Source organism: Brevundimonas sp. SL130, assembly GCF_026625805.1.
Taxonomy (GTDB): Bacteria; Pseudomonadota; Alphaproteobacteria; order Caulobacterales; family Caulobacteraceae; genus Brevundimonas.
On record NZ_CP113064.1, the window covers coordinates 2,524,681 to 2,581,292 of the forward strand.

The window sequence follows — 56,612 nt, forward strand, 5'->3', positions numbered from 1 at the left end:
TAGAGCGACCGGGGCACGATCTCCAGATTGCGCTCGACCGCCACCTTGCGGGGGTCCAGCGCCAGTTCCTGGACCAGCTCCGTCACGGTCGTCGCATAGACCTCGCGTGGATCGCCGTTGACTTGAATATGCAAACCGTCTGCCTCGATGTTCTCTGCGGCGTGTCATAGCGCGTTTCGGCGCGGAGGGCATGGGGCGCCGTCGTCCTCAGCGCCTCATGATCTCACCCCTTTTCCCCGCCTTCTCGCCCCCTGCGACGGGAAAGCCGTTGACGCCCGCGCGGATGACGTTAGGTCAAGCCGTTTCGACGCTGCGCTTTGACCCGCGCCGCGCCTAAGCTACAAGGCCGGCCCTGAACCGTCAGAGGTCGCCCGATTCCGGAGCCTCGATTCGAGAACCGATGTCCGACACGTCCGTCATCTATGTGCTGAACGGCCCCAACCTGAACCTGCTCGGGGTGCGGGAGCCGGAGACCTATGGCCGCGACACTCTGGCGGACATCGAGCAGCGCTGCGTGACGGCGGCGGGCGAGGCGCAGATCGTGTTCCGCCAGACCAACCATGAAGGCGTGCTGGTCGACTGGATCCAGGAGGCGCGTGAAAAGGCGCAGGCCCTGATCATCAATCCGGCGGCCTATGGCCACACCTCGGTCGCCCTGCACGACGCCTTGAAGACCCTGACAATACCGGTGATCGAGCTTCATCTGTCCAATCCGGCGGCGCGCGAGGCGTTTCGCCACCACTCCTATGTGTCGTCCGCGGCGACCGGCGTCATCGCCGGCTTCGGCGCGGCCGGCTATGAACTGGCCGTCCAGGCGGCCCTCACCAAGGTTCGGGAACGCGCCTGAGGGCCGACCCGTTCGCATTCCAAGACGAAAGACAAAGGCGCACCCCAATGGCCGATGACAAGAAACACGCCGAGATCGACGCCGCCCTGGTTCGCCAGCTGGCCGAGATCCTGAACGAAACCGACCTGACCGAGGTCGAGGTCGAGCGCGGCGAGCTGCGCATCCGCGTGGCCCGCGAAATCACCATGCACGCCGCCCCGGTCCAGTACGCCGCCGCCCCGGCGCCGGCCGCTGCGCCCGTCGCCGCCGCCGCTCCGGTCTCCATGCCGTCGGACCCGGCCACCATCGTCGCCCGCGCCGGCGAAGAGGTGAAGTCGCCGATGGTCGGCACCGCCTATCTGCAGGCCTCGCCCGAGGCCGCGCCCTTCATCCAGGCCGGCGACAAGGTCAAGAAGGGCCAGACCCTGCTGATCGTCGAGGCCATGAAGACCATGAACCCGATCCAGGCCCCGCGCGACGGCGTCGTGGTCGAGATCCTGGTCGGCGACGCCCAGCCGGTCGAATACGGCGAGCCCCTCGTCCTGCTCGAGGGCTAAGCCATGTTCACGAAAGTCCTGATCGCCAACCGCGGCGAGATCGCGCTGCGCATCCACCGCGCGTGCAAGGAGATGGGCATCTCCACCGTCGCCGTGCACTCGGAAGCCGACCGCGGCGCCATGTGGGTGCGGCTGGCGGACGAGAGCGTCTGCATCGGCCCCGCCTCGGCGGCCAAGTCGTATCTGAACATCCCCTCGATCATCGCGGCGGCCGAGATCACCGGCGCCCAGGCGATCCACCCCGGCTATGGCTTCCTGTCCGAGAACGCCCGCTTCGCCGAGATCGTCGAAGCCCATGGCATGACCTTCATCGGTCCCAAGCCCGAACATATCCGGGTCATGGGCGACAAGATCAGCGCCAAACAGACCGTCATGGACGCCGGCATCCCGGTGGTCCCCGGCTCCAAGGGCGAGGTCGAGACCGTCGAGGCGGCGATCGAGGCCTCCAAGACCATCGGCTTCCCCCTGATCGTCAAGGCGGCGGCGGGCGGCGGCGGACGCGGCATGAAGGTGGCCCTGACGGCTGATGATCTGGTCGAGGCGGTGCAGACCGCCCAGTCCGAGGCCAAGGCCGCCTTCGGCAACGGCGCCGTCTATATGGAGCGCTATCTCCAGAAGCCGCGCCACATCGAGATCCAGGTCATCGCCGACAGCCATGGCAATGTCGTGCACCTGGGCGAACGCGACTGCTCGCTGCAACGCCGTCACCAGAAGGTGCTGGAAGAGGCCCCCTCGCCCGCCCTGTCGGCCGAGGGTCGCAAGAAGATCGGCGAGACGGTCAACAAGGCCATCGCCGCCATCGGCTATCTGGGCGTCGGCACCATCGAGTTCCTGTGGGAGGACGGCGAGTTCTTCTTCATCGAGATGAACACCCGTCTGCAAGTCGAGCATCCGGTTACGGAAATGATCACCGGCGTCGACCTGGTCCGCGAACAGGTCCGCATCGCCGCCGGCCTGCCCCTGTCCTTCACCCAGGAGGACATCAGCTTCGAAGGCCACGCCATCGAGGTGCGGATCAACGCCGAGAACCCCGAGACCTTCACCCCCTCGCCGGGCAAGATCACCGACTTCCACGCCCCCGGCGGCCTGGGCGTGCGTCTGGATAGCGCCATCTACGCTGGCTATTCGATCCCGCCCTATTATGACAGCCTGATCGGCAAGCTGATCGTGCACGGCCGCGACCGCGAAGAGGCCATTGCGCGCCTGAAGCGCTCGCTGAACGAGATCGTCATCGGCGGCGTCGACACCACCATCCCCCTGTTCCAGAAACTGTTGCAGGAGCCCGACATCCTGTCCGGCGACTATGACATCCACTGGCTGGAGAAGTGGGCCGCCCGTCAGAAGGGCGACGCCTGAACCTAGCGTGATCAGAGGAACCGGCCCATGCGTATCGCGGTGTTTGCGACCAAGGCCTATGACCGCCGGTTCCTCGACCTGGCCAACGCCGAGTTCGGCCACGACCTGAGCTGGTTCGAGGCGCGGCTTGACGAGACCACCGCGCCGCTGGCCGACGGTTTCGACGCCGTCTGCGTCTTCGTCAACGACCGGCTGGACGCCCCCGCCCTGACCCGACTGGCGCAAGGCGGGGTGCGCGCCGTGGCCCTGCGCTGCGCCGGCTACAACAATGTCGATCTGCGCACCGCCGAAAGCCTGGGCCTGACCGTCATCCGCGTGCCCGCCTATTCGCCCGAAGCGGTCGCCGAGTTCACCCTGGGCCTGCTGCTGGCGATGAACCGCAACATCCCCCGCGCCTCGGCCCGGGTGCGCGAGAACAACTTCGCCCTGGACGGCCTGATCGGCCGCAACCTGTCGGGGCGGACCGCCGGCATCGTCGGCACGGGCCGCATCGGCGCCCTGGTCGCGCGGGCGCTGAAACTGGGTTTCGGCTGCGAGGTTCTGGCCCATGATGTGGTCGAGGACGCCGCCCTGACCCAGATCGGCGTCCGCTACGTGGATCGCGAGACCCTGCTGCGCCAGTCCGACATCATCAGCCTGCACTGTCCGCTGACGCCCGATACGCGCCACCTGATCGACGGCCCGACCCTGGCGGCGGCGCGGCCGCGGGTGATGATCGTCAACACCAGCCGGGGCGCCCTGATCGACACCCAGGCCCTGATCGACGCGTTGAAGAGCCATCGTGTGGGCGGCGTCGCCCTGGACGTCTACGAACAAGAAGGCGACCTGTTCTTCGAGGACCTGTCGAACGAGATCATTCAGGACGACGTGTTCCAGCGCCTGCTGACCTTCCCGAACGTCCTGGTCACCGGCCACCAGGCCTTTCTGACCGAAGAGGCGCTGACGGCCATCGCCGTGACGACCCTGTCGGGCCTGGCTGAGATCGAGGCTGGGCGCCTCCCCGCCAATCGCGTGACCGCCGACCAGATCCGCCCCGTTCCATGAACGACCCCGACTTCAGCGCCGGCGGCCCGTTCGGCGGGTTCGGTCCGGAGGATCTGCTGGGGTGCTACGCCAGGGGCGTGTTCCCGATGGCCGAGTCGCGCGACGATCCGCGCGTCTTCATCATCGAGCCCGAGCAGAGGGGCGTCATCCCCTTGGACGCCTTCCACATCCCCACCCGTCTGCGCCGCACCGTGCGCGGCGAACCGTTCGAGGTGCGGGTCGACACCGCCTTCGAGGCCGTGCTGGACGGCTGCGCGGCGGCGCAAGGGCCCGAGCGCGAGGACACCTGGATCAACGCCCCGATCCGCCGCCTGTACGCCGCCCTTTTCGCCCAGGGCTACGTCCATTCGGTTGAGTGCTGGAAGGACGAACGGCTAATCGGCGGCCTGTACGGCGTATCCCTGGGCGGGGCCTTCTTCGGCGAGAGCATGTTCAGCCGCGAACGCGACGCCTCCAAGGTGGCGCTAGTCCATCTGGTCGCGCGGTTGCTCAAGGGCGGCTGGACCCTGCTGGACGCCCAGTTCCTGACCGAACATCTCAGCCAGTTCGGCGCGGTGGAGACGCCCCAGGCGGCCTATCTGAGGCGGCTGAAGCCCGCGTTGAAGCAGGCGGTGGACGAGACGGCTCTGACGGCGCCGATGACCGGGGCCGAAGCCGTGGACTGGGCGCTTCAATCGGCCCCGGTCAGCCCCCTCTAGTCTAGCGCATTGCGGCCTGACGCCAGCAGCGCTGGTCCGAGCGGCCTACCCTCCGACGCTTGCGTGCTGGCGCCGGGGCGGCTTCGACGGCCGCGAGCACCTGATATCTCGGCGTGCAGGGCAAGTTACGGCAGACGCCCGTAACCTGACAGCCCAAACAATCAATCCCCTCACGTCAATTGACGTCAAAACTCACGATGCACTAATCATTTTTGATTCTTACTGGACATTGAAGAGAAATAAACAACATTCCCCCCAACAAGAAAAACGGCAACTACAAATAACCACCACTTTATTGCCCACCAAAGCAATATCCAAAATCCTGGATACGGCGACTCCGCCCAACCCATTTTATATGAACATAGCGATATTGCAGAAACTATGAGACTCAATCCAAGTAAAGGCAATGTAAATCTTATAGTTCTAGCTATGAAAATTAGATAACCCTTCATAGCTAACAGCATCGCTTGACCTGACGTCCCATACAAGGTTCAAATTCCGCTACGCCCCTTTAAGAAGGCGCTGTCCGTCATTGGCTTTGTAGTTGCAGGAGTGGCCGCTGCACTCCCTCTACAGCCCACTTCCACGGAGCTAGTCGCGCCCGGATTATTAGTTATCGCGGCACCTACCAATGCCCCCGGAAATCTCATTAACTGCGCCCCAGCTCCGGCAGCGCCGGCTACAAAAGCCGCCACAGCGCCAGACCTACGTGCAGCATCAGTCTCACAGCCTAAGATCGCCGCAAAAATAAGCGCTCCGGTGGGATCCGTCGCATCAAGCGGTTCATTCCGGCCTCCTCGCGCTCAGTTCTTACAGCCCACCACCCAGGCGTCGTAGTTGGGGCTTTGCAGGCCACTGACGGCCGGGGACGAGGCGAACATCCAGCCCCGGAACAGCTGCCGCGGATCCGCCGGCTGGTTCACGCCGCGCGACTGGAGCGAGACGTCGACATAGGCGATGGCGTCCTCGGTCAGTTCGTCCGGCGTGCTGACCTCGCAGGCGCGGACGCTGAAGATCAGGTTGCGGTTGAAACGCACAGGACGGCCGCCGACCTCGACCTCGAACTTCATGGTCTCGGCGGTGGTCTTGTCGATGGCCTGGATGACCGCGAATTTGCGCCGTTGGCGGCGGGCGGGGGTGGCCGGCTGTTCGATGGCCTTTTCGACCACAGGCGTCTCGGCTTCAGCCTCTTCCTCGGCCTTTTCGGCGACGGCGGCGTCCTCGGCGATCACGATGGACGGCGGCGGGGTCACGACCACCGGCGATCCAGGCGCCGGAGCGCCGGCGGGCGGCGCCTCAGCGGGAACGGCGGGCGCAGACGTCTCCTGCACCGGGCGGGCGTCACGCGGCGAATCCTGAAGGACGCTGGCGGTCACGGCTCCGGCGCTCAGCACCGCAGCGACCGCCGCTCCGCCCAGCAGGAGCCGATTCGGTCTCACTCGGGCGTCCAGGCCTGATAGTCGCCGGTCGCGGCGGGACGCTTGGCCTCGGCGGCCAGCGAACCCTGCGGGCGCCACGCCATGGGCGTGCCGGTGAAATTGGGCAGGTGGTCCTTTTCCCAGGCGCGACGCGGCAGCGGCTCCTCGGTCGGCGGCAGGTCGAAGGTGTAGCGCAGCCAGCCGTGCCAATCGGCCGAGACCTTAGAGGCTTCGGCATAGCCTTCGTACACGACCCAGCGGCGCTTGCGGCCGTCGTAGCTCGAGTTGTCCTTGGCCTCGTAATATTTGTTGCCGACCTCGTCGGTCCCGACGTAGCGGCCACGCTTGGCGATCGTGAAGAGGGTGCCGATCGTGGCCCCGTTCCACCAGGCGAAAATCTTGTTCAGCACGTCGTCAAACCCACGCGAAAATCACCGCAGAAAAGACCCGACGGCTGGCCCCGATCATAGAAACACTCGCCCGCTTCGTCCAGCGCGCATCAGCGCCAACCGCCGCCTATGGCCTGGACCAGGGCGACGGCCGTCGTCTGACGGTCTACGGCGCCTTGCAACAGGGCGCGGCGGGCGCTGAGCGCCGACGCCTGGGCCGTAACCACGTCGGTATAGGCGACCGTGCCGGCGCGGTACTGGTTCAGGATCATGGCCTCCGTCTGGTCGGCGGCGCGCGAGGCTGTCTCCAGCTCGGCATACTGGCGGCGCAGCACGTCGGTGGCGGTCAGCTGGTCCTCGACATCCTGGAAGGCTTCCAGCACCGCCAGGCGGTAGGCGGCGACCGAGGAATCATAAGACGCCCTCACCTGCTCCACCGCCGCTCCGCGCGCACCCGCGTCAAACAGGGTTTCAGCCAGGCCGAGACCCAGCGACCAGACATTGGCGGAACTCGCGAACAGATCGCCCAGGCTGGAGGCGTTCTGGGTGGAGGAGCCGGTCAGGGACAGGGTCGGGAAGAAGGCCGCCTGCTGCACCCCGATCTGGGCGTTGGCGGCGGCGACGGCGCGCTCGGCCGAGGCGATGTCGGGCCGGCGCTCCAACAGGGTCGAGGGCAGGCCGACCGGCACGTCCGGCACGGTCGGGCTCCAGTCGGCGGCGGCCAGGGTGAAGGTGCTGGCCGGCTCGCCCACCAGGACGGCGATGGCGTTCTCGTAGGTGGTGCGGGTGCGCTCCAGCCCGATCCGCTCTGAACGGGCGTTGGCCAGGGTGGTCTCGGCCTGAAGCACGTCGGTGCGCGGGGCGATGCCGGCTTCGTAGCGGTTGCGGGTAATCTCAAGCGCGCGTTGGTAACCGGTCAGGGTCTGGTCCAGCAGGGCGACCTCGGCGTCGGCTTCGCGCAGGTTCAGATAGTTGACCGCCAACTCCCCCTGGATCGACAGATGGGCGCTGGCCAGATCGGCCGCGCTGGCCTGGGCCGAGGCGTCGTTCGCCTCGACCGATCGGCGGATACGTCCCCAGAAGTCCGGCTCCCACGTCGCGCCTATGCCGACCTTATAAGCGTCGCTTTCGGCCGTCGATCCCCCGCCCGAGGTCGTGCCCGATCCGTCCAGATCGACGGTGGGGAACAGGCCGGCGCGTGTTTCGCGCGTGGCGGCCCGGGCCTGGCGATAGGCGGCTTCAGCGGCGGCGATCGTCTGGTTCGCCGTCTCGGCGCGCGCGGCCAGGGCGTTCAGGGTCTCGTCGCCGAACAGGGTCCACCAGTCGCCCCGGTCCAGAGCATCCGACGGCTGGGCCGTCCGCCAGCCCTCAGGAGCCTTGAAGGCGGTGACGACGGGGGTGGTGGGAACACCATAGTCAGGACCGACGGCGCAGGCCGAGGCCATCAGGGCGGCCGTCAACAGAAGGGGGGCGTAGGCTCTCATGCGGGGGAGGACTCCGTTTCGATGCCGCGGGCCAGGGCGCGCTCGTCGCCCGTCTTCTTGCGCAGCTTGTCGAGGTAGACATAGACCACCGGGGTGGTGATCAGGGTCATGATCTGGCTGGCGATCAGCCCGCCGATGATGGTGATGCCCAGCGGTTGGCGCAGTTCGGCGCCCTGGCCGAATCCGATGGCCAGGGGCAGGACGCCAAGTCCGGCGGCCAGGGTCGTCATCAAGATCGGCCGGAAACGCAGCAGCGACGCCTCGCGTACGGCTTCGACCGCCGTCAGCCCGCGCGACCGTTGGGCGTCCAGGGCGAAGTCGATGATCAGAATGGCGTTCTTCTTGACGATGCCCAGCAGCAGGAAGACCCCGATCAGGGCGATGATGGTGAACTCCATGCCGAACAGCATCAGAGCGAGCACCGCCCCGACCCCCGCCGCCGGCAGGGTGGACAGGACGGTGATCGGGTGGATGGTGCTCTCGTACAGGATGCCCAGCACCAGATAGATGGCCACCAGGGCCGCCAGGATCAGCAGGGGCTGCTGCTGGTTCTGCGCCTGGGCCTGGGCCGCCTGTCCGGCGAAGGCGCCGCGCACGCTGATCGGCATGCCGATACGCTCGGCCGCCTCGGTCACGGCGGCCTGGGCCTGCGACAGAGGAACGCCGTCCGCCAGGTTGAAGGAGACCGTCGTCGCCAGCTCGCCGTTCTGGTGGTTGACCGAGGTCGCCGTGGGCGCCTGGCTGACGGCAGCGAGCACCGACAGGGGCGTCATGGGCGTGACCGTCGTCGCCAGTGCGGACCCGGTCGAGGGATCGTTCAGCGCCGGATTGGTGACGCTGGTCTCGGTCGTGTCGGTCGAAGAGGACGTCGGCGTCTGAACGTCCGTCAGCGCCTCTGGCCCCTGCGCAAACTTGGGCGACCACTCCAGAATGACCGAATACTGGTTGATGTCCTCATAGATGGTCGCCACCTGCCGCTGACCGAAGGCGTTGTAGAGGCTGTTGTCGATGGCGGTCGGCGTCACGCCCAGGCGGGCGGCGACATCGCGGTCGATCGTCAGATAGGTCTCGACCCCGTTCTGGGCCAGGTCGCTGTCGACGTCGATCAGCTCGGGCAGGGTCTTCATCTCGGTTTCCAGCTTCTGGGCCCATTCACGCAGATCGGCGCTGGAATCGCTGATCAGGGTGTACTGGTAGGTCGAGTTCGACGACCGCCCCCCCATGCGCAGATCCTGGACCGGATTCAGGAAGATGCTGATCCCCTCCACCGCCTCCAGCTTGGGACGCAGGCGGGCGATCACGGCGGCGCTCTTCTCCCCGTCCCGCTCGGCCAACGGCTTCAGATTGACGAACATGAAAGCGCCGCCCGCACGGGCGCCGCCGGTGAAGCCGACGACCGTATCGACCGAAGGGTCCGCGTCGATGATGGCGATCACCCGCTTCAGCTTGGCCGACATGGACTGGAAGGAGACGCTCTCGTCCGCCCGCACGCCCGCCGCCAGCTGGCCGTTGTCCTGCTGTGGAAAATAGCCCTTGGGCACCACGACATAGAGATAGGCCGTCAGGCCGATCACCGCCGCCAGCGACAGCATGACGATGGGCTTGGACTGCAACGCCCAGTCCAGGCACCAGGAATAACCGTTTTGAATCTTGGTGAAGCCGGCCTCCAGCCAACGGCCGATCGGTCCCTCGCGACGGCCTTCCTCGCGCGGCTTCAGCAGATAGGCGCACATCATCGGCGTCAGGGTCAGGGAGATGACCAGCGAGATCAGCACCGCCGCCGACAGGGTGACGGCGAACTCGCGGAACAGCCGCCCGGTCTGACCGCCCATGAACAACAGGGGAATGAAGACCGCGACCAGGGAGACGCTGATCGACAGGACCGTGAACCCGACCTCGCGCGCACCCAGCAAGGCGGCCTTGAACCGCTCCATTCCGGCCTCGATATGGCGCTGGGTGTTCTCAAGCACCACGATGGCGTCATCGACGACGAAGCCGGTCGCCACGGTGATGGCCATCAGGCTGAGGTTGTTCAGCGAAAAGCCCATCAGATACATGACGCCGAACGTCCCCAGCAGGGACACCACCGTCGCCACGGTCGGGATGAAGGTGGCCCGCGCGCTGCGCAGGAAGACAGAGACCACCAGCACCACCAGGATCAGCGACACCACCAGGGTCAACTCGATCTCGTGCAAGGAGGCGCGGATGGAGTTGGTGCGGTCCGACGCGACCTGGATCTTGATGTCGCCCGGCAGCTGGGCCTGAAGTTCGGGCACGACGGCGCGGACGGCGTCGACCGTATTGATGATGTTGGCCCCCGGCTCGGCCGTGATCAGGATGACGATGGCCGGCTTGCCGTTGAACAGGCCCAGGGTGCGGGTGTCGGATACGCTGTCAGTCACCTCTGCGACGTCGGACAGGCGGATGCCGGCATTGTCGCGCCAGGCCACGATCAGGCTGGCGTAGTCCGCAGCCGTCTTGCCGGCGGCGTCCGTATAGATCTGGAACCGCTTCCCCTCGCCCTCGACCGTCCCCTTGGGCCGGTCGGCGTTGGCGGCTTCGATCGCGGCGCGCACGTCCTCCAGGCTGACGCCATAGTGGTTCAGCTGGAACGGATTGACCTGCACCCGCACAGCCGGCAGGGAGCCGCCGCCGATCTCGACCTCGCCCACCCCGTTCACCTGGGCCACACGCTGGGTGACGACATTGGACACGGCGTCATAGATCTCGCCCGGCGTCTTGGTGTCGGACGTCAGGGCCATGATGATGACCGGGGCGCTGGACGGATTGACCTTGGAATAGGTCGGGTTGCTGCGCAGGGTCGCGGGCAGGTCGGCGCGCGCGGCGTTGATGGCGGCCTGGACCTCGCGCGCGGCGCCGTCGATATCGCGGTTCAGATTGAACTGGAGATTGATCCGGGTCGAGCCGGTCGAACTCTGCGACGTCATCTCGTTGACGTCCGAGATCACGCCTAGCCGACGCTCCAGCGGCGTGGCGACGCTGGAGGCCATGGTGCTGGGACTGGCGCCCGACAGGCTGGCCTGGACCGAGATGGTCGGAAAATCCACCTGTGGCAGGGGGGCGATGGGCAGGACGAAGAAGGCGGCGACCCCGGCCAGGGCGACGCCCAGGCTGAGCAGCACCGTCGCGATCGGCCGCCGGATGAAGGGTTCGGACAGGTTCACCGGATCGGCTCCGGCTCGATGGCCGTCGCCGGATCGTCGGTCTGCGCGTCCGCAACCGCCGTCCTGCGCTTGGCCGGGGCCAGCTTGTCGAAAGCCAGATAGATGACCGGCGTCGTGAAGACCGTCAGCAACTGGCTGACCAGCAGACCGCCGAAGATGGCGATGCCCAGGGGCCGGCGCAGCTCGGCGCCCTCGCCCATCCCCAGCATCAGGGGCACGGCCGACAGCAGGGCCGCCATGGTCGTCATCAGGATGGGTCGGAACCGCAGGATGGCGGCCTGGAAGATGGCCTCCCGCGCCGACTTGCCCTCGGTCCGTTCCGCGTCGATGGCGAAGTCGATCATCATGATCGCATTCTTCTTCACGATCCCGATCAGCAGGATCAGACCGATGATGCCTATGACGCCCAGATCGTTGCCGGTGATCCAAAGGGCGAACAGGGCCCCCACGCCCGCCGAAGGCAGGGTGGACAGGATGGTCAGCGGGTGGACGTAGCTTTCGTACAGCACCCCCAGCACGATGTAGACGCACACCACCGCCGCCACGATCAGCCACATCTGGTTGGACAGCGAGCCTTCAAAGGATCCGGCCGCGCCCTGGAAGCTGGTGGTCACGCTGGCCGGAACATCGGCGGCCTTGATGGCGGCGCGAACCTGGCTGACGGCGGCGCCCAGCGACACGCCCGGCGCGGCGTCAAAACCGATGGTGGCCGCAGGGAACTGGGCCACGCGGGTCACCTGGGTCGGCGCATCCTTCTCGGCGATCGAGGCGAAGGCGCCCAGCGGGGTCGCGCCCCCGGACGCCTGAAGGTTCAGCTGCGCCAGGGATTGCGGCGTGGTCAGGATGCCGGGGTCGGCCTCCAGGATCACCCGGTACTGGCTGGTCTCGGTGAAGATGGTCGAGACGATCCGCTGACCGAAGGCGCTGTAGAGCGCCTCATCGACCTGCGAGGCGGTGATCGACAGGCGGGCGGCGGTGTCGCGGTCGATCGAGATCTGCGCCGCCGGCGTCGTCGCCTCGGCGGCGTTGTAGATGTTGCGCAGCTTGGGCTGTTCGGCCATGGCCGCAGCGATCTTGCCGGCCCAGGCGTTGACCGTCGGCGTATCCGCCCCTTCGACCGACAGCCGGTACTGGGTCGCCCCCGTCTCGGTGTCGATGGTCAGATCCTGGGTCGGCTGAACGAACAGACGCAGTCCGGCGATTTCGGCGACCCCAGTTTTCAGCCGCTCCATCACCTTCTGCTGTGAGCCATGATCGGACTTCAGGTTGATGGTCATCTGGCCGACGTTCAGCGCCGATGTGCTCGACCCGTCGACGCCGACCGTAGAACTGAGCGAGTCCACCGCCGGGTCGGCCAGGATGACCGCCGCCGCCTGCTGCTGGAGGTCAGACATGCGGGCGAACGAGACCGAGCTGGTGGCCTCGACACGGGCCAGCAACTGGCCGGTGTCCTGGGTGGGGAACAGACCCTTGGGGATGACCAGGACCAGCAGGCCGGTCAAAATCATAGTGCCCAGGGCGACCATCAGAGTGGCCTTCTGACGATCCAGCACCCAAACCAGGGCCTGCTCGTACCAGGCCTCGACCTTTTCAAAGGTCCGCTGGGCGTATTTGCCGATCCCCTTCACCTCGGCCTCAGGGTGGCTCTTCAGCCAGCGCGCCGAAAGCATCGGGGTCAGAGTCAGGGACACCACTGCGGAAATCAGGATGGTGATGGCCAGGGTGACGGCGAACTCGCGGAACAGCCGCCCGACCACGTCGCCCATGAACAGCAGCGGGATCAGCACCGCCACCAGCGACACCGTCAGCGAAATGATGGTGAAGCCGATCTCCTTGGCGCCCTTCAGCGCCGCCTGCATCGGCTTTTCGCCCTTCTCCAGATGGCGCGAGATGTTCTCGATCATGACGATGGCGTCGTCGACGACGAAGCCGGTCGCGATGGTCAGGGCCATCAGGCTGAGATTATTCAGGCTGTAGCCCAGCAGATACATGGCCCCGCACGCGCCGATCAGCGAGATCGGCACCGCCAAGCTGGCGATCAGGGTGGCGCGCAGGCTGTGCACGAACAGGAAGATCACCAAGACCACGCCGACGATGGCCAGCAGCAGCTCGATCTCGACGTGATGGACCGACGACCGGATGCCGGTGGTGCGGTCGGTCAGCACCGTCATCTCCAGCGAGGCCGGCAGTTGGGCCTGGAGTTCCGGCAGACGCGCCTTGATGGCGTCAACGGTTGATATGACATTGGCGCCGGGCTGGCGCTGGACGCTGAGCAGGATGGCCGGCTTTTCATTGGCCCAGGCGGCGAGGCGCGAGTTCTCCGCCCCGTTCACGACCTTGGCGACCGCCTTGAGCCGCACCGGCGCGCCGTCGACATAGTCGATGATCAGGTTTTCATAGTCGGCGACCGTCAGCAGTTGGTCGTTGGCGTTGATCGTGTAGGACCGGGTGGGTCCATCAAAACTGCCCTTGGCGCCGTTGGCGTTGGAGTTCTCGATCGCCGTGCGCATCTCCTCCAGGGTGATGCCGTAGGACGCCAGACGCTGAACATCGACCTGGATGCGGATGGCCGGCTTCTGCCCGCCGCTGAGCGACACCAGGCCCACGCCCGAGGTTTGGCTGATCTTCTGCGCCAGCCGCGTATTGACCAGGTCCTGCACCTCGGTCAGCGGCAGGGTGTCGGACGTGACGGCGATGGTCAGAACCGGTGCGTCGGCCGGATTGATCTTGGCGTAAACGGGCGGCGCCGGAAGGTCGGCGGGCAGCAGGGCGTCGGCCGCATTGATGGCCGCCTGAACCTCCTGCTCGGCCACATCCAGCGTCTCGGACAGGCCGAACTGCAGGGTGATGACCGAGGCGCCGGCCGAGCTGATCGAGCTCATACGTTCCAGCCCGGCCATTTCGCCCAGCTGCTGTTCCAGCGGGGCGGTGACGGTTTGGCTCATCACTTCCGGGCTGGCGCCGGGGTACAGAGTCTGGACCTGAATCGTGGGGTAGTCGACCTCGGGCAGGGCCGAGAGCGGCAACAGACGGAAGCCGACCAGGCCCGCCAGCACGATGGCCAGCATGAACAGCGAGGTCGCGACCGGCCGCTGGATGAACGGACGGGAGGGGTTCATCCGATCAGCGTCCCTGGCTCGGACGTTGGCCAGCGCCCTGGCGCTGGGGACGGGCCTGACCGGCGACGGCGACCTTGCCGCCTTCCGTCAGACGATCGCCGCCTTCGGTAATGACCTTTTCACCGACCTTCAGCCCGGATGTGATGACGACGGTGGTGGTGGTCGACACCCCGGTCACGACCGGGCGTTGCGACACCGTGCTGTCGGCGCCGACCACCCAGACGAAGGAGGTCTTTTCGTTCTGGCGTACGGCGGTCGAGGGCACGACGACGGCGTCGCGCAGCGTGTCCAACGTCATGCGGACGTTCACGAACTGGCTGGGGAACAGGGAGCCGGCGCTGTTGGGGAAACGCGCCTTGCCGCGCACGGTCCCCGTCGTCGTGCTGATCTGGTTGTCCAGGGTGGAGAAGACACCGGCGTCCAGCGTCTTTTCACGGGTCGTATCCAGCGCGAGCACAGGCAGACGAGCCCCGGAATAGGCGCGCTGCTGGATGGCGCCGATCTGGGACTGGGGCACGGTGAATTCGACGTCGATCGGGCTCAGGGTCGTAATGACCGCCAGACCGGAATCATCGCCGGCGGCGATATAGTTTCCGGCGTCGATGACACGCAGACCGATACGGCCGCTGGCCGGGGCGACAATGCGGGCGAAGCCGAGGTTCAACTGCGCCGTCTGCACTGCCCCCCGATAGGCGGTGACGGCGCCTTCCAACTGCTGGACCAGGGCGCGCTGGGTGTCGACCTCCTGTGTCGCGATGGAGTCCTGCTGCAAAAGGGTTTCATAGCGGGCCAGGGTGACGCGCGCGGCCGTCAGTTGGGCCTGGTTCTGCTGAAGCTGGCCCTGGGCCTGCGTCAGGGCCGCCTGGAAGGGGCGCGGATCGATCTGGGCCAGGACCTGCCCCTTACGCACCAGCTGCCCCTCGGTGAAATAGACCTCGGCTATGACGCCCGAGACCTGAGGGCGTAGGGTGACCGTCGCCGCCGGGACGACCGTGCCGATGGCGTCCAGTATCACCGGCACGTCGGCTGTCGACGCCGTCGCCACGCCGACCGTACTGGCGGCGGAACGAGGCCCGCCGCCCGGCCCGCCAGGTCCACCGCCTGGACCACCCGGCCCCGGCGCCGTCTCCGTGCCGAGCGAACGCGCCACAACCAGCGCCAGCGCCGCCACGATCAGGATCACGACGATCCCGCCGACAAGTTTCTGACGGCGAGTCAATCGGCGCATCCGCGTATGGGTCGGGCGGGGCTCTAGGCTCATGGTCATCGGGCTCTGCGTCTGTTTCTTTGCGTCGATAGCATCTCTGCTAGCGGCCATTTCAGGTTTCGCCTTGTCTCAGTATGTCGAGGGGCCGCAAAGATGTGTCGCAACGTGTCAGACTGCGATTTGAGAACAACGGACATCGAATGAGGCGAGCCCCGCCAAGTCTGGCCGCGCATAGTGCGCCGATGGAGACTCCATCCCGCATCCTGCTGGTCGACGACGACCGCGACATCCGAACCCTGCTGGGCGAACAGCTGGCGATGTCGGGGTTCGAGGTCGAAACCGCCGGAGACGGCGCGCGTATGCGGGAGGTCATGGCCGCCTGGACGCCGGATCTTGTGCTGCTGGACCTGAACCTGCCGCGCGAGGACGGGCTGAAACTGTGCCGGGACATCCGTGCGGCCTCGACGACCCCGATCATCATGCTGACAGCGCGCGGCGAAGCCGTGGATCGTATTCTGGGCCTGGAAATGGGCGCCGACGACTATCTGACCAAGCCGTTCGAGCCGCGCGAACTGATCGCCCGCATCCGTAACGTCTTGCGACGCACCCAGGCCCTGCCCGCCAATCTGGCGCCGCTGGAAGCCCGACGCGCCATGATCAACGACTGGATCCTGGATATGGAGCAACGCCTGCTGAATGACCCGGCCGGTCGGGTCGTGATGCTGTCGGGCGCCGAGTTCCGCCTGCTTCGGGTTCTGGTCGATTACGCCAATCGCGTGCTCAGCCGCGAACAGCTGATCAACCTCGGCGCTGTCCGCCAGGAAGATGTCCTGGATCGCGCCGTCGACATTCAGATCAGTCGCCTACGTCAAAAGTTCGGAGACGAGGGCGCCGTCCTGATCCGGACGATCCGGAACGAGGGCTATGTGCTGGCCGCGACGGTGGCCTTGTCGTGACCCGGCTCCAGTCCTTTTTCGGCTCTCTGACAGGCCGCATCTTCTTCCTGTTGCTGGTGGGCACCGGCGCCGCGGCGGTTCTGTCGCTCAGCATCGCCGATCTGCGCCAACGCGCGGACATCGCCGCCTTCCAGAACGAACGCACCGCCGATCGCGTTCAGGCCTATGTCAATCTGCGTCAGAGAATCGGAGCCTCGGAGGCCCGCGCCCTGGCCGCCCGCGGCGCGACCAGCGTTCGCGTCCCTCCCCCCGAAGCAATCGCCCTGACCCCGGATCAGGCGCTGAATCGGCTCTTGGCGGATGGCCGGCTCGGCGCCGTCGAGGCCAGGGCGTCTCGCGTCTCGCCCGAGGCTTGCCAAAGGCCAGAGCCCGGCTGGCCCGACCGAGACAGCCGAGCCAAGGCCGCCGTCGTCAGCCGGGCGGCCTCGCTGGGATTGGGCCCTCCGTCCTGCTGGCTCGTCGACCTGGGCTCAGCGCAGGGTCGCGAGCGTATCGCCGTCTGGGCCCCGCCGCAGGCGGTAAGGCCGAGACTGCTGGACCCCGGCTTCGTCCTGGCCCTGGCCCTGGCCGCCGCCCTGCTGTCCCTGGTCGTCGCCCGGACAGCCACCCGCCCGGTCCGCCATATGGCGGCCGGGGCCCTGGCCCTCGGTGAATCTCTGGACGCTCCGCCGATGCCGGAGACGGGGCCCGTCGAAGTGCGACGTGCGGCCCACGCTATGAACAGTCTTCAAAGCCGGCTGAAAGCCTCGATCGCCGCCAAGAGCCAGATTCTCGCCGCCGTCACCCACGACATCCAGACCCCAATGACTCGCATGCGCCTGAGGTTGGAGAAGGTCGAGGATACAGAACTGCGGCAAAGACTGCTGGACGACCTGGCGGCCATGCAGGCCTTGGCGCGCGAGGGCCTGGAGATCGCACGCGACACGCCCAGTACGGAGCCTCTCGCCGTGGTGGCCCTGGACTCCCTGATAAAGGCCCTGGCCGACGACGAGCGCGACGCCGGCCACGACGTCGTCTTCTTGCAAGGCTGCGACTGTGACGTACAGGCGCGTCCTCAGGAGCTCAGACGCTGCCTGGCGAACCTGATCGACAACGCGCTCCGCTATGCCGGAAACGCCCGCATCGGCACGGTCGAACACGCCCACCATGTGGAGGTTCAGATCGACGACTCCGGTCCAGGCATCCCCGAAGACCAACTGGTCGCCGTGATGGAGCCCTTCGTCCGCCTCGAGACCTCCCGCTCGCGCGATACCGGCGGCTCCGGCCTGGGCCTGGCGATCGCGGCGCGGCTGGCGCGCGACATGAACGGTGAACTGACGCTGGTCAATCGACCCGAAGGCGGCGTCCGGGCCTCGCTGCGACTGCCCAGGTCGGGAGGTTCGCCCGCCGGGTTCTGACGACCGGCCGGGTCAATCGCATCGGCCGGCGCAGGGCCGCAATGCGGGGGAGCAACGCCCCCGCCCGCGCCGCTGTTGACGACACGCCCCTCCAGCCTCGAAAAGCCAGAATGGGCGCCCACTGAAACGCGGGAGGGTCAGTCGCCCTTTTAGACGAAGTCGGCCCGAAGCTGCTGTTCTAGCTGGCCCAGAACACGGTAGCAGGGCAGCACCTGGGCGACCGAACTATTGGGTTCGCGTCCCTCGCGGATGGCGGCGACGAACTCTCGATCCTGCAACTCGATGCCGTTCAGCGAGACATCGACATTCGACACGTCGACCGGCTCTTCCTTGCCGGTGAACAGATCATCGTAGCGCGCGATCCAGGTGCCGTTGTCGCCGATGTAGCGGAAAAAGGTCCCCAGCGGCCCGTCGTTGTTGAAGGACAGCGACAGGGTGCAGATGGCGCCGCTCTCGGCCTTCAGCTGGATCGACATGTCCATGGCGATGCCCAGTTCGGGATGGATCGGCCCCTCGATCGCATTGGCCTTGACGATCGGCCCGGCCTGATAGGCGAACAGATCGACCGTATGCGCCGCATGGTGCCACAGCAGGTGGTCGGTCCAGCTGCGCGCCTGGCCCTTGGCGTTCATGTTTTTGCGGCGGAAGAAATAGGTCTGAACATCCATCTGCTGGAGGTTCAACTCGCCCGACTTGACCTTGTTGTGGATGTACTGGTGGCTCGGGTTGAAGCGCCGGGTATGGCCGACCATGCAAACGAGGCCGGTCTCGCGCTGTTTTTCGTTGACGGCTTCGGCGTCGGCCAGACTGTCGGCCAGGGGGATCTCCACCTGCACATGCTTGCCGGCCTCCATACAGGCGATGGCCTGGGCCGCGTGCATCTGGGTCGGGGTGCACAGGATCACCGCATCGACCTCGGGCATGGTCAAAACTTCGGCCAGGTCCGTGGTGACGTGTTTGACGCCGTATTTTTCGGCGACAGCCTGGGTCGCCTCCAGCGTCCGGCCAATCAGGCTGACCACCTCCACACCGTCGATCAGCTTCAGTCCGTCGAGGTGTTTTTCGCCGAATGCGCCGGCCCCGGCGAGTGCGATCTTCATGGCGTGTCTCCAAAGGGCGGGCCCAAACGTCAGGCCCGAAATCAGTCGATGGGTTCGAGCACGATGTGCCCGACTGCAGTGTTGGACGCCGGCACGTGGTAATGCCGGTGCAGTTCGCGAACATTGGCGCCCAGGGCGCCGCGCATAATCAGCCACATGACCAGCTCGATGCCCTCCGAACCGGCCTCGCGCAGATATTCGATGTGCGGGAGGTGGCGCAGACGCTGAGGATCGGCGGTCATGTCGTCGAGGAACCGCTGGTCCCATTCCTGATTGATCAGACCCGCGCGCGGCCCCTGCAACTGATGGCTCATGCCGCCGGTGCCCCAGATCTGAACGTTCAGATCCTCAGGGTAAGAGGCGACGGCGCGGGCGATGGCTTCTCCCAAGGCGTAACAGCGGTTTCCCGTGGGCGGGGGATAGGTCACGACATTCACCGCCAGCGGCACGACCTTGCACGGCCAGACCTCCGGTTGGTTGAACATCAGGCTCAAAGGCACGGTCAGCCCATGATCGACGTCCATCTGATTGACGATGGTCATGTCGAATTCGTCCAGGATACAGCTCTGAGCGATGTGCCAGGCCAGGTCCGGATCGTTGATGACATCGGGCACTTTGCGCGGGCCCCAGCCCTCGTCGGCCGAGGCGTAGCGTTCGGCGCATCCGATGGCGAAGGTCGGTATGAAGTTCATGTCGAAGGCGGTCGCATGGTCATTGTAGACCAGAATGACGACGTCGGGCTTCTGGGCCTCTTCCCACGCGCGGGTCCAGTCATAGCCCGCAAAACAAGGGGCCCAGTAGGGCTCACCCGTCTTGCCTTGATCAATGGTCGCGCCCAGAGCCGGGATGTGGCTGGTCGCGACGCCTGCCGTGATGCGGGCCATCAGTAGGGATCCTTCTTGGAACGCAGGCCCACAGGCGAGCGACCACCCGCAATCATCATGGCCTGATAGTCGGTTTGACTCATGCCGGTCATGGTGCCGACGGCCTGGAGAAAGCTGATCTCGTCGGTGAAGAAGACCTTGGACAGAAAGTAGATATTGCCCCCTTCGTCGAGCGCGGCGTTGTAGTCGCGGGCCAAGACGGCCCGCTTCTGCGCCTCGGTCATCGGCCATTCGTCCAGATAGGCGCGCTCGTCCGCCTTGAACTTCTCGCGGTTGCCGGCCTTCATCAGGGTCATGCAGAACTGGTTGAGCCAGTAGCCTTTGCGGGCGCGGGCCGCCGTGAAGACCCGAGTGCCGGGGATGTCTTCCAACTCTTCCAAATAGGCGTGGATGTCCTGTGTCCCGGCGATCATCGACCTTGCCCTTTCAGGATGGCGTCGAGGCGCGGGAACACACGGCGAGCATTGCCCTCGAAAATGGCGTGCTTCTGCTCGGCCCCGACGTTCAGCGCATCGACATAGCGTTTGGTGTCGTCGAAGTAATGGCCCGTCTCCGGGTCTATCCCGCGCACGGCGCCGACCATTTCCGAGCCGAACAGGATGTTCTTGGTCTCGATCACACTGGCCAAAAGGTCCACGCCCGGCTGGTGATAGACACAGGTGTCGAAGAAGACGTTGTTCATCAGGTGACCGGCCAGGGCGGGCTTCTTCAGCATGTCGGCCAGACCGCGATAACGCCCCCAGTGGTAGGGCACGGCCCCTCCCCCATGCGGAATGATCAGCCGCAAGGTCGGGAAATCCTTGAACAGGTCGCCCTCAATCAGTTGCATGAAGGCGATGGTGTCGGCGGCGATATAGTAGGCGCCGGTCGCGTGCAGGGCGTGGTTGCAGCTGCCCGAGACGTGGATCATGGCGGGAACGTCCAGCTCGACCATCTTCTCGTAGAGCGGATACCAGTAGCGGTCCGTCAGGGGGGGATGCTCGAAATGCCCGCCTCCGGGATCCGGATTCAGGTTGCAGCCGACGAAGCCCAGGTCGTTGACGCACCGCTCCAGCTCGGCGATCGATCCCGTCAAATCGGCCGCGGGCGACTGCGGCAGCATGCAGACGCCGACGAAGGTCTGGGGGTACAGGCCCACGACCCGCGCGATCAGGTCATTGCACCGCCGCGCCCATTCCAGGCTGACCCCCTCGTCGCCGACATGGGGCGCCATGGTCGAGGCGCGCGGGGAGAAGATCGTCAAGTCTGCGCCGCGCTCGCGCAGCAGCTTCAACTGGTTCTTTTCGATGGTGTCGCGGATATCGTCGTCGGAGATATCGGGATAGGCGGGCGTCGGCGCTCCACTTCGGTAGGCGGCCACCTGGGCCTCGCGCCAGGCGGTGTGGGCCTCGGGCGCTGTGGTGTAGTGGCCGTGGCAGTCGATAATCAGGGTCATGCTTCTTTCGCCCTTGTTTTGTTAAGGACGGCGGCGATTTTGGCGGTCAGCCCGCTGGGCGGCGTATTCAGCCCCATGCCGCCGACGGCGGCCTGACGGATGACTGCGCCACGGCTCATCTGCGAGCCGACGCCAAGGTCATCGAGGGTGCGTACGACCTCCTCCATCTCGGCTGAACGGCGCGCGCCGTGGACCATCATGCGGTCGAGATTATAATCAATGCGTCGCCCCCAATCCGCGCCGGGCCAGCTGGCGTCGAGCGAACCGATCACCTCGTCCAAGACGTCCGCCTCGCTCGCAGCCAAAACGCACTCGGCGCTCAAGGCTTCCATCCCCTTGATCATCACTGACCGGATCATCTTGATCGACGACGCTCGGCCCACCTCAGCGCCCAAGACGCGGATGCTGGAGAAGCCCAACGACGCCAGAACCGCCTCGGCCTCGGCCGCCCTAGCGCCGCTCAACAACAGAGGCGTTGTCAGGCCGGCAGGCTGAACCGGCGACATGACGGCGACATCGACATAATGGGCGTCCCTCGCCTCAATGGCGCGAGCGGCAGTCCTTTTGGTCTCGGGCGCGACACTGTTCATATCCAGATACAGGGCCCCCGCCGCGATTGAGCGCGCCGCTTCCTCCGCCGCCGACTGGGCCTTATCCGCTGTGACCAGCGACAGGACCGCCGAGGCCCCGGAGACCGCCGTGGCTGCGTCGTCGCAGCCCACGACACCGGCCGACGCATAGTCCGCCATCTTGTCGGCGCGCGTGGCCACGGCGTCGGTCAACCGATCATAGACCCGCGCACGCGACGCCCAGCCACCGGCCGAGGCGAAGGTCCGGCCGGCCTCGCCGAAGCCGATCATGGCGATGATGTCCGAATACTGGCCCATGTCGGCGACGCTAGGGCGAGACCATGGATCCGGGCCAATCGGATTGTCCGACGGCCTATTAGAAAATACGAACTACATGCTCGTCGTTATGATTTTCGCCTGGTCTTCCAGCGCCGCCAGAAACCGTCGTTGCAGCATAGTCGGACGCCAGTCGGCGCGGGTCGTCACGCCGATGGTGCGGCTTACGTCGCCAGGCGCATCGGCGACTCGGACCAACCAGCCTGCCTCGAGCTCCACCGCCACCTGATCCGGCGACAACAGGGTCAGGAAGTCGCTCTGCAACAGTATCTGGCGGATCATCATCACCGAGCCGCATTCAATCGGCACGTCGGGAGGATGCGCCCCGGCCGCTTCGAACATGGCCTGCCACTGAGATCGCAAGGGCGCGCCCAACGCAGGCGTGATCCACGGATAGGCCGTCATCGCCTGACGCGTGATCGGTCCGCGGCTTCCCGCCAGCGGGTGCCCCGCCCGCGCCAGGATCACCGGCCGATCCTCGAAAAGCGCCGTCTGGGCCAGACCATAATCGGCAGGAATTGACCGCAAGGCGCCGACCATCATGTCGATCTCGCCGTCTCTCAAAGGTCCGACCAGTTCGGCATGAGAGCCCTCGATGACGCCCACCCCGATCTCGCTATGCCGGGCGTGAAATGCTGTCACAGCCGCTGGAAGTAGCCGTGCGCGCGACAGAGGCATGGCGCCGACGACGATACGGCCGACCTCTCGTCCCTCCAAAAGCGCCAGTTCCGACAAGGCCGATTTCAGCTCGGCCTCGCCCAGTCTGAAGCGCCGCGCCACCACCGCGCCCCGCGCCGTCAGGACCACGCCCTTGCCGCTCCGCTCCACCAAAACATGGCCGATGGCCAGCGACAAATCTCCAACCGCCCGATGTAGAGACGGCTCTGACAGACCCGTCTCCGCCGCCGCCGCCGCATAGCTTCCCTGTCGGGCCAGGGCGAGAAAGGCGTTGATCTGAGCCGCTGTCGCATGGCGGCTGTCCATCAGTCTGACGGCTGCGGCCACGCGCGGCGCCAACAGTTCGGACGCCACAGTCGGGGTCATGCCGCCGGGCTTGCGCTCGAACAACGGCAGGCCGATCTGGCGCTCCAGTTTAGCGATGCCTTGAGTGATGGCGGGTTGAGTCAGGTTCACCACCCGCGCGGCGGCGCTGATGCTGCCCGTGTCCACCACGGCGGCGACGGCGCGCAGGTGACGGATATTGAGTTCAAACGGCTTCACACCTCAGACTTAGCACAAGCTAATATCGATGCCAGCTTTCCCATTGGCGCGGCCTTCTCGGCGCACTCACCATGGATGATCCGTCGCGCTGAGGATTCATCATGACCCCGATCGTTGTCCAGAATATCGAACGCCCCGACCTGTCGGTCATCGACGGGCTTGCGGCCTGCGGCGTGGCGACGGTGCACGAGGCGCAGGGCCGAACAGGTCTGCTCGCCCCCTACATGCGACCGATCTACGCCGGCCCCCGCATCGCCGGATCGGCGGTGACCATCTCGGCGCCGCCCGGCGACAACTGGATGATCCATGTCGCCATCGAACAGCTTCGAGAGGGCGACGTCCTGGTGCTGGCCCCCACCAGCCAGTGCACCGACGGCTATTTCGGCGACCTCCTCGCCACCTCGGCCCAGGCCCGCAAATGTCGCGGTCTCATCATTGACGCGGGCGTGCGTGACGTTCGCGATCTCACCCAGATGGGCTTCCCCGTCTGGTCCAGGGCCATTCACGCCCAGGGCACGGTCAAGGCCACCCTGGGGTCGGTGAACGTGCCGGTCGTCTGCGCCGGAGCGCTGGTGAATCCCGGCGACGTTGTCGTCGCCGACGATGACGGCGTCTGTGTCGTGCCCCGCGCCGACGCCCCCGAAGTGCTGCGAAAGGCTCAGGCCCGTGAGGCGCTGGAACACTCCAAACGCGTCCGCCTCGCCGCCGGCGAACTGGGGCTCGACATCTACGACATGCGCGGCAAGCTGGTGCAGATGGGCCTGAAATATGTCTAGCGCACCGGTGATGTGGATGCGCGGCGGCACATCCAAGGGCGGATATTTTCTCGCCGAGGATCTGCCCTCCGACGTCGCCGAGCGCGACGCCTTCCTATTGCGGGTCATGGGGTCGCCCGATCCGCGTCAGATCGATGGCATGGGCGGCGCAGATCCCCTGACCTCCAAGGTCGCCGTCATATCGAAATCTGATCGCGACGGCGTCGATGTCGACTATCTGTTCCTTCAGGTCTTCGTCGATCGGGCCATCGTCTCCGACCAGCAGAACTGCGGCAACATCCTCGCCGGCGTGGGCCCCTTCGCCATTGAGCGCGGGCTGGTCACGGTCACAGGGGACGAGACGCCCGTGACCATCTTCATGATCAACACCGACCAGATCGCCGTAGCGACGGTCCAGACTCCCGGCGGGGTGGTCGACTACGCTGGCGAGGCCCGCATCGACGGCGTCCCGGGAACCGCAGCCCCCATCCCGCTGGAGTTTCATGACACCGCCGGTTCCAGCTGCGGCGCCCTGCTGCCCACCGGAAATGCGGTCGATGAGATCAATGGAGTCCGTGTCACCCTGATCGACAATGGCATGCCCTGCGTCGTGTTCAGGGCCGAGGCTGTCGGCGCCACCGGCTATGAGACGCGCGAGGCGCTGGACGCCGACGCGACGCTCAAGGCGAAGATCGAAGCCATTCGCCTGATCGTCGGTCCGATGATGAATCTGGGCGATGTGGCCGACAAGTCTGTGCCCAAGATGATGCTGGTCGCACCGCCCCGCAACGGCGGCGCGGTGACGGTCCGCAGCTTCATCCCCAAACGCGCCCACGCCTCCATCGGCGTCCTGGGCGCCGTCAGCGTGGCCACCGCCTGCCTGATCGAAGGCTCGCCCGCCGCCGAGGTCGCGGTCATCCCGGCAGGCCTGCGCAAGACCTTGTCGGTCGAACACCCGACCGGCGAGACCACCTGCGTCATGGAGTTGGACGAGACCGGCACGGTCGTCAGCGCGGCCATGCTCCGCACCGCCCGCAAGCTGATGGATGGAGTCGTTTTCGCATGAGCGCCCCAACGCCCGGTCGCACCGTTAGCTGGCTCGGCTCCCCCTCAAAGCCGCGCTTTACGCCCCCGCCCGGCGCCGTGGACGCCCACTGCCACGTCTTTGGCCCGATGGCGGACTTCCCCTTCAGCGCCAAGGCCAAGTACCTGCCGGAAGACGCCGGACCCGAAATGCTGTTCGCCTTGCGCGACCACCTCGGCTTCGACCGCAACATCATCGTCCAGGCCAGTTGCCACGGCACGAACAACGCTGCGACCCTGAACGCGATCGCCAAGTCGAACGGCAAGGCGCGCGGGGTCGCCGTGGTCGATCCCGCCATAACCATCAACGAACTGAAGGCCCTGCACGACGGCGGCGTTCGCGGCGTGCGCTTCAACTTCCTAAAGCGACTGGTGGACGACGCCCCCAAGGACAAGTTCATCGAAGTCGCCAAACGGATTCAGGACCTGGGTTGGCACGTCGTCATCTATTTCGAGTCCGATATCCTCGAAGAAATGCTGCCGTTCCTGCACGCCATTCCGACTCCCATCGTCATCGACCATATGGGCCGGCCGTCGATGTCGCAGGGGCCAGACGGCGCCGAGATCTCTGCGTTCAAGGCGGTGCTCGACAGCCGCGACGACATCTGGACCAAAGTCACCTGCCCGGACCGCCTGTCGGCCCAAGCCGATCCGTGGGACGATTTTGTCGAGACGGTGCGACCACTGGTCGAACGCTATTCCGACCGGGTTTTATGGGGCACCGACTGGCCACACCCGAACATGCAGGACAAGATCCCCGACGACGGCCACCTGGTCGATGTGATCCCGCGCATCGCCGTCACGTCCGAGCTCCAGCACAAGCTGCTGGTCGACAATCCGATGCGTCTCTACTGGCCCGAAATCGCCCCAAGCAAGACAGGCGACTGATCGTCGTCACCCTTCATAAATGACGACTTCTTTCGCATACAGAAAGAAGGACTGATCCGGCCTGTAGAAGGTCATGTCCGGGTCGGCGTTCAGGTCGATCAACGCCTGCTCATAGGCTCGAAAGGCGCCGATGGTCGAGGCGTCCTCAAAATAGAGGCTGGCGACGCCTTCATAATAGACGTCAAGACCGCCGAAATAGGACAGTATTCGATTGTAGTGAGGGATCTGGCGGCTGTGCACCACACGCCGCAGGGCCGCCGCCGCATCCGGCGCCCGCTCGAGGGCCAAGCGGTGCGCGCGGGCCCAGCGCTCAAAGAAGGCGTCCAGCTCGAGCCCCTCGGCCGCTCGCAGGAAATGGAGCGCCTTCGCATCCACATCTGACCCCGGCCTTGGCACAGGCTGCTCGACCTCGACAGCGACGAGGCTCAACGCCACCGGCATGTCGCTGAAATTGGCGCCGTCCGGGCCGACCCGTGTCCGTACATGCTCGCTCTTGAAGTTCCTTTCCATGGCTTCGGGCGTGTCGAAATAGAGTTCGGTGACGGAGTCACGCGAAACCACCATGGCCTGCGCCCTGTCCCCTACCGAGCCAAAGGCGGCGTCAAACACATGGTTCTGGACGTATCTTTTGAGATCCGCCGTATCCTCAAGCGCGATCGGCCCATGCACATTCTGAATATAGTCGATATATTCAGAATGGGTCATACCTGGCTTGCGGCACACGGCCGCCATCATCTTTATCATCGACAGCCTCGTTCTATATTTTGCGCCCCGCAGCGTCAGAGACCGCCAAGCGCGACGTATTTTATCTCTAGATAATCATCCACGCCGTATTTCGAACCTTCGCGGCCGAGCCCGGACGCCTTGACGCCGCCGAACGGCGCGACCTCGGTCGAGATCAGCCCCTCATTGACGCCGACCATCCCGAACTCCAGGGCCTCGACGACGCGGAAGATGCGCCCCACGTCGCGGGCGTAGACATAGGCCGCCAAACCGAACGGCGTGTCGTTGGCCAAGGCGACGGCCTCCGCCTCGGTTTCGAAACGAAACAGCGGCGCCACGGGGCCAAATGTCTCCTCCGCGAAGATCCGGGCGTCGCGCGGCACATCGGTCAGGACCGTGGGCTCGAAGAAGCCGCCGCCCAGAGCATGGCGCCGGCCTCCGGCGGCGATACGCGCGCCCTTGGCCTTGGCGTCGGCGATATGTTCCTCCACCTTGCGTACGGCGGCCTCGTCGATCAGGGGGCCTTGCACCACGCCGTCCTCAAGACCGTTCCCGACCTTGAGCCCCGCCGAGGCTTGCGCCAGGCGCGCGGCGAAGACGTCATAGACCTTCGACTGCACCAAGAACCGGTTGGCTGCGACACAGGCTTGGCCGGTATTGCGGTACTTGGCCGCCAGGGCGCCTTCCACGGCCTTGTCGATGTCGGCGTCGTCAAAGACGATGAAGGGCGCGTTTCCTCCCAGTTCCATGCTCGTCTTCTTGATCGTGGGGGCGCACTGAGCCAGCAGTCGGGCCCCGACCTCGGTAGAGCCGGTGAAGCTGAGCTTGCGCACCACGGGGCTCGCCGTCAGTTCGCCGCCGATCGCGCGAGCCGATCCAGTGACGATGTTGCACACGCCGGCGGGCAGTCCCGCTCGCTCGGCCAGCACGCCCAGCGCCAGGGCCGACAGCGGCGTCTGGCTGGCTGGCTTGATCACGCCCGTACAGCCCACGGCCCAGCCCGGCCCGGCCTTGCGCGTGATCATGGCCGCTGGAAAGTTCCAGGGCGTGATCGCCGCAAAGACGCCGATCGGGCTCTTTTGCGCAAGGATGCGGCGACCCTCGACATTCTGGGGGATGAGGTCGCCGTAGACGCGCTTCGCCTCCTCAGCGAACCATTCGATGAAGCTGGCGGCATAGGCGATTTCGCCTCGCGCCTCAGCCAACGGCTTGCCCTGTTCGGACGTAAGGATCAGCGCCAGATCGTCGATGTTCTCGTGCATCAGATCATAGAGCCGTCTCAACACCTTGGAGCGATGCGAGGGCAATGTCCCGCGCCAGCCGGCCAAAGCGCCCTCCGCCGCAGAGATCGCCCGGATCGTCTCCGCAGCCCCGGCGTTAGGCACTCGGGCGATGAGCTCGCCGGTGGCCGGATTGCGGACGTCCAGCAGGGCGCCGTCATCGGCCTGGACCCATTGCCCGTCGATCAGGATCGCCTCACGCAGCAACTGAGGGTCCTTAAGAGGCAGTCCTTTAGGGGATGTCATGGTCAGGGCCTCAAGCGGGATTACGGCCGATGAAGAAGGCTTCGTCGAGATCGTCGGTGGGGTTGAGGCCGGACGCTTCCTGGCCGCGCCGCAGCGCGGCCATGTCCCGGGCGTAGACTCGGGCGGTCGGGTGCCGCAGAGGCCCGCCGTTATAGCCCTGGAGCCAGCCCTCGTATTTCCACATCATCCGGTTGATCAGGCCATTGCCGGCCTGGGGCACGCTGGTGAAAGCCTTACGCGCGGCGTCAAGCTGATAGAAGATCTGCGTCGCTTCATCATAGCGACCCGCCTGGATCAGCTTGTGCACCTGCGGCAGGACCGGGCCGTAGTAGGCTGCATAATTGGTGCCGCAGAACGGGATGGGGATCAGTTGTGCAAGGGGCGTGTATTCATGCTCCAGCGGCGCCGATATCACCACCTCCTTGTGGAAGGCGCGGTGGGCTTCAATCCCGGCCATGATGTGGGGCATTCCGCCTTCGATCTTGATCGCCGCGACATTCGGACAGTCATCGATCAAGCGGCGCAGCAGCGGCACGGGCAGATCCGATGGGTGTAGCCGCGAGAAATCCCATGTCGGTATGGGAAACAGCATGACCGCCAGATCGGTCGCGTCGCACAGGGCCTTTGTATAGGCGTAGATCTCATCCAGCGACTTCGGACGGAAATAGGGTGGATATCCCAGAAGCACCAGCTCAGCGCCGGCGGCCTCCGCGCGTTTGACCGCCTCGATATTGTCTTCCAGCGTATTGAAGACGGCGTGGTGCACGATGACAATCCGCCCCTTCGCCTGGTCTGCCGAGATGCGGACGAAGGCTTCATATTCATCGGGCGTGATCGCCACTTCCGAACAGGTCAGGGTTCCAACGAAACCGTGGGCGATCGTCGTCTCTACGTCATGACGAATGGCCTTTTCGTTCAGCCGCTTGAAGTCGGCCGTCATGGTTGGAATGATGACATTGGCGACGCCGACGAGGCGTTCGCGCGCCCATTCGCGGGCTTCCTTGCGGCTGTAGCTGGCCATATGGACTCCTTGGGTCAGTACTTGGTTTCGAACTTGATCGGCAGGGACGTGGTCAGGCCGGCTTCCAGCGCCTTCGTCAGGATGAGCTCGGCCACCACAATGTCTTGAAGACCGCCGCCGACTGATTTGAACATCGGCGCACGCGCGGCCCGCACGCGCGCGTCCGCGGCGCCGCTGATCAGGTCCGACAGGCTGATAGCCTTGTCATGGAAGGCGATCCCGGCCTCGCGCGCAGCGATCATGTCGCCGGTCTCCTCCAGCATCTCTTCCAACATGTCGCCGACGATCAGGTCACAACGCGCCACCACCGAGACGTCGATCTCGCGCTGTTCGGGCACGGTCGAGCCGATCGAAACCACGGTCGAGCCAGGCTTCAGCCAGTCGGCGTACAGGATCGGCTGCTCGCCGCGAGAACGCGCGGCGGCCAGGACCAAGTCCGCGCCTTCGACCGCCTCGCGTGCGCTGGCCACGTCCCGGGCCGGAACGCCGAGATCGGCGGTCGCGGCGGCGGCGAAGGCGGCCCGGCGCTCGGCCGTCGGGCTGAAGACGACGATTTCACTCAATGGGCGGATGCTGGCGAAGGCGCGGACATGCATCGAGGCTTCGAGTCCGCTGCCCAGCACCGCCAGCCTCGCCGGCCCTGCCGGAGCCAGTCGATCGAGCGCCGCCGCTGAAGTCGCGGCCGTACGCAGGCCGGTGACGATGTTGGCGTCGATGAACGCGGCGATGCGGCTGGTCACGCGATCAAAAAGAACGATGACATATTGGACGCCGGGATCGGCTGACATCGGGGTCATGCCCATCAGCTTGGCGCCGAAATAGCGCTCGCCGGGTGGAATGGCCGGAAGGGTGCGCAACCAGGCGCCGTCAGCGCGCGCGATACTGCGCGGCGGCGCGGCGGCGGCGTCGATAGGCCGACTATAGGCCGACTGCATGGCCGCTATGGCGTCTTCCCAGCGAAATACGGCGCGGGCCGCTTCACCCGAAACGAACACAGGAGACGTGGAGGCGTCAGACATCGAGGGGACCCAGCAATTATGAAGGCGCGTTGCGACGACGCAGGGCCATCTTGCCCGCCACATATGCTTGCATATTGAATGACGTCAATCGTCAAATTGATTAGCTTCAATCTTAGGCTGGCACTGACGCTCGTGACGACTATTCTCCTCGCATGAGCACAAGACACGACGAGCCCACAAACATTGAGGCAGACATCGACCGGCTCCGCGCCTTTGTGGAAGCCATCGCCGGGGAAGGCGACGGAGGCCGACTGCCGCCAGAACCCCGGCTAAGCGAGACCCTGGGCATTTCTCGGGGACGCCTCCGCACCCTGTTGAAACGGCTGGAAGACGAAGGCCGGATCTGGCGCCACGTCGGCAAGGGCACCTTTGCAGGCCCGCGCCGCGTCGCGGCCGCCGACAACAGTTGGGCGGCCTCCGTCAGCGTGGACGACATCATGGACGCGAGGCTTCTGCTCGAGCCCCAACTTGCGGCCCAGGCCGCGGTCCACGCCACGCCTGCCGACATCACCGGCCTTCAGCAATGCCTGACCGAAATGTCGGCCCCCCCGTCCTTCCTTCATTGGAAGCGGCTTGACGAAAAGCTGCACCGAGCCATCGCAGTCTCGACGCACAATGTGCTGCTGCTGATGCTGTACGACAGCCTGAGATCGCAGATCCACGCGCGACTCGATGGGCGGCTGGAGACTGTCTATGGCGCGACGGCCAGCAGCGCCAAGACGGTGTCGGACGATGAGCATCAAGCCTGCGTGGACGCGATCGCCGCTCATGATCCGACCCGCGCCGAACAGGCCATGCGGGACCATCTGCGGTCAGTCCGCACACACCTTTTCGGGCTGCGCTGATGTATCTATAAATCCGATGCCATATATCAAAACTAACGATTTTTGGGATGATTTATATGCGCCTACCGTCTGGCTCATGGGAGGCGCTGGCAACGACCAGCTTTAATTTGGTCGATGCCAGCGCCGCACTAAAGCCGCGTCCAGCCCCTGCGGGATGGACGCTCCATTCGCCAATCGGGGCGACAGACAAGGTGTGCGTATGTTCAGGCGGTTTCCAACCCAGCATTTCCTGATCGATCCCCGGGCCGGGGCCATGGCGACCGACGGGTCCTGCGCTCAAACGGGAAGCGGCCGATGAACATTGTTGGTCCCGATTTTCTGGTTTTCGGCGTCGATGACGTAAAGGTCTGCGCCGATTATCTGACCGACTTCGGTCTGAAGCCTGTCGACGTGACGGAGGCAGGCGGCCGCTTCGAAGCGCTTGACGGCACGGGGATCATCCTGCGCCATAGGAACGACCCGGCCCTGCCCCCGGAGCTTGGGACGGCCAGCCTTTTGCGACAGCAGATCTACGGCGTCGTGGCGCCTGAGGATATCGAAGCGATCGCGGCCGAATTGTCGAAAGATCGCACGGTTGTCCGCCTCGATGACGGCTCCCTGGAGACCGTCGATGATCATGGCTTTGCTCTGAAATTCCAGCTCACGATCAGACGCCCCCTAGACTTGCCGCCCGAGCGACTCAACGCGCCCGGCTCGCCCCCTCAGCGGGGTCCGAACGAGATTGGCGTCTGGGACGATATGCCGGCCCGCCCCCGCACGCTCAGCCATGTGGTGCTGTTCACCCCAGACACGGAGGCGGCGAGCCGCTTCTATGAAGAGCGGTTGGGGTTCAAGATCACCGACGTCCTCGTCGGCGCCGGGCCCTTCCTGCGTCCACACGCCTGCGACGATCACCATACGCTCTTCCTGATCCAGGCGCCGGCCCACATGCAGGGCTGCGAGCATTTGGCGTTCCACATGGGCGGGCCGACCGAAGTGCTGCTCGCCGGAAACCGCTTTGTTGAGGCGGGCTACGAGTCCTTCTGGGGCCCCGGACGGCATCGCTTCGGCTCGAATTGGTTCTGGTACTTCAACAGCCCCCTTGGCTGCCATGTCGAATACGACGCCGACATGGACAAGCATGACGATGACTGGATCGCTCGCCAGGAACCGGTGGGAGCCGAGGCGTCGCAGATATTCTTGCTGCAGTATCGTCGAAAGTGGTTCCCCAGCGGCGGACCGAACAAAGACCACTGACATGACAGGGGCGACAGACGCCCCCCCCGACGAGCAGTCCGCCCAGGGTTTCGTCCTCGGGCCTGCTGCGTCGGTGGAGGATGGCCAGGCCCGCGGGTTTCCAGGCCCGGACGGGCGTAAGATCATCGTCGTGCGGCGCAATGGCCGGCTTTTCGGATGGATCGACAGCTGCCCCCATTTCGAGGGCGGCACCCCGATGGCCTGGAAGACCGACGCCTACCTTGATGGCACGGGCCAGTACCTGGCCTGTCATTCCCATGGCGCTCTGTTCGACATCGAAACAGGCGCCTGCGTGCTCGGGGCCTGTCTCGGCAAAAGCCTGACCCCGGCACGGCTGTACGTATCGCAAGATCACCAGATCCGGCTCGAATCCGGACAAACCTCTAGGGAAATTGAAAGATGACCACCCATCTGTCGGACCGCAGGGTTCTCGTCATAGGCGGGGGCTTTTCAGGAATGACTGCGGCGCTTGAACTGAAGCGGGCCGGAGCCTGGGTCGATCTGGTCGAGATCGACAAGGCCTGGCGCTCCTATGGCGCAGGCATCACCATCCATGGCGCGACCCTGCGCGTGCTCAGAAAACTGGGGTTGCTGGACAGGTTCATGCGCGAAGGCGCAACCACGGACCACGTCCATATGCGCGACGCTCAGACCGACGAGATCCACATCGAGATCGTCACGCCCAGGATCGCCGGCAAGGACGTGCCGGGAACGGGTGGAATCATGCGGCCCGTTCTGGCGCGCATCCTCTCGAGCGCCGTGCTGGAAGCGGGCGTCAATGTGAAGCTGGGGACGACCTTCACCGCGATCGACGATACGCCCTCTGGCGTCAATGTGCAGTTCGAAGACGGATCGCACGGAACCTACGATCTGGTGATCGGCGCCGACGGGCTCTATTCGACGGTCCGGAAGCACCTTTTCCCCGACGCCCCGCCGCCGCGTTATATCGGCCAGGCGATCTGGCGGGCGGTGACGCCCTGGCCGCCGGGGATCGACAGCGCCGCCATGTGGATGTCCGACAAGGTCAAGGCCGGCTTCACCTTCGTCTCGAAGGACCAAGTCTATCTGTTCGTCACGGAAGAGCGGCCGGTCAACGACCATGTAGCGCCAAACACTTTCCTGGAGCGGCTCCGGGGTCTGCTGGAGCCCTTCGGGGCGCCGACCGTGAAATGGTTTCGCGATCAACTGAGCGGCGACAGCCAGATCATCTTCCGGCCCCTCGAGCAAATGCTGGCGCCGCGCCCGTGGTCGAAGGGGCGGGTGGTCCTGATCGGCGATGCGGTCCATGCGACCACGCCCCACCTGGCGGCGGGGGCGTGCATCGGCATCGAAGACGCCGTTGTTCTGGTCGAAGAACTGGCCCGCATCGACGACCTTCCCGCCGCCTTGGCCGCCTTCGAAGAGCGCCGGTGGGAACGCTGCCGAATGGTCGTGGAGAACTCGGGTCGCCTCGCCGATATCGAGATCAACAGCGGGAGCAAAGAGGAGCATGGCGCCATCATGCAGGCGTCTAACCGCTCCCTCGCAGAACCGATCTAAGACCTGAAACTCCTGGAGTCTGAAGCCACCATGAGCGAATTCAAACCCATCCATCGGGTCGTCACCGGTCATGCGCCGGACGGCCGTTCCGTCGTGGTCGAAAACGGCCCCCTGCCTACCGTGGTCTCGCTGGAGAACATACCCGGCACCGTCTTCCACGAGGTGTGGTCAACACACTCCACCCCGGTCGTGGTTGACAACGGATCCGATCCGACATTGGCGCCCTTGACCCTGCCGCCGCCGCCCGGCGGGACGCGTTTCCGCTTCGTTGACATCCCGCCCGACACCGAGGATTTCCTCGCAGACGGCGCCGCCCGCATGGCCGGAGCCTTTTCCGAACTCGGCGACATCGCGGCCTCCACCGTGAAGGGCGGCTCCCCCCACCCGCTGATGCACCGCACGGAATCGATCGACTACGGCGTGGTGATCGAAGGCGAGTTGGTCCTGGTGCTCGACGATGGCGAAGTGCCCCTGAAGCCGGGCTCGGTCGTCATTCAGCGCGGCACCAACCACGCCTGGGCCAATCGCTCTGGCAAGCCCTGCCGGGCGTTGTTCGTGCTGATCTCGGGACAATACCAGCCGGATATCGCCGAAGCGCTGACCGGTCTGTGAACCCTGAGTGCGAGGAAGGAACTAGGATGAGAATTCTCGTAACCGGCGCTGACGGCTTTCTGGGCCGCGCCATGGTGCGACGGCTGGCGGATTTGGACGGGGCGACAGTGGTCGCCACGGACCGGGCCTTTTCGACGCCGGCGCCCGCCGACGGCGTCGAACAGAGAAGCGGAGACCTGAGCGATGCGTCCTTCCTCGCTGAACTGACCCAAACGGCGTTCGACTGGGTTTTCCACCTGGCGAGTATGCCGGGCTCCCTGGCCGAACGGGATCCGGAAGCGGGCCGTCGCGTCAATCTGCTGGTCCCAATCGCCCTGGCGGAGGCTCTTGCACGCGCAAGGTCGGCGATACGGCCAAGGCTCGTCTTCGCCTCCTCCATCGCCGTCTATGGCGATCTCGGCGAGGCCGTCGTGACGCCTTCCACGCCGACCACCCCGACGCTCTCCTACGGCGCCCACAAGCTGATGACGGAGTTTTTCCTGTCGGACCTTCATCGGCGCGGGGACTTGTCGGCCGTCAGCCTGAGGCTGCCGGGTCTCGTGGCCCGCCCGCTTGAGGAATCGGGACACGGCTCGGCCTTCATGAGCCGGCTTATCCGACACGCCGCCGCCGGCGCATCCTACGACTGCCCGGTAGGCCCCGACGCCGTCTGCTGGTGGATGTCCCGGGAGACGGCGGCGAACGCACTGCTGCACGCCGCCCAAGGCGCATTCGCCGCCACAGTGGTTCAACCGCCCGCCCTACGCCTCACAACGGCCGAGGTCGCAGAGGCGGCGGCGGCCTTGGGCGGATCCCCGCTCAAGGTGAGCTGGGGATCAGATGCGGCTCTGACGCGGCTGTTCGGCGCCCTGCCTCCGCTGGATGCTTCGGCCGCCATCGACCTGGGCTTTCCTCGCGACGCCGACGCGGCCGCCCTGGTTCGGGCGGCCCTGCGCGACTGAGGCCTTCGCCTCAGACCGACTTCACCACCCGTTGGTCGATGGCGCCGAACAGGATTCCGCCGTCGGACAGCACCGCCTCCATCCGCACGGTGTCGCCAAAACGCATATAGTTCGTGCGTGGAGCGCCCTCGTCCAGAATCTCAATTCCACGCCGTTCAGCGATGCAGGAAGAACCGACCTCGCGATAGTTGTCGTTGGACACGGTGCCCGAGCCGATCACCGTCCCGGCACACAAGTCACGCGTCGCCGCGGCGTGGGCGATCAGTTCGTGGAATCCTACGCCCATGGCTTCACCACGCGCAGCGCCGAAACGCCGACCGTTCCAGTCCACCAACAGCGGCAGATGAACCCGCCCGTCACGCCAGTGGGCGCCCAAGGCGTCAGGCGTCACCGCGAAAGGCGCGACCGAACAGGCAGGCTTGGCCTGGACCCAGCCGAAGCCGGTTTTCATCTCAATCGGCGCTATGGCGCGCAACGACCAGTCGTTTATCTGGACGACGAGCCTGATGTGCTTCATCGCCTCGGCGGGCGTGACGCCCATTGGGACACGGTCCGTGACGACGCCGAATTCGCCCTCGAAATCGATGCCATCCTCCTCGCTCGGCAGCGGGACGTCCTGGGTGGGAGCCAAAAAGACGTGCGACATGCCCTGATACATCAGAGGCCGTCCCGGCGCCGGAGGCGGCGTATCGAACAGCCGCTCCATCAGTTCGCCATGGCTACGATAGGCCGAGGCGTCCAACCACTGCCAGGCGCGGGGCAATGGGGCGAGTATTGCTTCCGCAGCCAAGGACGCGCCCTTTCCGTCGGCCAACCTCGCCGCCAGGGCGCGTAGTGCGGGTTCGGCCTGGTCCCAGGCCTCAAGCGCCGCTTGCAAGGTTCCCAGCCCCTCGGCCGCCAAAAATCTGGAGCCGTCGTCGGAAACGACCACGAGGCGGCCGTCAGGCCCATTGCCGGAAAGCGTAGCGAGTTTCACGCGGGATTCTCCTCAAAAATAGCGACGGCGCGGGTCCAGCCAGCCGATCCCCCTCGCACCTTGTGCGGGAAGCAGGACACCAGAAAACCGTACGGCGGCAGAGCCTCCAGATTGTGCAGCTTCTCCATGTGGCAGTAGCCGATGTCGCGCCCGGCCTTGTGGCCTTCCCAGATCAGCGACGTATCGCCCGTCTGGGCGACGCGTTCGGCCGTGTATTTGAACGGCGCGTCCCAAGACCAGGCGTCGGTTCCCGTCACCCGGACGCCGCGCTCCAGCAAATACATCGTGGCCTCGTACCCCATGCCACACCCGGTGGTGACATAGTCTGGCCGACCGACCGCTTCGCCGGCAGCCGTATTGACCAGTACGATATCGAACGGCTGCAGCTCATGACCCACCCGGGCCAACTCCGCCTCGACCTCAGCGGCCGTAACCACATGGCCATCGGGCAGATGGCGAAAGTCCAGCTTTACCCCCGCCCCAAAACACCATTCCAGCGGCACCTCATCGATGGTGATGGCCCGTTCGCCGCCGTTCATGGTCGGATGATAATGCCAGGGGGCATCCATATGGGTGCCGTTATGCGTCGTAAGCCTGAGGGTCTCAGAGGCGGCGAAGCCCTGGCCGCCGGGAAAGTCGGCGGCCGTCACCCCCTTGAAGAAGACCTGCGCCTCGGCGACGGTCTCGGCGTGGGTCTGGTAGACGATCTCAGGCCGCATGAAGGGCGGGTCGAGAATGGTTTCATTGTCCAGATAGACGGACAGGTCAACGAAGCGGCGGGTCATCGGTCGGTCCTTTCGTCAAGCCTCAAGCCGCCTGAGTGCGGCCGCCCAAGGTTTCAGCGAACCAGTCGGCGATGTAGTCGCGCCCGAAGGCCATGTTGTCGGCGCCCACATGCTCGACCCCGCCCTCTCGGTCGGTGAAGATCTTGAGTTTGCGGAGAGGACTGTTGATGAGCTGATCATAGCTCTGATGGGCGTAATCCACGCTGATCTGGCGGTCCTTCTCACCGTGGGTGACGAGGAAGGGGACATGAATCTTTTCCATCACGCCGTTCAGCGTCATGTCGGCGGCTTTCGCGAAGAAATCGTCCATATCATGGGCGCCGAACACCCATTTGACGTGGTCCCAATAGTGAGGCACCGGGTTCTCACCCTCGCGGCGCAGACGCTTCTGCTGGACCTCCGCCCAGTTGTGGTTGGCGCCCCAGACCGCGCCGGCGGCGAACCTCGGCTCGAACGCTACGGCGCGCGGCGCATAGTGTCCGCCCAGCGAAATGCCGGTCATGCCGATGCGCTCGGGATCGACATCAGGTTGGGCTTGAAGCCATTCGAGAGCGGGGGTCGCCCAGCGTTCTGAATAAGGGGTGGCCGGCAGGCCCTTCAGCCTCAGAGCCTCGCCGGTCCCCGGCTGATCGACCATCAGGGTCGATACGCCGCGCCGCGCCAGGGCCAGATGCAGGCGAGACCAGTAGAGAAGCTCCTTGGAACTGTCTAAGCCGTTGCAATAGACCACAGCAGGCTTGGGGCCGTCGCCTGGGGCGCGGAAAAACAGCGCCGGAAAGGCGCTGTCGCCATACGCCAGTTCGATGCGCTCCACGCCGGTTCCGCCCAGGTCCATCGCTTTCCCGAACGCCTGCTGAGCCTTGGCGAAGGTCTCAACGCGGCCAGGATGGCCGTGCCCCTGCATGCGCTCCGCAGACAACAGATAGAGGGCCGCGCGCTCAAGCTTGGTCGCCGCAGAAAGCGTTCTGGAACAGGCTTCGTCCTCGTCGGCCAGCCCGATCAGCTTGTCCGCCATCCGCACCCATTCTTCTGAGAAACGCAGAGTGCCGGCGTCCTCGCCTGCGGCCGCAGCGTCACGAATGGGCTGGCACATATCGACGATCTCGCCGATCTGGGCGCCGCTCTCGAGAGCGATGGAGACCGACAGGTTCCAGACGTAGTTGGGGAAGTACTCAAAAAGGGCCATCGACTTAAATCCGGTCACTGCAACTTTGGAGGGGGAGGTTTGGGCGCCTGCTGAAACGATTAGGCGGTGTCTTTGTTGGGCTGAGCCGGGCGCCCGCTAGACGATCCGTCCTTGGCCCCGTGGATCAGCCCCACGGCCGCACACCCCAGAGCCACGATCCCGCAGGCGATCACAGCCTTCCCGACACTGCCGAGGGCCTGGACACCAAGCGTCAGCAAAACCGGGCTGAAGAACTGGCCGATGAAGAAGGCGCCGGTCCAGAAGCCCACGCCCCTGCCCCGCGCATCCAACGGCAGCGACGCCATGGCCCAGGCGAGCAGGGTCGGCAGGATAACGCCGCAGCCAAGCTGATTTATCAGCACGCCGACCATGGTCAGAAGATAGGTTCGGCTGAGGCCCATCACGAGCATGCCCAGCCCCGCAATAAGAAAAGCGCCGCCGAGGATCAGGCTCATCGACAGGCGGCCCGTGAGCCTGCGGAATATCAATGCGCCCAGCGGAACGACCAAGCTGCCGAACGCCGCCGAACCGCCGATCATTGCCGGATTGGTTATCCCGAGCGTCGCCAACACCACACTGAGCTGGATCGGCACGATGTAGAAGACAACGCCGCCGAACAGGGTCACCCCACAGATCAGTATCATCAGCCGGACGGGGAAAGCTCCCCCCGCATCTGACGCCCGATCGCGTTCGCGATCAGACGGCGCCGGCTCCCACGTCAACATGAGCAAGGCAAGGCCCAGGAACCAGGCAAAGAAATAGATCGCGAAAGGCGCCCGCCAGCTGATCTCGCCCAACAGACCGCCGATGAACATCAGGAAGATCGCCGAGATCGAGGCCGCCCCGACCTGCCAAGCCAACCATGTGTCGCGACGCCGGCCCTCGAAATAGTCGCCAATCAGGGTGGTCGAGGCGGTCATGATTATAGCCTCGGTCAAACCCAAGGCGACGCGCGAGGCCAATACGGCCCAGATGCTATCCAGCACCATGGGGGCCGCCCCGAGCGGCCCGTACAGGAACATGGCGATAAGCAGGATGCGCCGCCGCCCGACCCTGTCGGCCGCCCATCCAGCCAAAGGCGAAAAAAGTGCAATACAGATTGCCGGAACGGTCAGAATCACAGGCCCGAGAAATGCAATTCCCGGCGTATCGGCGTAATAAGCGATCAATTGCGGCAATATAGGCGCTATCAATAGCACGCCCATAACCGACAATGTCGCTGTGACTACAAGAACGACACCTTGAGGCGACCCCGCCTGCCTTTTGGCGCTCATCGCACTTCCCATCATTACCTCCACATAGTCGTCTTCTCTCCCGGAAGATCAACTGGAGCAGGTTACGATGCGGATCAGACGTCCGACAAATCGATTGAATGGATCAGACCTATCCGCCTATCAGATGCTCATTTTATATCGGCGATACTGCGACGGATCATTCCAGACAGCCAGCGCAGGCCGCCGTCTGATTGGCGAGCCCGGTGATATTGGATGATCTCCTTTAGGGGCGGCATTTCGAATGGCGATTCGAAAATCCGGATCGGCAAAACCTTCATCTGCATCTGAGCCATACGGGCGTGCATGATGGCGATCCTTTGAGTACCGACGACGAGGCGCGGGACGTGGATGAAGGCGGACGTCACCAATTCTATGCGTCTTTTGGGGAAGTTCTCGTCCAGCCAGGTCTCGGCCATCGAGGTAGTGCGAAAGCTGTCGAACCGAACCACGACATGGCCAAGACTGGCGAACCGATGCTCGTCCATCCTGCCGTCCGCCAGGAGCTCATTCTCTTTCCACGCCACCACGACATGGTGTTCTTCGTAGAAGAGTTCGAACGGATGGTTCGGCGCGGCATAAACGTCTGGAGTGATGAGGATATCGATCTGGCCCGCATCCAGAGCCCCCGTAGGGTTGCTGCTGGGTGCCAATATGTCCAGAATCGCGCCCGGCGCTTCCCTTGCGACCAGGGGGGCCAACCGGCTCATCACCACTTCGGTGATGTAGTCAGAGCAACTGATCCTGAAGGTTCGTCGCGTCGTCGATGGGTCGAAAGCTTGGCCCGGGCTTACGGTCGCATCAATGTGCGACATCAGTTCTCGCAAGGGATCGATCAAGCTCTCGGCAAAAGCCGTAGGGACCATCTTGCGCCCGATCGGGACCAACAGCTCATCGCCATAGTGTTCCCGGAGACGGGCGAGCGCTCCACTGGTGGCCGACTGACTTAGGAACAGCCGTCTGGCGGCGGCCGACACGCTTCGTTCGTCCAGCATGACGTTCAACGCCACCAGCAGATTCAGATCTAGGCCTTTGAAGCGCATGGTCTACAACCCATTGGCAACACCGATGGTTTTCTCCATCGAAGCTGTTCTACAGCTGGATTAGACGGTGACGCTTCACCTTACAACCAACCCGCCACAGCGCGGACCAAAAACGGACGAGACATCCGATACGACAAGACGGCCGATACCCTTCGTCACTTCCGCGGCGAAACGGATGCCGCTTGGGCGGCGGCCACCGCTCGAACAGACTTGGCTGGGGTATTCGTCACTCGGCGCCGTTGTCCTGCCGGCGCCGCCAGGCGAACTTCAGCGGCGCCTCCCTGAAGGCGAAGCCGTCCACATGTGACTGCACGACGTCTCTCATGCGCAGGACGCCATCAAGGCTCTCGCCCTGGACCAGGATTTCGAGCGCGTCGGGGAAGGCGTTCAAGGTCAGGCGCGCTTCGGGCAGAGCCACCACAGCGTGATCCGGCGTGAAGTCCACCTCAAACCGGTGCGCCCAGTGTTTGCAGAGTTGTTGCAGGTATCTGGCGGCGTGCTGGGTGGGGACGCGAGCGAGGGTCTCGGGCATGTCATCTCTCCTGTCATTCCCCCTCGGTTAGCGCCCGTCACCGCCGGTCGCGTGTCGTCCGGGCGCCGATCTGCATCTGGCGACAGCAATCCTTCAGCCTGACATAGCCGCCGCTATTGCCGAGCTTGGCCAATCATCAGTATTGCGAGGCATTCTCAATAAAGGTCAAACCATGCGCCCGCAGCACGCCGTTTCCCCTATCCGCAGCCTGCGCCTGTCCGGGCCGGCCTTGTCTTGTTCCGCGAGCGCCCTCGCCCTGGTTCTCGCCGTGGCGTCGCCGGCTCTCGCCCAGAACGCCTCATCGACGCAGAGCGCGCCAACTGGTGCAGACGCGCAGGAGATCGATGAGATCGTCGTCAACGCCTATCGCACCGCCGAATCCGTCGGCGCTGCGACCAAGACCCAGACGACATTGATCGACACGCCGCAATCGGTCTCGGTAATCACGCGCGACGAACTTGACGCGCGCGGCGTGCAGACCCTCAACGAGGCGACCCGCTATGTCGCCGGGGTCCTGCCGGAAAGCTCGGGCATGGATAACCGGATCGACGACATGTACATCCGCGGCTTCGACGCGGGCGGCTTCGCCAGCAATGTGATGCTGGACGGGCTTCGGATGCCCTCTGACAGCAGTTCGAGCTGGAACCACGCTTCGATCAACACCTGGAACATGCAGCAGGTGGAGGTCGTGAAGGGCCCCTCAAGCGTTCTCTATGGTCAACTCGCCCCCGGCGGCATGGTCAACCAGGTCAGCAAGACGCCGGTCGCGGGCCAGGCGCAGGTGCTGCAACTGTCCGCAGACGCCAACGGCAAGTACCAGATCGCCGGCGATGTTGGCGGCGGCGCCGCTGACGGGCAGATTCAGGGGCGGCTCGTCGCCTTCTTCAAGGATGGGGGAACCCAGCTTGATCATGTCGATCATCAGCAATGGCTGGTGGCGCCCAGCGTCGAGTTCAAGGCCAAGGACGGCGACACCCGGCTGACGCTCCTGGGCCTCTATCAGGAAGACAGCGGCGGCAGCACATTCCAGTTCCTGCCCTACCAGGGCTCTGTCATCCCCGCCGCGAACGGTTATATCGACAACCAGACCTTCCTGGGCGAGCCGAACTGGAACGTCTATGATCGCACCGTCTGGTCGGCGGGTTACCAGTTCGAGCACCGCTTCAGCGACGCCCTGACCCTGAGCCAGAGCGCGCGGATGATGCACGTGGATTCGCTCTACCGCGCGACAGTGGTCTATGGCGTGCGCGGCCAGACGGTCACCAATCCCAACACCCTTACAGACGGAAGAATTTTGCCCCGTCGGGCCGTTCAGGGGCAAGGAGACTCCGACGGCTATGCGATCGACACCCGACTTGCGGGCGTGTTCTCGACCGGAGCGTTCGAGCACGCCGTTCTGGCTGGATTCGACTGGCAACAAACCGACTGGACCTTCCTGCGTAAACAGGCCTCCGTGTCGCAGACCGCGATCCAGATCGATGTCTATGACCCCGTCTACACCAACTATGATTTCGCCCCGACCCTTGTGAACCAGGTCGGCACGGACGAAACCGACCGACAGACCGGCGTCTATCTCCAGGATCAGATCCAGTCGGGGAAATGGCGTCTGACCCTGGGCGGCCGCTATGATTGGGCGAACCTGGACTCGCTGAACACCCTGACCAATGTTCGAGTGAAGACCAAGAACGAGGCGTTTTCCGGCCGGGCGGGACTGCTTTACGCCTTCGACAACGGCCTCTCGCCCTATGTGAGCTATTCCCAGTCGTTCCAGCCCACGCCCGGCACGGCGCGCGACGGCAGCGCTTTCGAGGCCATCACCGCCGACCAGTGGGAAGCCGGCCTGAAGTACGAGCCTCAGGCCATCGACGGCATGATCACCCTCTCGGCCTACGAATTGCGCCAGGACAACGTCCTGACCACCGATCCGTTGAACACGGGGGCCGAGGCTTATCAGGTCCAGACCGGCCAGGTGCGTATTCGCGGTCTGGAGCTTGAAGGGCGCGTGACGCCGCTCGAGGGCTTGAGCCTGATCGGAGCGGGCACCTTGTTCGACTCAGAGGTCACCCGCGACACCACCAACCAGGGCAACGACATGATCCGGGTGCCCGACTGGATGGGATCGTTCTGGGCGGACTATACGTTCGATCGCGGTCCGGCGCAGGGGCTTAGCGTGGCGGGCGGTGTTCGCTATGTCGACAGCACCTATGGCGATCTGGCCAACACCTTGGCGATCGACTCCTATCAGCTGTTCGATGCGGCCGTGCGCTATGACCTGGGCCAGATCGGCGGCGCCCACGCGGTTCTGGCCCTGAACGGCAGCAACCTGGCCGACAAGCGGTATGTCGCCACCTGCTCGGCGCTGACCTCATGCTACTACGGCACGGGCAGGACGCTCACGGCTTCGCTGAAGCTCTCCTGGTAACCGCCTTCACTGGCCGGCGCGGTCTTCAGCAGAAGGCGGCCGGCCAAAATGGCGCCGGTACGCCGCGGTGAAGGCCGCCGGGCTGGTGAAGCCGACCCGATAGCCGGCCTCGGCTATGCCCAGGCCCTGTTCCAGGATCAGCTCCCGGCCCATCTCCAGACGCCGGTCGCGCACATAGCCGAACAGGGTCGTGCCGAACGCGGCCTTGAAGCTGGCTTGCAGGGTCGTCAGGTTGATTCCCACGCGCCGGGCAAGCTCAAGAGAACTCGGGGGATGGGCCAGGGAGGCGTCGAGGATTTCGCGGGCCTCGCTGGCGCGTCGGTAGTTCAGGCGTCCGACCCGCCGAACCGCCTGCTCTTCGTCACGGAGCAGGATCGCCGTCTCAAACACAAATTGCAGCGCATGGGTTTCGGCGAAGAGATCGGCCAGTCGTCCGCCATAGGGATTGTCCAGAAGCCGGTGCGCGATCTGCGTCAACCGATGCGAGGCGGGCAGCGCCGTGCTGTGGAACCCAGGCCGCAGATAGTCGTGCAGAACGGCCAAACCATCCTCGTCCGCCACATCGCCAAATCGTTCGAGGAATCGGGGCGTCAAGGTAAAGCCGGCGCCCCGGCTTTTCGCGCCGGCTCGCCAGGTGCGGGCGCAGGGCGTCGACTGTCCAAACCCCATGACGAACGGTCGATTCAGCGCCTGTCCAGCGGGGAGATAGCCGTCCAGCGCGATCGGCACCACATCGCCGGTCAGCACCAGGCCGCAACTGAGGGAGCGCTCCTTGTCGGCGTCGAAGGCGCAGTTGGAAAGATAGGTGACGTCGTGGGTGTTGACGATCAGGCCAGTCTGCACCTCGCGAGCCCACAAGGCTCCCGCCACGACTGCGGACGGATGGGCGTGCCCCTCCGCTCGAGGCGCCGGCAGGGACCGTCGATGGGCCTCGCCCAGCACCTGGGAAATCGATAACCGGCTTTCGGCGGCTATGCTGGCGTTCATCGCGTTTGGCCTTCCATCGACTTGAGGCCTCATGCCACGCGAGACGCCGCAACCGACGTTGTGATCTCGCGACAGCATTTCCCGATCTGGCAAAAGCCAAGACGGTTGATCCGGCCGTTCGACAATCGCTAATGATAACCACTCGCGAGTTCAAGGCGTCTGTCAGCGCCGGTCGATTGGAAAACCACATGCTTGCCGCTCGATCATCGCGCTCGATCCGAATTCTCGGGCTCATCGTCTTGATGGCGACGCTGGGCCTGGCGGCCTGTGATCGAAAACCGCCACAGACCGAAGCCCAGACTGAAGCCCAGACTGAAGCGCAGGCCGGCGGCGAGTGGCCTCGTCGTTTCGCCAATGCCGACGGCACGTTCACAGACATTCCCGCCAAGCCGCGCCGCATCCTGTCGACATCCACCTCGATCACGGGAACCCTGCTGGCGATCGATGCGCCGGTCGTGGCCAGCACGTCGGCGGCCAACGGCGTCTTCTTCGCGCAATGGGCCGACGTCGCCGATGCGCGAGGTGTCGAGAACGTCTGGCCCGCAGGCAGTATCGACCTTGAAGCTGCTCAGTCGGTGAGACCGGATCTGATCGTGGTGTCCACGGGGGGCGCGGACTCGGCGCGCGAGCATCTCGCCGAACTTCAGGCCATTGCCCCCACCATCGTCCTCGATTACGGCGGCCAAACTTGGCAAAATCTTGCCGTCAAACTGGGTCAGGCCACCGGGCTTGAGGCGCAGGCCGCTGCCCGGATCACCGCCTTCGACCGCTATGTCGCCCACGCCAAAAGCCGGATCGCGCCGCCCGCAGGGATGGTCAATATCATCAGCTACAACGGGCCGGGCGCGCGTAATCCCATCGCCACGAGCGACGGTGCGCATGGGCAGTTGCTGCAAGCCATGGGTTTCAAGGTCGAGAACCCCGATCCTCGCTGGCACAGCACGCCCGAACCCCGCACGGACTTCGTGTGGTCGCAGTATGAAAACCTGACCAAGCTGAAGGCGGAGACGACGTTTCTGTTGCGGGTCGATGATAGCCGTTCCGCCGCCTTCCTGAACGATCCCGTCCTCGCCAACCTGCCGTCTGTCCGCAGCAAGCAGGTCCATGGGCTGGGCGCAAACTCCTTTCGGATCGACTATTACAGCGCGACCGAGATCGTCGATGGTCTGACCAAGGCCTTTGAACGGTGATCACGGCCCGAGGAGGGCGTGGCGCTCTTGGCTCACCCTGGGCCCGCAGACTTGGAGGACCAGGCGCGGGCCTGATTTTGGGCCTGATCCTTTTGGCCCTGTTGGCCGTGGCCAGCCTGCTGCTGGGCGCGCGCGCCATCACCGCCGCGACAGCCTGGCATGGCTTTGTCGCCTTTGATCCCACGAACAGCGATCATCTGCTGATCCGGTATCTGCGCGTTCCTCGGGCTCTGGTCGCCATCGTGGCCGGCGCGGCGCTGGGGGCGGCGGGGGTCGTCATGCAGGCCTTGACCCGGAACCCGCTGGCTGAACCTGGACTGCTCGGCGTCAACGCCGGTGCGGCCGCTGGCGTCGTGGTCGCCATCGCCGGCTTCGGCGGTTCGGGCGTCGCAGGCTCGATTTTCGGCGGCCTTATCGGCGCGGCGCTCGCCGGGCTCGCCGTCGTCCTGCTGGGCGGGCTTATGGGACGTTTCAGCCCCGTGCGGCTGGTGCTGACGGGATCGGCCCTGTCGGTTGTCCTGCTCGCGCTCACCCAGATCATCACCCTCAACAGCGACGCCGAGGTGTTTGATCGGTTCCGTCACTGGGCTGTCGGATCGCTGGAGGGCCGAGGTTATGAGGTTCTGGCGCCGGTAACGGTCCTCGTCGGGCTCGGTCTGGCCATCGTGGCGGGGTTGGCCCGCGCTCTGGACGCCGTGGTTCTGGGGGATGATCTGGCGCGTGGTCTCGGGGCGAACCCGACGGCGGTCTGGGCGATGTCGTCGCTGGCCGTCATTCTTCTGGCCGGCGCGGCGACCGCCGCCGCAGGGCCCATCAGTTTTCTGGGCCTGGCTGCGCCCCATGTCGCCCGCGCGGTCGTGGGGCCGAGCCATCGCTGGCTGCTCGTCTATGCGATGTTGATCGGCGCACTCCTCATGCTCGCGGCCGATTGCGCCGGCCGGCTGATCATTCAGTCCGGCGAGATCGATGTCGGCGTCATGGTCGCATTGATCGGAGCGCCCTTCTTTATCGCGCTGGTCCGCAAGGGAAGGCTCGCGAGACATGGGTGATCGCGTTTCATTTCGCGTGAACGCCAGCGTCGTGGGGCCGGTGTGGAGGGCGAACCGCATCGCCGTGCGTCTGCACCCGCGGACAATGACGGTCGCCTGGATACTCGTGCTGCTGACGGCCGGCCTGACCGCAGTTCTGCTGACCATGGGGCGAATAGAGATCGCGCCGGGCCAGATCGCCGAAATCCTGTTCAGCGGCGGCGGAGACGAAAGCGATCGCAGGATTGTTCTGGGCCTTCGTCTGCCGAGGGCGGCGACGGGCTTTTTCGTCGGGGCGGCCCTGGGCGTTTCCGGCGCCATCTTCCAGTCGGTGTCGCGCAACCCTCTCGGCTCGCCCGATGTGATCGGGTTCATGACGGGATCGGCGACGGGGGCGATCGCCTGGATCATGCTGGTCGGGCAGCAGCCCCTGGGCATTGCGTCTGCGGCGGTTTGCGGCGGTCTGGCCGCAGCCGTGATCGTCTATCTCTTGTCTCTGACGGGCGGCAGGATCGTCGGTGATCGGCTCGTGCTGGTCGGAATCGGCGTCGGCGCCACCCTGGCCGCGCTCAATGGGCTGCTTCTGTCGCAAGGAAAGCTCGACAGCGCGGTTCTGGCCAACCTCTGGCTCGCCGGTTCGCTTAACGCCCGCACCTGGGATCACGTCGTCCCGGTAATGACAGCCGTGGTCATCCTTACGCCGATGGCCATGGCGCTGGCCCCTCGGCTTGCGATCATGGAGATGGGTGACGACCTCGGCCGGCAGCTTGGGATCGCAGTCGACCGCACGCGGTTGTTCGCCGTCGCAATCGGCGTGACCCTGGCCGCCCTGGCGACCGGCGCGGCTGGGCCGATCGCCTTCATCGCGCTCGCCGCGCCACAACTGGCCAAGCGGTTGAGCTTGTCGCGGGGCGTGCCCGTCGCGACGGCGGCCCTGATGGGCGGGGGCCTAGTGCTTCTGGCCGATCTGATCACCCAGGCTCTGCCGTTTCACGCCACGCTCCCGATCGGCCGCATGACCGGCCTGATCGGCGGCGTCTATTTCCTTTGGCTGCTCAGCCGATCGCGCACGCTGTGACCTGATGCCCTACCCCGCAGACATACTCCTTCGCGGCCAATCCCTCGGGCTCTCCTATGGCCGGCGCGAGGTCTCACGCGATCTGGACGTGGACATCCCGCTGGGCCAGATCAGCGTGATCATCGGCGCCAACGCCTGCGGCAAGTCGACTCTTCTTCGCGCGCTGTCACGGCTCCTGCCCCCCAGCGCGGGCCAGATATTCCTGAGCGGTCGAGACATCCGCGACTATGGCGCCAAGGCCCTGGCGCGGACCCTGGCCTATCTGCCGCAGTCGGCCAGCGCGCCGCATGGGATTACGGCGGCCGATCTGGTCGCCCGCGGGCGTTATCCGCATCAGACGCTGCTGCGCCAGTGGTCGGAGGCGGACGATCAGGCGGTGCGGCGCGCGATGGCCCAGGCGCAGGTGGCGGACCTAGCCGATCGCGTCGTCGACGAGCTGTCCGGCGGTCAGCGTCAACGTGTCTGGCTGGCGCTCGTGCTCGCCCAGGAAACGCCGGTCCTGCTCCTTGACGAGCCGACGACCTATCTGGACGTGGCCCACCAGTTCGAGGTGCTCGAGCTTTGCCGAACCCTCAATCGCGACCATGGCAAGACCCTGGTGATGGTGTTGCACGACCTGAACCAGGCGGCGCGATACGCCGACCATGTCATCGCCATGCGGGACGGCGCCATCGTCGCCGCCGGCGCGCCGGACGACGTCCTGACGCCAGAGCGGATCGAACAGGTCTTCGGCCTGGCCTGCATGGTCTTGCGCGATCCCGTCACCGGCACGCCGTTGATCGTCCCCACCATCGGGGGTGCAGGCGGGGTCGGAGTCGCGCCGCAAACGGTTTCATATTCACAAGAGGAGGCGTCATGACCCGGTCGGGCAAGCTTTGTGTTGGTCTGTCGCTGGCGATCACCTGGCTGAACGGCGAAGGCTGGCGGCGGCCCGACAGCGACATCGAGCACATTCATTGCGCCGAGTTTTACATCGACATCGCCAAGCGGGCGGAGAAGGCCAAGCTGGATTTTCTCTTTCGGCCGGACTCGCTCTTTCTCGACGCGTCGCGACTGTCCAGCGCGCCGGGGTTCAGCAGTCTGGATCCGAGCTTGCTCCTGACGGCGATCGCGCAGGAGACCCAGCGCATTGGCCTTGTCTCCACCGCTTCCACCAGCTTCTACCCGCCCTATGTGGTGGCGCGGCAGATCCAGTCTCTCAACTGGCTGAGCCGGGGCCGCGCCGGCTGGAACATCGTCACCTCAATGGACGGCAGCGACAATTTCAGCGACGAGCCCATGCTTTCGTCGGCGGATCGATACGCCAAGGCGCGTGAATTCACCGATGTCGTGCAAGCCCTGTGGGCCAGCTATCCGGACGAGGCGCTGGTGCTGGATCGCGCGACCGGCCTCTACGCCAATGCCGACAAGGTGCGGCCGATTCATCATCGCGGCAGCCATTTCTCGGTCGAGGGCCCCCTGACCGTTCCAACCTATCCCGGCGCCAAGATCCCCTTGTTCCAGGCCGGCGCATCGGAATGGGGACGGGATTTCGCGGCGCGTGTCGCTCATGGCGTCTTCGCCGCCGCGCCGGACATCGCCGCCGGCGTCGATCTGCGCGCCGATCTTCGCTCGCGGGCCAGCGCGCACGGCCGCGATCCCGACGATCTGCGCGTCTTGCCGGGGCTAAGCCTGTTTCTGGGCGACACCGAGTCGGAGGCGCGCGACCTGTACGCGCAAACCCATGCTGGACAGAATCTGCAGCGCAAGCAGGCCTATATTCTGGAGAACCTGGGCCTGGACGTCGGCGCCCTGCCCGCCGACATGCCGATCACGCCGGACATGGCGCCGAAGTTAAACCGGCCCGTGCGCAGCCGCACCCATGCGGATCTGTTGCGCAGGCTGATCGAACGGGAGACGCCGACGGTGAGGGAGCTTTTGGATCGTCCGGAAGTCTCCGGGTCAGCGCATTGGCTCTTTGTCGGCACGCCACAGGACGCCGCCCGCGAGATCGCCCGGTGGTTCGAAGCGGGCGCCGGCGACGGCTTCATCGCCCTTCCGGGCGGGTCGGCGCGATCGATGCAGTTGCTGTTCGAAAACCTGATGCCGCTCCTGATCGAGGACGGGCTATTTGACGCCGACTATCGCGGCGGAAATTTCGCGGAGCATTTGGGAGTTTAAGACCTAGAGCGTGCTTCCTTCACACGGAACCGTATCCTGAGTTGACGAGGTAGTTCGCACATTCGGCGGGGCTGAAGAGATTGATGATCTCTCCGGCCTTTCGCCATGTGGCTTCAAAGGTTCTGGGCTGGGCGTTGCGCATGAGGTGTTTGAGCTTGGCGAAGACCTGTTCGATGGGGTTCAGGTCGGGGGAGTAAGGGGGCAGGAAGATCATGTGTGCGCCTTTGGCCCTGACAGCGGCGCGGGCGGCCTTGCCCTTGTGACTGCCGAGGTTGTCGAGGACGACGACGTCGCCAGGCGACAGGGTCGGCGCCAGTATTTTCTCGATGTAGACGAGGAAGATCGCGCCGTTGATCGGACCATCGATAACCCAGGGCGCGTCGATCCGGTCATGGCGCAGGGCGGCGATGAAGGTCAGGGTTTTCCAGTGACCGAAGGGCGAGTGGCCCTTCAAGCGTCGCCCCCTCGGCCCCCAGCCGCGCAAGGGCGCCATGTTGGTCTTGACCCAGGTCTCATCCAGGAACACCAGTCGCGACGGGTCGATCCGCCCCTGATGCGCCTTCCAGCGTGCGCGGCGGCGCGCGACGTCAGGCCGGGCCTGCTCCTCAGGCAGCAGTGTTTTTTTTGAAGCTCAGTCCTTCAGCGTGCACGAACACCCACACCGCTCGCGGGCCGGTCTTGATCCCGCGCGCGGCAAGTTCGGCCGTCAGTCCTCTGAGCGTGAACGGCCCTGAGGCGATGCGGGTGCGCAGCCATTCGGCGCAGTCTCCTGATAGCGTGCGAGGCTTGTGGCCGCCGACCTGGCCCGGCGCCACCGAACCTGTCTCTCCAACTCGCTTCGTCCACTTGGACACGCAAGACGGACTGATCCGAAGCGCCGCCGCGATCTCCCGGTGTGTCTCGCCCTCCGCCTTACGCGCCAACGCTCGCTCACGAAGATCCATCGAATAAGGAGCCGTCATCCGGGCTGGCCTCCCATCCAGCACGAATGTTGAATCAGATCACCGCAAACTTGGGAATCCCGATTCCGTCAAAGCGAGCCATGCTCTAGGCGGCGTCAGAAAGAAACGCCCTCGGGTCGCCAGCGCGAGGGGCTGGCGCCGCTCACACGTCGGAAGGCGGCGGAGAATTTGCTCGCATTGGCGTAGCCGACCTCAAGGGCGGTTTCCGTCACCCCCCGACCCGACGCTAGGAGCCCCATGGCACGCTCCATTCGCCGCCGCGTGAGCCAGGCAAAGGGCGGTTCGCCCGTCCGCGCCTTGAACGCCCGGGCGAAGCCGCTGACCTCTCGCCCCGCCACCGTCGCCATGTCGGCCACGGAGATGTCGCTCGCCAGTCCGGCGTCAATGAAATGGGCGACCCGGTCGAACGCAGCCTGACCGAGCGGCGCTGTAGACGCGTGCGCCATGGGGCGCTCCGCTAGTTGCCGCAGTCGGGTCAACACCGCCGCCGTGCCGTGCTCGAAAAAGGCGGTCGAGGCTCCATGGAGTTCCGCCTCGCGCCATAGCGCCGAAACGACCGCCTCCAGGTAGGGATCATGCTGGATCCGGCGGGCGGCGCGGCCGACGATCTGCTCGTACGACGGCCCAACAAGGGCTTCGACATGGTCCCACCGGATAGCGAGACCCAGTACAGACACCGCGCCACATCGCCCCGTTCCCGTCGCCGTGGGCGGGGTGATCACCAACCCGCCTCGGGACCAAGAGCCCTCAAGCAACTGACCCTCTGTGTGCTGGACGACCCGGACGGCTCCTCCCTGGTTAAGTCCCAGCCGAAGATAGGGCCCGCTCAGAAGTTCGCCCTCGAAGGCGTCGAAGTGGGAGCGAACCATGATGACGTCGCCGCGGGGACTACAGATAGCGCGGCCACGAACGGCCAGGGCCTCGATTGCGGCGAGGTCCGGAGGTGGGGGCGCGGCGGAGGAGAACGACATGAATCCCGTTTCGGAGTGGTGCGTCCCGCCCTGGAGTGGCGCCGCAACTATGTTACATTATACGTCGCGAACCTTTCGCAAAGCTATCACGCCATGACTGTTTTTCTTCGCCTATCCGCCGCAGCCGTCACCGCGGTCGCTTCCTGTCAGGCTGTCGGCGCGCTCGCCCAGGAGGTCGAGCCTAGCGATCGGGCCACGACCGATCGCCTGGAAGAGATTGTCGTGACCGCCGCCCGCCGTCCCACCACTTTTCAAGACGCCGACGTCTCCGTTACGGTGCTGAGCCGGATCCAACTTGAGCAGGCGCGCATACGCGACATCCGCCAGCTCGACGGGGTCGTGCCAAATGTCCAGTTCAACGAGAGCGGCCAACTTGGCAGCACATTCATCTCGATCCGCGGGATCGAGTCCAATCCGTTCATCGTCAATCGGGCGGCCGTCTACATCGACGGCATTCCTTTCCGCGAACTCTCCAACGCCGTGCTCAACCAGGTCGAATCGATCGAAGTGCTGCGCGGGCCCCAGGCGACCCTCTACGGCGCCAACAGCGAATCCGGACTGATCGTCATCAACACCCGGGCACCGACGGATCACGCTGTCTATGAGGGCCGGTTCACGACAACGGGCTTCCAGGGCGGCACGAGCGCCATGATCGACGGCTTCGCGGCGGGCCCGCTGAGCGAAACCGTTTCCGGCTCGCTGGCTTTCAAGGCGTCGACCTCCGACAGCTTCCTGCGCAACATCCAGCCTGGCCGCCCAGCCGGCGAAATCCGCGAAAACTTCCTACAGGGCCGTCTGCGTTGGAAGCCGAGCGACGCGCTCACGATCAATGCGACCGCCTATGTGCTGGACACGAATGCGCCAGGCGTCTTTGACCAAGAGTATCTGCCGCTGGATGTCGACCTCTACAACCGGACCTATGCCGAAACTTACAACGGCGGACGGACGATCGGCCAGTTCACCTATGTGAATGACGCGCCCAAGAAGACCGAGGAGCTGGAGACGGTCGCCGGTCTCAGCGCGACTTACCAACTGGCCTACGGAACGCTCGACGCGGCGGTTTCCTACCGCAAACTTTCGACAGACGCTCGCGGCCTGGACGTCGAGCTCACCGCATTGCCGACATCTGCGGGGCAGGACTACAAGGTCAAGACCTTCTGGAACGGCGAGCTACGCTTCGCCTCGCCTGCCGATCGTCCGTTCAACTATATCGTCGGCGTCAGCCATTATCGTCAGGATGATCGGCGCTTCCTCGCCACCTTCGTCGGGCCGGGCGAACTGGACGATTTTGTGCCGGCGCCGGTGCAACTGGCGGAAGCCCGAGACTGGGGCGCGTTCTTTTCCGCCAACTGGACACCGACCGCTCTGCCCGCCCTCACGATCAGCGGCGGGCTGCGCTATGACCGTGCGCATCGATCAGCCGATCAGACGGCCGGATCGCTCGATCTGGGACCGGCGGGTATATTCGTCTACCGCGACGCCAGCCTGTCGGGCGATTTCGACGCCGTCTTGCCCCGCGCCTCAGCTCTGTACAGGGTTTCGTCACAATTCAGCCTCTACGCGAATGCGGCCAAGGGCTATGTCCCAGGGGGCTTCAATCTCACAGCGGCCCAGGCCGACCTGGCCGACCAGGTCCTACGCTACGACTCCGAAACCCTATGGAGCCGCGAGGCGGGTTTCAAATGGCGTTCCTCGAATGGCCGCTTCCGGCTGGCCGGCGCCGCCTTCTATATCCGCGCAGACCACTGGCAGGAAATTCAGGTGGCGACAGACGAAGAAGGACGGCTCATTTCTTCCGACTATATCGGAACGGACGCCTCGATCGACAGCAAGGGCTTTGAAATCGAAGCGACGGCCGAGCCGATCGACCGCCTGACCTTGACTGCCAACCTGGGCTACACAGACGCTCGGTACCGCAACCTCCAGCTCGACGCCGACACCAATGTCAGCGGCGAGCGGGTGAAGCTGGTGCCCGAGTACGACGGCTACCTCGCCGCGCGTTACCAGGCGTCGAACGGTCTCTACGTCCGGGCCGAGGCGGCGCTCACGGGCGAAGAGTCTCTGGAAAGCCGTGGCGAGGCCATTCAGCCGGCGACCCAGACAATCGGTTTGCAGCTTGGCTACGAAGGCCCCCGCTGGTCGGCGCGGCTATTCGTCGATAACCTGACCAATGTGCGTCGCAGTTCGGGGCTTGCGTTCCGTAACTTCGCCTTTGGCAACGACGGCAACTGGTACGCGCCGATCGCTCGCTCTCGCCAGGTCGGTTTCGAGCTCGGGGTCAGACTCTAGCCTGGCCTTGCCGCGTTCAGCGCCGGCGTCCCGCAGTCCAGGAAAAGGCGTCTGTCCCTATCGCCTGGATCCGGGACGCCAGCCTCGCTCGTGATCCGGCCTTAGTCCACGCGTTCGGCGATCCGACCCCGCCCGTCGTTGATGACGAAGAACAGGCCCTTTTCCCCATTGTCCGCCAGTTCAAGCGTCCCGGTCACCTCAACAAGGTGGTAGCCGGCCTCGATCGGGCGGCTGAGCCGGACCTCGATGATCTCATTGGGTTCGGCCGGGGGATGGAAGAAGCAAACCGGGGTATAGGGGGAGATCAGGAAATGGGCGGTGCGATCCGTGGACTCGAGCGGAAGCATATAGCCCCGTACGGTCACGGTCTGACCGGCGATGGCGCGGACACTCGCGGGATGCGCCGCCCGGTACAGTTGAGTCCGGTCGTCGATGGAAATCCGGGTCTGGCGCAACTTACGCCAGAGGGGCCCGTCCGCGCGGGGTAGATCCAGTTGCGTCCGGCGTTCCGACGCCAGCTCTCCATCAACCGGCGGACCGCCCGCCCCCGCGCCGACGGACGCCATCGGCCCGGTCCGGATCGGTGGAAGGGCGCTGATTTCCGCCTCCAACGCCGCCCATTCGGCGTCCTCATCCGACCCGGCGTCCGTCTGGCCCGACGCGCTGATAGACCCGACGTCCGGTTCCTGACCCGCGCGGCCCGGGTTCCCGGCGGCGGCGTTGATCGCTGCGGACTCCGCGGCGGTCACAACGGCAGGCGGCGCCGCGGCGTCCGGCGGCGTCGGTCGGTCGCAAGCCGAAAGCCCGCAGACCGCAAGCGAAAGGGCGAATGGCGAAATCCGCATCCTCAACGTCCCTGAAGTTCGTCAACCGGATCGGTGCAGATCGCCAGCCAGACCCCCGGCGCCGAGCCGATCAGACCCAGCGCGACCGAGGCCAGAATGACGAGCGCGTCGAGGCCGCCCATCGACGGCAGAGTCAGGCTGAAGGGGGCCGCGTTCGACTGCGCGACGCCCCAAGCCAGACCACGCCCCAGGACGAGGCCCGCAAAGCCGCCAGCGAGGCCGAGAGCGCCGCCCTCCAGCAGGACCACGCTCGCCAGCCGCGCCGACGAGGCGCCCAGCGCCTTGAGCAGGGCCAACTCCCGGCGTCGGGCGCGCACCGCAGTGGTCAGCGCCAGGACAAATCCGCCTGCGGCCAGCGCCAGCAACAGGCCGCCGAGCCGCGTCATCATGGCCGCGCCGTCGCCGATCATGGCGTTCAGCCGCTGGGCCTCGCGCGGCGGAGAGGCGGTCTGCACCCCGGCGAGCCGCCCGAGCCGGGGCGGCAGCATCACGGCCCCGAGGGCGCTCTGATACTGAACCAGCACGGCGGTCACCTCGCGGTGCGTTTGCGGTTCGGAGGCGTGGTCATGATCGTGGGCCCCGCCCTCGACGGCCTCGACGGGCTCCGCCTCATGCAGGCTCCAGACGCTGGACAGGTCGGTCAACACGAGGCGGTCCGCCACCGCGCCGCTTGGTCGCAAGACGCCGACGACGCGGTAAGGCCGGTCGGCGTGTTCCTGATCCCCGCCTTCCAGGCCATGCGCGCCGACGAAGGAATCCCCGACCGCCAGCCCCATGCGCCGGGCCACGGTCGCCCCAAGCACGGCCTCCATTTCCCTGCCCCACCACCGGCCGTCATCAAGCCTGAGGTCCTGCAGGGCCGCATAGTCCCGGGTCGTTCCGACGATCCGGTAGGCGCCGAGGCTGTCGCCCATGGACAGAGGCACGGCGCGGCGGACCAGCGGGTCCCGCGCGATCTGTTCGGCCACGACCCAGGGAATATTGCCGGTCGGGACGTCGGCCTGAAACACCGCCGAGGTCACCAGTTGCAACGGACTGCCCGACGCACCGACGACCAGATCGACGCCGGCGAGGTCGCGCGTCAGCCGGGCGTCGGCGGCCTGGCGCACCAACAGGACCGAAACCGTAATCGCCACGGCCACGGCGAGCAGGAGGACGTGAAACACCCAGGTGGCCGGACGTCGGCGGATGAAGGCCCATACGAGTCGAGTAAGCGTCATGCCGCCACCGCCTCGACCGGGAGCAGGACCTGGTGGTTGGCGATCCTCCGTTTGAGCCTTTGATCGTGGGTGGCGATCACAAGCGCCGCACCCGTCCGCTGGGCCGCGTCTTGCAGCAGGTCGGCGACGGTCTCGGCATTGTCGTCGTCGAGGCTCGCGGTCGGCTCGTCGGCCAGGATCAGGGCGGGACGGATGAACAGGGCGCGCGCGATCGCCACACGTTGGGCCTCGCCCCGGCTCAGGGATTCGGCCCGGCGATCCGCGAGGCTGGCGAGGCCCACGGCGGCCAGGGCGCGGC

General features: G+C 65.3%; 52 protein-coding genes (2 of these 52 only partly in view). 23 read left to right on the forward strand and 29 right to left on the reverse strand.

What is annotated here, in order from left to right:
• Positions 1 to 134 carry the 5' portion of a sulfur carrier protein ThiS gene (thiS, locus tag OU998_RS12375; RefSeq protein WP_267513864.1) on the reverse strand. 64 nt of this gene lie to the left of the window's left edge, so 134 of the gene's 198 nt are visible here — the first part of the coding sequence; its start codon is at positions 132 to 134; its stop codon lies beyond the left edge, outside the window.
• Between the two features lie 266 nt (positions 135 to 400).
• On the opposite strand from thiS, the gene aroQ reads away from it, so the two are divergent.
• From aroQ to aat, 5 genes are read left to right on the forward strand one after another with little or no spacing between them, the layout of a single operon-like run.
• Entirely contained in the window at positions 401 to 847 is a 447-nt protein-coding gene (gene aroQ / locus OU998_RS12380) for a type II 3-dehydroquinate dehydratase (protein ID WP_267513865.1), read from the forward strand.
• A 47-nt stretch (positions 848 to 894) separates the two neighbouring features.
• The gene (accB, locus tag OU998_RS12385; protein ID WP_267513866.1) at positions 895 to 1,383 is read left to right on the forward strand and encodes an acetyl-CoA carboxylase biotin carboxyl carrier protein; all 489 of its coding nucleotides are present in this window, start codon (positions 895 to 897) and stop codon (positions 1,381 to 1,383) included.
• Between the two features lie 3 nt (positions 1,384 to 1,386).
• Positions 1,387 to 2,739, forward strand: a complete 1,353-nt coding sequence (gene accC, locus OU998_RS12390) for an acetyl-CoA carboxylase biotin carboxylase subunit (protein WP_267513867.1) — start codon at positions 1,387 to 1,389, stop codon at positions 2,737 to 2,739.
• Positions 2,740 to 2,766: 27 nt separating this feature from the next.
• On the forward strand, positions 2,767 to 3,783 hold the full coding sequence (locus OU998_RS12395) for a 2-hydroxyacid dehydrogenase (RefSeq protein WP_267513868.1): 1,017 nt from the start codon (positions 2,767 to 2,769) through the stop codon (positions 3,781 to 3,783).
• Positions 3,780 to 4,481, forward strand: coding sequence for a leucyl/phenylalanyl-tRNA--protein transferase (aat, locus tag OU998_RS12400; RefSeq protein WP_267513869.1), 702 nt, complete (start codon positions 3,780 to 3,782; stop codon positions 4,479 to 4,481). The genes OU998_RS12395 and aat overlap by 4 nt, the downstream gene beginning before the upstream one ends.
• 803 nt (positions 4,482 to 5,284) lie before the next feature.
• On the opposite strand, the gene OU998_RS12405 is transcribed toward aat, so the two are convergent.
• The 6 genes from OU998_RS12405 to OU998_RS12430 form a co-directional block, all read right to left on the reverse strand.
• Positions 5,285 to 5,920, reverse strand: a complete 636-nt coding sequence (locus OU998_RS12405; protein WP_267513870.1) for a DUF2155 domain-containing protein — start codon at positions 5,918 to 5,920, stop codon at positions 5,285 to 5,287.
• A complete protein-coding gene (locus OU998_RS12410; RefSeq protein WP_267513871.1) occupies positions 5,917 to 6,309 on the reverse strand; it encodes an NADH:ubiquinone oxidoreductase subunit NDUFA12 in 393 nt (130 codons plus the stop codon). Before OU998_RS12410 ends, OU998_RS12405 begins: the two co-directional genes overlap by 4 nt.
• Before the next feature lie 89 nt (positions 6,310 to 6,398).
• The gene (locus OU998_RS12415) at positions 6,399 to 7,772 is read right to left on the reverse strand and encodes an efflux transporter outer membrane subunit (protein ID WP_267513872.1); all 1,374 of its coding nucleotides are present in this window, start codon (positions 7,770 to 7,772) and stop codon (positions 6,399 to 6,401) included.
• Positions 7,769 to 10,957: an efflux RND transporter permease subunit gene (locus OU998_RS12420; protein WP_267513873.1), complete on the reverse strand. Its 3,189-nt coding sequence runs from the start codon at positions 10,955 to 10,957 to the stop codon at positions 7,769 to 7,771. The genes OU998_RS12415 and OU998_RS12420 overlap by 4 nt, the downstream gene beginning before the upstream one ends.
• Complete coding sequence (locus OU998_RS12425) at positions 10,954 to 14,076, reverse strand: efflux RND transporter permease subunit (RefSeq protein WP_267513874.1); 3,123 nt, start codon at positions 14,074 to 14,076, stop codon at positions 10,954 to 10,956. The genes OU998_RS12420 and OU998_RS12425 overlap by 4 nt, the downstream gene beginning before the upstream one ends.
• A 4-nt stretch (positions 14,077 to 14,080) precedes the next feature.
• The gene (locus OU998_RS12430) at positions 14,081 to 15,337 is read right to left on the reverse strand and encodes an efflux RND transporter periplasmic adaptor subunit (RefSeq protein ID WP_267513876.1); all 1,257 of its coding nucleotides are present in this window, start codon (positions 15,335 to 15,337) and stop codon (positions 14,081 to 14,083) included.
• A gap of 188 nt (positions 15,338 to 15,525) precedes the next feature.
• Between OU998_RS12430 and OU998_RS12435 the strand changes: the two genes are divergently transcribed.
• Complete coding sequence (locus OU998_RS12435; protein WP_267513877.1) at positions 15,526 to 16,239, forward strand: response regulator transcription factor; 714 nt, start codon at positions 15,526 to 15,528, stop codon at positions 16,237 to 16,239.
• Complete coding sequence (locus tag OU998_RS12440) at positions 16,236 to 17,636, forward strand: sensor histidine kinase (protein ID WP_267513878.1); 1,401 nt, start codon at positions 16,236 to 16,238, stop codon at positions 17,634 to 17,636. Before OU998_RS12435 ends, OU998_RS12440 begins: the two co-directional genes overlap by 4 nt.
• Before the next feature lie 149 nt (positions 17,637 to 17,785).
• Here the strand turns inward: OU998_RS12440 and OU998_RS12445 are convergent, their stop codons facing one another.
• The 6 genes from OU998_RS12445 to OU998_RS12470 all read right to left on the reverse strand — a co-directional run bounded on the left by OU998_RS12445 (position 17,786) and on the right by OU998_RS12470 (position 23,181).
• Positions 17,786 to 18,736 carry a Gfo/Idh/MocA family oxidoreductase gene (locus OU998_RS12445; RefSeq protein ID WP_267513879.1) on the reverse strand — a complete coding sequence of 317 codons (951 nt, stop codon included), beginning with the start codon at positions 18,734 to 18,736 and terminating at the stop codon, positions 17,786 to 17,788.
• 41 nt (positions 18,737 to 18,777) lie between these two features.
• Positions 18,778 to 19,620 (reverse strand): class III extradiol dioxygenase subunit beta, encoded by an 843-nt coding sequence (locus OU998_RS12450; RefSeq protein WP_267513880.1) that lies wholly within the window; start codon positions 19,618 to 19,620, stop codon positions 18,778 to 18,780.
• Entirely contained in the window at positions 19,620 to 20,033 is a 414-nt protein-coding gene (gene ligA / locus OU998_RS12455; RefSeq protein WP_267513882.1) for a protocatechuate 4,5-dioxygenase subunit alpha, read from the reverse strand. The genes OU998_RS12450 and ligA overlap by 1 nt, the downstream gene beginning before the upstream one ends.
• The gene (locus OU998_RS12460) at positions 20,030 to 21,055 is read right to left on the reverse strand and encodes an amidohydrolase family protein (RefSeq protein WP_267513883.1); all 1,026 of its coding nucleotides are present in this window, start codon (positions 21,053 to 21,055) and stop codon (positions 20,030 to 20,032) included. Before OU998_RS12460 ends, ligA begins: the two co-directional genes overlap by 4 nt.
• Positions 21,052 to 21,942, reverse strand: a complete 891-nt coding sequence (locus OU998_RS12465; protein WP_267513884.1) for an NAD(P)-dependent oxidoreductase — start codon at positions 21,940 to 21,942, stop codon at positions 21,052 to 21,054. Before OU998_RS12465 ends, OU998_RS12460 begins: the two co-directional genes overlap by 4 nt.
• A gap of 72 nt (positions 21,943 to 22,014) precedes the next feature.
• Complete coding sequence (locus OU998_RS12470; RefSeq protein WP_267513885.1) at positions 22,015 to 23,181, reverse strand: LysR family transcriptional regulator; 1,167 nt, start codon at positions 23,179 to 23,181, stop codon at positions 22,015 to 22,017.
• 101 nt (positions 23,182 to 23,282) lie between these two features.
• Between OU998_RS12470 and ligK the strand changes: the two genes are divergently transcribed.
• Genes ligK through OU998_RS12485 form a run of 3 tightly spaced genes read left to right on the forward strand, consistent with a single transcriptional unit; the run spans position 23,283 to position 25,907 of the window.
• Positions 23,283 to 23,957 carry a 4-carboxy-4-hydroxy-2-oxoadipate aldolase/oxaloacetate decarboxylase gene (gene ligK / locus OU998_RS12475; RefSeq protein WP_267513886.1) on the forward strand — a complete coding sequence of 225 codons (675 nt, stop codon included), beginning with the start codon at positions 23,283 to 23,285 and terminating at the stop codon, positions 23,955 to 23,957.
• Complete coding sequence (locus tag OU998_RS12480; protein ID WP_267513888.1) at positions 23,950 to 25,002, forward strand: 4-oxalomesaconate tautomerase; 1,053 nt, start codon at positions 23,950 to 23,952, stop codon at positions 25,000 to 25,002. Before ligK ends, OU998_RS12480 begins: the two co-directional genes overlap by 8 nt.
• A complete protein-coding gene (locus tag OU998_RS12485) occupies positions 24,999 to 25,907 on the forward strand; it encodes an amidohydrolase family protein (RefSeq protein WP_267513889.1) in 909 nt (302 codons plus the stop codon). Before OU998_RS12480 ends, OU998_RS12485 begins: the two co-directional genes overlap by 4 nt.
• Positions 25,908 to 25,913: 6 nt before the next feature.
• Here OU998_RS12485 and OU998_RS12490 read toward each other — a convergent pair whose 3' ends face one another.
• The 4 genes from OU998_RS12490 to OU998_RS12505 form a co-directional block, all read right to left on the reverse strand.
• The gene (locus tag OU998_RS12490) at positions 25,914 to 26,612 is read right to left on the reverse strand and encodes an EthD domain-containing protein (protein WP_267513890.1); all 699 of its coding nucleotides are present in this window, start codon (positions 26,610 to 26,612) and stop codon (positions 25,914 to 25,916) included.
• 74 nt (positions 26,613 to 26,686) lie between these two features.
• On the reverse strand, positions 26,687 to 28,156 hold the full coding sequence (locus tag OU998_RS12495; RefSeq protein WP_267513892.1) for an NAD-dependent succinate-semialdehyde dehydrogenase: 1,470 nt from the start codon (positions 28,154 to 28,156) through the stop codon (positions 26,687 to 26,689).
• 10 nt (positions 28,157 to 28,166) lie between these two features.
• On the reverse strand, positions 28,167 to 29,177 hold the full coding sequence (locus tag OU998_RS12500) for a dihydrodipicolinate synthase family protein (RefSeq protein ID WP_267513894.1): 1,011 nt from the start codon (positions 29,175 to 29,177) through the stop codon (positions 28,167 to 28,169).
• A 14-nt stretch (positions 29,178 to 29,191) separates the two neighbouring features.
• Positions 29,192 to 30,196 (reverse strand): ornithine cyclodeaminase family protein, encoded by a 1,005-nt coding sequence (locus OU998_RS12505; RefSeq protein WP_267513896.1) that lies wholly within the window; start codon positions 30,194 to 30,196, stop codon positions 29,192 to 29,194.
• Between the two features lie 152 nt (positions 30,197 to 30,348).
• On the opposite strand from OU998_RS12505, the gene OU998_RS12510 reads away from it, so the two are divergent.
• From OU998_RS12510 to OU998_RS12535, 6 genes are all read left to right on the forward strand, one after another.
• Positions 30,349 to 31,041 (forward strand): FadR/GntR family transcriptional regulator, encoded by a 693-nt coding sequence (locus tag OU998_RS12510; RefSeq protein ID WP_267513898.1) that lies wholly within the window; start codon positions 30,349 to 30,351, stop codon positions 31,039 to 31,041.
• Positions 31,042 to 31,335: 294 nt separating this feature from the next.
• Positions 31,336 to 32,277 (forward strand): VOC family protein, encoded by a 942-nt coding sequence (locus OU998_RS12515; RefSeq protein ID WP_267513900.1) that lies wholly within the window; start codon positions 31,336 to 31,338, stop codon positions 32,275 to 32,277.
• Position 32,278: 1 nt separating this feature from the next.
• Entirely contained in the window at positions 32,279 to 32,680 is a 402-nt protein-coding gene (locus tag OU998_RS12520) for a Rieske (2Fe-2S) protein (RefSeq protein WP_267513902.1), read from the forward strand.
• Positions 32,677 to 33,816: an FAD-dependent oxidoreductase gene (locus OU998_RS12525; protein WP_267513904.1), complete on the forward strand. Its 1,140-nt coding sequence runs from the start codon at positions 32,677 to 32,679 to the stop codon at positions 33,814 to 33,816. The genes OU998_RS12520 and OU998_RS12525 overlap by 4 nt, the downstream gene beginning before the upstream one ends.
• Positions 33,817 to 33,846: 30 nt before the next feature.
• Positions 33,847 to 34,428: a cupin domain-containing protein gene (locus OU998_RS12530; protein ID WP_267513905.1), complete on the forward strand. Its 582-nt coding sequence runs from the start codon at positions 33,847 to 33,849 to the stop codon at positions 34,426 to 34,428.
• Positions 34,429 to 34,454: 26 nt separating this feature from the next.
• Positions 34,455 to 35,369 (forward strand): NAD-dependent epimerase/dehydratase family protein, encoded by a 915-nt coding sequence (locus OU998_RS12535; RefSeq protein ID WP_267513907.1) that lies wholly within the window; start codon positions 34,455 to 34,457, stop codon positions 35,367 to 35,369.
• Positions 35,370 to 35,379: 10 nt separating this feature from the next.
• Here OU998_RS12535 and OU998_RS12540 read toward each other — a convergent pair whose 3' ends face one another.
• The 6 genes from OU998_RS12540 to OU998_RS12565 form a co-directional block, all read right to left on the reverse strand.
• Complete coding sequence (locus OU998_RS12540) at positions 35,380 to 36,345, reverse strand: fumarylacetoacetate hydrolase family protein (RefSeq protein ID WP_267513909.1); 966 nt, start codon at positions 36,343 to 36,345, stop codon at positions 35,380 to 35,382.
• Positions 36,342 to 37,130: a cyclase family protein gene (locus OU998_RS12545; RefSeq protein ID WP_267513910.1), complete on the reverse strand. Its 789-nt coding sequence runs from the start codon at positions 37,128 to 37,130 to the stop codon at positions 36,342 to 36,344. Before OU998_RS12545 ends, OU998_RS12540 begins: the two co-directional genes overlap by 4 nt.
• Positions 37,131 to 37,152: 22 nt before the next feature.
• Complete coding sequence (locus tag OU998_RS12550) at positions 37,153 to 38,316, reverse strand: alpha/beta hydrolase family protein (RefSeq protein ID WP_267513911.1); 1,164 nt, start codon at positions 38,314 to 38,316, stop codon at positions 37,153 to 37,155.
• Positions 38,317 to 38,375: 59 nt separating this feature from the next.
• Positions 38,376 to 39,605 carry an MFS transporter gene (locus tag OU998_RS12555; protein WP_324287990.1) on the reverse strand — a complete coding sequence of 410 codons (1,230 nt, stop codon included), beginning with the start codon at positions 39,603 to 39,605 and terminating at the stop codon, positions 38,376 to 38,378.
• 113 nt (positions 39,606 to 39,718) lie between these two features.
• Positions 39,719 to 40,630: a LysR family transcriptional regulator gene (locus OU998_RS12560; RefSeq protein ID WP_267513913.1), complete on the reverse strand. Its 912-nt coding sequence runs from the start codon at positions 40,628 to 40,630 to the stop codon at positions 39,719 to 39,721.
• Between the two features lie 226 nt (positions 40,631 to 40,856).
• A complete protein-coding gene (locus OU998_RS12565) occupies positions 40,857 to 41,162 on the reverse strand; it encodes a DUF2218 domain-containing protein (RefSeq protein WP_267513914.1) in 306 nt (101 codons plus the stop codon).
• A 172-nt stretch (positions 41,163 to 41,334) separates the two neighbouring features.
• Between OU998_RS12565 and OU998_RS12570 the strand changes: the two genes are divergently transcribed.
• Positions 41,335 to 43,584, forward strand: coding sequence for a TonB-dependent siderophore receptor (locus OU998_RS12570; RefSeq protein ID WP_267513915.1), 2,250 nt, complete (start codon positions 41,335 to 41,337; stop codon positions 43,582 to 43,584).
• 6 nt (positions 43,585 to 43,590) lie between these two features.
• On the opposite strand, the gene OU998_RS12575 is transcribed toward OU998_RS12570, so the two are convergent.
• Positions 43,591 to 44,571, reverse strand: coding sequence for a helix-turn-helix transcriptional regulator (locus OU998_RS12575; RefSeq protein ID WP_267513916.1), 981 nt, complete (start codon positions 44,569 to 44,571; stop codon positions 43,591 to 43,593).
• A 5-nt stretch (positions 44,572 to 44,576) separates the two neighbouring features.
• On the opposite strand from OU998_RS12575, the gene fepB reads away from it, so the two are divergent.
• The 5 genes from fepB to OU998_RS12600 all read left to right on the forward strand — a co-directional run bounded on the left by fepB (position 44,577) and on the right by OU998_RS12600 (position 50,027).
• On the forward strand, positions 44,577 to 45,761 hold the full coding sequence (fepB, locus tag OU998_RS12580; RefSeq protein WP_267513917.1) for a Fe2+-enterobactin ABC transporter substrate-binding protein: 1,185 nt from the start codon (positions 44,577 to 44,579) through the stop codon (positions 45,759 to 45,761).
• A 77-nt stretch (positions 45,762 to 45,838) separates the two neighbouring features.
• Positions 45,839 to 46,810, forward strand: a complete 972-nt coding sequence (locus tag OU998_RS12585; protein ID WP_267513919.1) for a FecCD family ABC transporter permease — start codon at positions 45,839 to 45,841, stop codon at positions 46,808 to 46,810.
• Positions 46,803 to 47,867, forward strand: coding sequence for a FecCD family ABC transporter permease (locus tag OU998_RS12590; RefSeq protein ID WP_267513920.1), 1,065 nt, complete (start codon positions 46,803 to 46,805; stop codon positions 47,865 to 47,867). Before OU998_RS12585 ends, OU998_RS12590 begins: the two co-directional genes overlap by 8 nt.
• Positions 47,868 to 47,871: 4 nt before the next feature.
• A complete protein-coding gene (locus OU998_RS12595; protein ID WP_267513921.1) occupies positions 47,872 to 48,726 on the forward strand; it encodes an ABC transporter ATP-binding protein in 855 nt (284 codons plus the stop codon).
• Entirely contained in the window at positions 48,723 to 50,027 is a 1,305-nt protein-coding gene (locus OU998_RS12600) for an NtaA/DmoA family FMN-dependent monooxygenase (protein WP_267513923.1), read from the forward strand. Before OU998_RS12595 ends, OU998_RS12600 begins: the two co-directional genes overlap by 4 nt.
• 19 nt (positions 50,028 to 50,046) lie before the next feature.
• Here OU998_RS12600 and OU998_RS12605 read toward each other — a convergent pair.
• Positions 50,047 to 50,989, reverse strand: a protein-coding gene (locus tag OU998_RS12605; RefSeq protein ID WP_267513427.1) for an IS630 family transposase whose coding sequence is annotated in 2 segments (ribosomal slippage) — positions 50,047 to 50,652 and positions 50,654 to 50,989 — 942 coding nt in all. Because the reading frame shifts where the segments join, the coding sequence is not laid out codon by codon here.
• Positions 50,990 to 51,084: 95 nt separating this feature from the next.
• Positions 51,085 to 51,858, reverse strand: coding sequence for a helix-turn-helix domain-containing protein (locus OU998_RS12610; protein WP_267513924.1), 774 nt, complete (start codon positions 51,856 to 51,858; stop codon positions 51,085 to 51,087).
• A 195-nt stretch (positions 51,859 to 52,053) separates the two neighbouring features.
• Between OU998_RS12610 and OU998_RS12615 the strand changes: the two genes are divergently transcribed.
• Positions 52,054 to 54,249: a TonB-dependent receptor gene (locus OU998_RS12615; protein ID WP_267513927.1), complete on the forward strand. Its 2,196-nt coding sequence runs from the start codon at positions 52,054 to 52,056 to the stop codon at positions 54,247 to 54,249.
• Positions 54,250 to 54,350: 101 nt separating this feature from the next.
• On the opposite strand, the gene OU998_RS12620 is transcribed toward OU998_RS12615, so the two are convergent.
• The 3 genes in view from OU998_RS12620 to OU998_RS12630 are tightly spaced (at most 2 nt apart) and all read right to left on the reverse strand, a layout consistent with a single transcriptional unit that may run on beyond the window.
• Positions 54,351 to 55,094 carry a DUF3299 domain-containing protein gene (locus OU998_RS12620; RefSeq protein ID WP_267513929.1) on the reverse strand — a complete coding sequence of 248 codons (744 nt, stop codon included), beginning with the start codon at positions 55,092 to 55,094 and terminating at the stop codon, positions 54,351 to 54,353.
• 2 nt (positions 55,095 to 55,096) lie between these two features.
• Positions 55,097 to 56,314, reverse strand: coding sequence for an ABC transporter permease (locus OU998_RS12625; RefSeq protein ID WP_267513930.1), 1,218 nt, complete (start codon positions 56,312 to 56,314; stop codon positions 55,097 to 55,099).
• Positions 56,311 to 56,612: the 3' portion of an ABC transporter ATP-binding protein gene (locus OU998_RS12630; protein ID WP_267513931.1), read on the reverse strand. 328 nt of this gene lie beyond the right edge of the window; the window shows 302 of its 630 coding nt (coding positions 329-630); its start codon lies beyond the right edge, outside the window; it ends in the stop codon at positions 56,311 to 56,313. Before OU998_RS12630 ends, OU998_RS12625 begins: the two co-directional genes overlap by 4 nt.

What these genes read in the sequence shown, in the direction of transcription:
- aroQ (WP_267513865.1), top strand. Translation starts at nt 401, where the DNA reads ATGTCCGACACGTCCGTCATCTATGTGCTGAACGGCCCCAACCTGAAC.
- accB (WP_267513866.1), top strand. Translation starts at nt 895, where the DNA reads ATGGCCGATGACAAGAAACACGCCGAGATCGACGCCGCCCTGGTTCGC.
- accC (WP_267513867.1), top strand. Translation starts at nt 1,387, where the DNA reads ATGTTCACGAAAGTCCTGATCGCCAACCGCGGCGAGATCGCGCTGCGC.
- OU998_RS12395 (WP_267513868.1), top strand. Translation starts at nt 2,767, where the DNA reads ATGCGTATCGCGGTGTTTGCGACCAAGGCCTATGACCGCCGGTTCCTC.
- aat (WP_267513869.1), top strand. Translation starts at nt 3,780, where the DNA reads ATGAACGACCCCGACTTCAGCGCCGGCGGCCCGTTCGGCGGGTTCGGT.
- OU998_RS12415 (WP_267513872.1), bottom strand. Translation starts at nt 7,772, where the DNA reads ATGAGAGCCTACGCCCCCCTTCTGTTGACGGCCGCCCTGATGGCCTCG.
- OU998_RS12425 (WP_267513874.1), bottom strand. Translation starts at nt 14,076, where the DNA reads ATGAACCCCTCCCGTCCGTTCATCCAGCGGCCGGTCGCGACCTCGCTG.
- OU998_RS12430 (WP_267513876.1), bottom strand. Translation starts at nt 15,337, where the DNA reads ATGAGCCTAGAGCCCCGCCCGACCCATACGCGGATGCGCCGATTGACT.
- OU998_RS12435 (WP_267513877.1), top strand. Translation starts at nt 15,526, where the DNA reads ATGGAGACTCCATCCCGCATCCTGCTGGTCGACGACGACCGCGACATC.
- OU998_RS12445 (WP_267513879.1), bottom strand. Translation starts at nt 18,736, where the DNA reads ATGAAGATCGCACTCGCCGGGGCCGGCGCATTCGGCGAAAAACACCTC.
- OU998_RS12450 (WP_267513880.1), bottom strand. Translation starts at nt 19,620, where the DNA reads ATGGCCCGCATCACGGCAGGCGTCGCGACCAGCCACATCCCGGCTCTG.
- ligA (WP_267513882.1), bottom strand. Translation starts at nt 20,033, where the DNA reads ATGATCGCCGGGACACAGGACATCCACGCCTATTTGGAAGAGTTGGAA.
- OU998_RS12460 (WP_267513883.1), bottom strand. Translation starts at nt 21,055, where the DNA reads ATGACCCTGATTATCGACTGCCACGGCCACTACACCACAGCGCCCGAG.
- OU998_RS12465 (WP_267513884.1), bottom strand. Translation starts at nt 21,942, where the DNA reads ATGGGCCAGTATTCGGACATCATCGCCATGATCGGCTTCGGCGAGGCC.
- ligK (WP_267513886.1), top strand. Translation starts at nt 23,283, where the DNA reads ATGACCCCGATCGTTGTCCAGAATATCGAACGCCCCGACCTGTCGGTC.
- OU998_RS12480 (WP_267513888.1), top strand. Translation starts at nt 23,950, where the DNA reads ATGTCTAGCGCACCGGTGATGTGGATGCGCGGCGGCACATCCAAGGGC.
- OU998_RS12485 (WP_267513889.1), top strand. Translation starts at nt 24,999, where the DNA reads ATGAGCGCCCCAACGCCCGGTCGCACCGTTAGCTGGCTCGGCTCCCCC.
- OU998_RS12490 (WP_267513890.1), bottom strand. Translation starts at nt 26,612, where the DNA reads ATGACCCATTCTGAATATATCGACTATATTCAGAATGTGCATGGGCCG.
- OU998_RS12495 (WP_267513892.1), bottom strand. Translation starts at nt 28,156, where the DNA reads ATGACATCCCCTAAAGGACTGCCTCTTAAGGACCCTCAGTTGCTGCGT.
- OU998_RS12500 (WP_267513894.1), bottom strand. Translation starts at nt 29,177, where the DNA reads ATGGCCAGCTACAGCCGCAAGGAAGCCCGCGAATGGGCGCGCGAACGC.
- OU998_RS12505 (WP_267513896.1), bottom strand. Translation starts at nt 30,196, where the DNA reads ATGTCTGACGCCTCCACGTCTCCTGTGTTCGTTTCGGGTGAAGCGGCC.
- OU998_RS12510 (WP_267513898.1), top strand. Translation starts at nt 30,349, where the DNA reads ATGAGCACAAGACACGACGAGCCCACAAACATTGAGGCAGACATCGAC.
- OU998_RS12515 (WP_267513900.1), top strand. Translation starts at nt 31,336, where the DNA reads ATGAACATTGTTGGTCCCGATTTTCTGGTTTTCGGCGTCGATGACGTA.
- OU998_RS12520 (WP_267513902.1), top strand. Translation starts at nt 32,279, where the DNA reads ATGACAGGGGCGACAGACGCCCCCCCCGACGAGCAGTCCGCCCAGGGT.
- OU998_RS12525 (WP_267513904.1), top strand. Translation starts at nt 32,677, where the DNA reads ATGACCACCCATCTGTCGGACCGCAGGGTTCTCGTCATAGGCGGGGGC.
- OU998_RS12530 (WP_267513905.1), top strand. Translation starts at nt 33,847, where the DNA reads ATGAGCGAATTCAAACCCATCCATCGGGTCGTCACCGGTCATGCGCCG.
- OU998_RS12535 (WP_267513907.1), top strand. Translation starts at nt 34,455, where the DNA reads ATGAGAATTCTCGTAACCGGCGCTGACGGCTTTCTGGGCCGCGCCATG.
- OU998_RS12545 (WP_267513910.1), bottom strand. Translation starts at nt 37,130, where the DNA reads ATGACCCGCCGCTTCGTTGACCTGTCCGTCTATCTGGACAATGAAACC.
- OU998_RS12550 (WP_267513911.1), bottom strand. Translation starts at nt 38,316, where the DNA reads ATGGCCCTTTTTGAGTACTTCCCCAACTACGTCTGGAACCTGTCGGTC.
- OU998_RS12555 (WP_324287990.1), bottom strand. Translation starts at nt 39,605, where the DNA reads ATGATGGGAAGTGCGATGAGCGCCAAAAGGCAGGCGGGGTCGCCTCAA.
- OU998_RS12560 (WP_267513913.1), bottom strand. Translation starts at nt 40,630, where the DNA reads ATGCGCTTCAAAGGCCTAGATCTGAATCTGCTGGTGGCGTTGAACGTC.
- OU998_RS12565 (WP_267513914.1), bottom strand. Translation starts at nt 41,162, where the DNA reads ATGCCCGAGACCCTCGCTCGCGTCCCCACCCAGCACGCCGCCAGATAC.
- OU998_RS12570 (WP_267513915.1), top strand. Translation starts at nt 41,335, where the DNA reads ATGCGCCCGCAGCACGCCGTTTCCCCTATCCGCAGCCTGCGCCTGTCC.
- OU998_RS12575 (WP_267513916.1), bottom strand. Translation starts at nt 44,571, where the DNA reads ATGAACGCCAGCATAGCCGCCGAAAGCCGGTTATCGATTTCCCAGGTG.
- OU998_RS12590 (WP_267513920.1), top strand. Translation starts at nt 46,803, where the DNA reads ATGGGTGATCGCGTTTCATTTCGCGTGAACGCCAGCGTCGTGGGGCCG.
- OU998_RS12595 (WP_267513921.1), top strand. Translation starts at nt 47,872, where the DNA reads ATGCCCTACCCCGCAGACATACTCCTTCGCGGCCAATCCCTCGGGCTC.
- OU998_RS12600 (WP_267513923.1), top strand. Translation starts at nt 48,723, where the DNA reads ATGACCCGGTCGGGCAAGCTTTGTGTTGGTCTGTCGCTGGCGATCACC.
- OU998_RS12610 (WP_267513924.1), bottom strand. Translation starts at nt 51,858, where the DNA reads ATGGTTCGCTCCCACTTCGACGCCTTCGAGGGCGAACTTCTGAGCGGG.
- OU998_RS12615 (WP_267513927.1), top strand. Translation starts at nt 52,054, where the DNA reads ATGACTGTTTTTCTTCGCCTATCCGCCGCAGCCGTCACCGCGGTCGCT.
- OU998_RS12620 (WP_267513929.1), bottom strand. Translation starts at nt 55,094, where the DNA reads ATGCGGATTTCGCCATTCGCCCTTTCGCTTGCGGTCTGCGGGCTTTCG.
- OU998_RS12625 (WP_267513930.1), bottom strand. Translation starts at nt 56,314, where the DNA reads ATGACGCTTACTCGACTCGTATGGGCCTTCATCCGCCGACGTCCGGCC.